Origin of the sequence: Ruminococcus sp. OM06-36AC (genome assembly GCF_003438725.1) — a bacterium.
Classification (GTDB): Bacteria; Bacillota; Clostridia; order Oscillospirales; family Ruminococcaceae; genus Ruminococcus_C; species Ruminococcus_C callidus.
On sequence record NZ_QSTT01000001.1, the window covers coordinates 172,166 to 228,917 of the forward strand.

The window sequence follows — 56,752 nt, forward strand, 5'->3', positions numbered from 1 at the left end:
CATGAATTGCAGTGAGAAAATTAAAAAGGTCGCTGTACTGTTTTCACAATACAGCGACCTTCTTCCAGAACTATCGTGATTCCAGCGTTGTGGTTTCCGTTGCAACAGCGGCTCCGGACTGAAACTGAGTAAATGTCAGGGTGGTATCAAAATTTTCCATGGTAAAGCCGGACAAATCCCCGTTTTCCGTCAGTGTCAAAGTGTAGGGATTGCCCTCCAAGTCCCCCTCCACCGACACGCAGCCGTCCTGCTCCTTGCCGGTGATCTCCTCCTGCTGTGCCAGTTCATCTACCACCTGAATCATCTGGCTCAGCACCGACTTCGCCGGCATGGCGGACTGGGGCACGGAAAAGCCCAGCCCCTTATATGACGCTGTCACTTCCCCGCCGGAAAAGTCCAGCACCACACCGGCAAGCGTAGCCGGCTCGGCAAACGACACGCTCCATGCTCCGTCACCCAGGCGGGACAGCGTGCCGGCTGCGGTCCAGTCCTCCATTGTCATGGTCATTTCCGTGGTAAAACTACCGCCCAGCTTTTGAGCAGCAGTGGCTTCGCCGCCGGCTTTGGCACAGCCGGTACAGCAGATCCCGCCGGCGAGCAGCAAACTCAAGACAGCACTGTAATTTCGTTTCATGCAATTTCCTCCCAATCAGAGCCTTTCGGACAATATTGTGCAGTGTTGCACATTTTGGGCAGAGAAAGGGCGGATACATTTCACCGTTCCTGTTCCAGCTTGACCAGCACCTGCGGCAGATATGCCAGCAAGTCCCGCGGCAGCATTGCCTGCTGGGACAGTGCTGCCGCCGCCGCATCTCCGGCAAGGCCGTGGAGATACACCCCTGCACAGGCTGCCTCCCAAGACGGAATCCCCTGTGTGGCAAAGGCGGCGATCAGTCCGGCGAGAACGTCCCCGCTGCCGCCGCGGCTCATGCCCGGATTGCCGGTGGGGTTCTGTGCCAGACGGCTCCCCTGTGCCACCAGTGTGCCGGCTCCCTTGAGTGCCAGCGTCACCGGATAGGCGGCTGCAAACTGCGTTGCCGTTTCCACACGGTTTTCCTGTATCTGCGGAATCGAACGTCCGGTCAGCCGTGCCATTTCGCCGGGGTGCGGTGTCAGGATCCAGTCCTTCCCTGTCCTTCTGCTTAACTCTATGCAGGAAACCGCACAGTTTAGACCATCTGCGTCCAGCACCACCGGACACACCGTCTGTTCCAGCACCCAGTGCACCAGCCGACGGGTTTCTTCGGTCACGCCCAGCCCGCAGCCGAGCAGCACCGCATTGGCACGGGAAAGCTGCTTTTCCAGCGTTTTCCGGTTCTGGTCGCTGCTGCGGAGAAATCCGGCTTCGTCCGTTTCCAGCGGCAGCCACATCGCTTCCGGTGCTGCCGCCGCCAGCCGCATGGGATTTTCCGGAGCCGTGGCAACTGTCACCAGTCCGGCACCGCCCCGCAGGGCTGCCTGTGTGGAAAGCAGGCAGGCTCCGGGCATATTCCGGCTTCCGGTAATGCAGAGCAGCCGCCCGAAATCTCCTTTCTGGGCATCGGCTTTTCGTTTGGGTATCATCTGACAGATTTCCTGCCAGTTCAATTGGTGCGGCATCATAGAATGCTCCTTTCGCAATGTGCTGGAATCCGACAGCACTCACGGAAATCAATTTTCAAAAATATGTTGATTTAAATTGTGTCAAATTATGAAGTTTGACAAGTGAGGCTCCCCTGAAAGGGCACCCGCAGGGCGTGCCTTGTGCTGAACTGGCAGTGCATAGCACTGACTGAGGGGTTCCCACTTATGCCGAAAACATCATAAAAAGATTTTACGAAAAAACCTCTCCACCGCCTAACGGCGGTCCCCCTCCCCTTTCAGGGGAGGCTATTATGAAAATTGATTTCCGTGGACAGCACTTCTGCCGGATTGACAAAAAAATTTCTGTGTGTTATAACGCCTACTTATTTCCGCCTTTTTATAGATAAGGCGAAAGCCTCCGGAGCTGCAACTCTGGAGGCTTTCTTTTTTGGTGATTACTTGCAATTATATTATTTCAATGCAAGTTTATTATAGCATAAGCTGCGACAATTGTCAAGTGTACAAAAACACCTTTTGCAGCACCGCCTAAAAATCGCACACGACCTGCACTGCCAAATTGCTGGGGTCAGATGTTCCGTCTACTCTGTAGACCTCTAACGCCTGCTTCAAATCTGCCAGTATTTGTGATCTGATATTCCCCTGTACGTATCTCAAGGGATTTTCCCATGAGGTTTGGAAACTCCAGATTCGCGTATTCGGCAGCTGGTTTTCCTTTCTCAGCGGCAAAATCATCTCTTGATCTTTCCAGTGAAAAAAGAACAACTCCTCATTCGGGTAATCCCGATGCACGCCGATTGCAAACAAAAACACATCTTTTCCCGCATCTATGATCCACTCTCTCGGCTTGAGAATCCCTAAAACGGGAGATAACGGATCGGGGATCTGCTTCGCTGCAAACTGTTCCCGTTGTTCCGCCGTCAATGCTTCAATTTCAAATGCCATGCCGTACCTCCTGCTGTTTCATTTTCGACCATTTTATTATACCCTATATTTCACGAAAAAGCAAATATCCCGAACAATGTTTTATAATTCATAATTTATTTACTTGATATTTGCATATTTCTATGCTATAATAAATTTGTTTGACACTTCCATATTTTTACGTGCGATTTGTCAAATAATTTTGGGGACAGGAGGTAATTGACACGTGAATCAGAAAAACGGAAAGGCAGTTGCGGCTCTGGTACTGGGAATCGTTTCCCTGCTGGGACTTTGTATCCCGCTTGCAGGTATCATCTGCGGCATCATTGCCATTATTCTGGCAGTCATGGCAAAGAAAGAGGGTTCCACCGACGGCAAACAGAAAGCCGGCATGATCTTGGGTATCATCGGCATTGTTATCAGCATCATTATGTGGATCGTCAATGCGGTGATTCTGGCAGGAAGCGGCATTCTGGATCAGATTTCCAGCAGCATATCCTAAGTTAACATGATGACAAAAGCAAAAGCGTGCAGAAGTATCTGAACTTCTGCACGCTTTTTTATGTTCCTGTTTCAGGGAATATTGATACTATCATGATATGCGAATAAGGGTTTTCAACAACGAACAAAGAAAAATCGCCCTAAAATGCACATGTCAGACTTCGTGTCAACACGCCCTAGGTTACTGCATCTTCATAGAAATGATCGCAGACAGTACGGTCAAAAAGCCTGCCACTGCGGCAACAATTGCCGGCAGAGTTCCGCTTTTTCCCACCATCAGGCTGGCAAAACCAGTCAGCACGGCAATGCCGCCCAGAATGGCTGCCACCAGTGTGGACAGCCAGAGCAGCGATGCCACACCGACAACGGCAAGCCCCAGTGCCACCAGTCCCAGCATTAACGCAGTCGCTTCTCTGGGAGTACGCTCCTGCTTTTCCTTTTTCGGTTTTGGTTGTTTTTCCGTTTTTTCTTTCATGGAAATCACCTCAAATAGAAAGCCCTGCTCTTATGCTTCCCGCAGCACAGCGTCCATGGCAGCCAGTGCTTTCAGTACCCGCTTCATGGCTGCATCTGCCTGTTCGTCAGTCAGCGTGCCCTCGTGGGAACGCAGCCGCAGAGAGAACGATACGCTCTTTTTGCTGGCAGCGATCTGGTCGCCCTTGTATACGTCGAACAAGGTTACCTCTTCCAGCAGCTTTCCGGCAGCCTGTGCAATGGCTTCTTCCATTTTGCCAACCGGCAGTGCATCATCACACAGCAGGCTCAGGTCACGGGTGATTGCCGGGAACTTCGGCAGCGGCTGATAGGTCACTTCGGTTTCTGCCATTGCAGCCATTTCCTGTACCAGCAGTTTTGCCACATAGGTTCTGGTGCCGATGCCGTAGGTCTTCTGCACTGTGGGGTGCAGTTCGCCCAGGTAGCCTACCGGTGTTTCTCCGCAGAGAATGACAGCACTTCTGCCGGGGTGCAGTGCACAGCACTCCTCAAAAACGCCTTCCACTTCCGACGGACGCACATAGGTGTACTTCGGCAGACGCAGTTCCTTCAGCAGGGCATCTACTGCACCCTTGAGTGCAAAGAAGTCTGCATCGCCGCCGTACATACCGATCGTCAGGCGGTTGGGTTCTTCCGGCAAAGTGTCCGGACCAGTCGGCAGGTATTCCTTGCCGATCTCGTACAGTGCCACAGCGGCATTCCGGTTCTTATAGTTGGTTGCCAGTACGTCCAGCATGCAGGGCAGTGTGGTCGTCCGCATGATACTGGTATCTTCGCCCAGCGGGTTGGTAATGGTGATCGTCTGACGCAGCTTGCTGTCTGCCGGCAGACCAATGCGGTCGAAGCACTTCGGAGAAGTGAACGAATAAGTCAGTGTACCGTAATAGCCCAGTCCCACCATCGTCTGTTCTGCCTTTCGCAGGAACTGCTGCTGCGGAGTCAGCTGTGCTTCTGCCACACCGCGAATAACGGTAGACGGGATATTGTTATAGCCGTAAATTCTTGCCACTTCTTCGGCAATATCTGCCGGACGTTCCAGATCGATCCGGAAGCTGGGAGAAATGCAAACGTCGCCGTCCACATGAATCTCCAGTGCTTCCAGTGTCTTGACCATATCCTCACGGGAAATTTCCGTGCCCAGGAACCGGTTGATCCAATCCGGATCAAAGGGAATCTGCACCGGTTCTGCGGTGCGGTTGTCCACTTCAATGAACTCTGCCACCGGTTCGCCGGCACCCAGCAGTTCTACCAGTTCCATTGCCCGTTTCAGTGTACGCGGGCAGCCGTCCGGATCCAGTCCCTTTTCATAGCGTGCAGAAGCATCGGTACGCATACCCAGCTTCTTGGCAGTCCGGCGAACCTGTACCGGTTCGAAATAAGCCGACTCAAAGATAACGGTATTGGTGTCGTCCATGATGCCGCTGTATTCGCCGCCCATGACACCGGCAACGGCAATGGGCTTTTCTGCATCGGCAATGATCAGCATTTCCGGAGAAAGCTGCCGTTCCTGTCCGTCCAGTGTGGTAATGGTTTCGCCGTCCTTGGCATTGCGGACAACGATCTTGCCGTCCTTGACATACCGCTGGTCGAACGCGTGCATCGGCTGACCATATTCCAGCATGACATAGTTGGTGATGTCCACCAGATTATTGATCGGACGCACGCCGCTGGCACGAAGCCGTTCCCGCATCCAGCGGGGAGAGGGACCGATCTTGACATTCTTCACCATGCCGGCAATGTACCGCGGGCAGAGTGCAGCATTTTCAACGGATACCGACAGGCTGTCGCTAAGCTTGTCTGCGGAGCCGTGGAATTCCGGTGCTTTCAGGTTCAGGGGCTTGCCGAAAGTCACGGCAGCTTCTCTTGCCAGACCAACTACCGACAGGCAGTCCGGACGGTTGGAGGTGATCTCGAATTCGACAGAAGTATCGTTCAGACCGATTGCCTCGTGAATGTCCTGTCCCACCGTGCAGTCCTCCTCGATGAGGAAAATGCCGTCTTCAATGGCATAGGGGAAGTCATGCTTGGTCAGGCCAAGTTCGCCCAGAGAGCACAGCATGCCGTTGCTCTCTACGCCGCGGAGCTTGCCCTTTTTGATACGGACACCGCCGGGCAGTTCTGCACCGATCATTGCCACCGGCACCAGTGCACCCTCTACGATATTCTGGGCACCGGTCACGATCTGGATCGGAGAGTCGCCGCCCACATCGACCTGACACACCTGTAAGTGATCGGAATTTTCGTGGGGCGTAATGGACACCAGTTTGCCGACGATCACATTCTTGACAACTTCGCCCTCTGTTTCATATGTTTCCACTTTGGAGCCACTCATGGTCATGCCGGCACAGAATTCCTTGACGGAAACGCCGCAGTCCACGTAGTCAGCCAGCCACTTCAAAGATAAATTCATGTTTTTCTCCCTCCCGATCAGAACTGTTCCAAGAACCGATAATCGTTCTCATAGAGCAGACGCATGTCACCGATGTTATAACGACGCATAGCAATACGTTCCAGACCCAGACCGAACGCAAAGCCGGAATAAACACTGCTGTCAATGCCGCAGCCCTCCAGCACTTTCGGGTGCACCATGCCGGCACCCAGCAGTTCGATATAGCCCTCGCCCTTGCACATGCGGCAGCCCTTGCCGTGACACTGGAAGCACATCACGTCAACTTCTGCACTGGGTTCGGTGAACGGGAAGTGATGCGGACGCAGACGGATCTTGCAGTCATCACCGTACAGCCGCTGCATCAGCAGTTCCAGTGTACCCTTGAGATCTGCCATGGTGATGCCCTTGTCTACGACCAGTCCCTCGATCTGGTGGAACAGCGGGGAATGTGTTGCGTCCACTGCGTCCGAACGGTAAACCCGTCCCGGAGAGATCACGCGGATCGGCGGCTTCTGATTTTCCATGACGTGTACCTGTACCGAAGAAGTCTGGGTACGGAGCAAAATGTTATCTGTAATATAGAAGGTATCCTGCGTATCCCGTGCCGGATGATCCGGCGGCAGGTTCAGAGCTTCAAAGTTGTAGTAGTCGTATTCCACTTCCGGACCGTCTGCCACAGAAAAGCCCATGCCGAGGAAGATTTCCCGAATCTCGTTTTCCACGATGGTCAGCGGGTGCATGCTGCCCACTTTCTGCTTTTTGCCGGGGAGAGTAATATCCAGTGTTTCTGCCTCCAGCTTGTGTGCCAGCATTGCCTCCGCCAGCTTCTTCTGCTTGTCTGCCAGTGCCGTTTCAATATCTGCACGCACCTGATTGGCAAGCTGTCCCATTGCCGGACGTTCCTCTGCGGACAGCTTTCCCATCTGCTTCAGGATACCGGTCAGTTCACCTTTTTTTCCCAGATACTGTACACGCAGGGTTTCCAGCACCTTGGAATCCGCACAGTCCGACAATGCCTTTTTGGCAGCCGCACGGATTGCTTCCAATTGTTCCTTCATAATATCGTTCCTTTCTTCCGCAGGTTCTGCGGGCATTTGGCTCTATGGGAAACACATATCAAAAAAGCCCTGTCCTGTGAAAACAGGACAAGGCTCACGCTTGTTCAAAACCACCCATTTTCAAAGAGCCGTCACTCTTCTGTCCTTAATGCGAACACCACATCTGCACCTACTGTGAAAGCCGGTTCAGCACAGCCACTCGGAAGGGAACTTCAGCATATGCCGCCGGACGGGTTTTCAGCACTCCCCGCTCTCTGTACCGGCAGGCTCTCCGGCAACATCTTTCAGAAAATCCGCTGAAATTTGCCGCCGCAATATGCCTACTCGCTTCGTCTTCGTGTTTTCAAATCACATTATACCTGTTTTCACAAAAAAAATCAAGCCCTTTTGAAATTTTTTTCTTGAATTTTTTTGAGGAGTATGGTATAATGGTAATTGGACGCGACAAAAAGAGAAATGTTTTCAGCAACTTGCACAAAAAAATGTATTACATCGGTGTTTTTACAGCAGGCTGTGATAATTTTTCTGAAATCCGTCCTTTCAGAATGCGACCGGAACAAACAGGGCAACATTTTGCCGGAGCGTTCCCATAAAAGGAGTTTTTATAGATATGGATAATTTTGCAGAGTACATGGTAAAAAAGCGACCGGATTCCCGTGACAATGCCAAGCGTGCCGGCATCATTGCACTGGCAGTAGTGCTTTGTGTCGCATCGGTCTTTCTGGTGTTTGTCACACACATTCCGTTTATCCTGCTGATCACCTGTGCAATCATCTACGGAGCATATTTCCTGATCACGGGTACTTCCGTGGAGTATGAATACGCCGTCACCAACGGGGAAATGGACGTGGACAAGATCATTGCACGCCGCAAGCGGGTGCACCTCATCACGGTCAGCACTGCCAAGTTTGATGCTTACGGCGAAATGACAGATGCTGTTCCGGACGATCCTGACCGCACCATTGTCCTGTGTTCCGACAACACCGGTGAGGGCGAATATTACGCCGATTTAGAAACCGAGGAGTATGGTGCGACACGCATCATCTTCACCCCCAATGAAGCGGTGCAGGAAGCGATCAACGCGGCTCTCCCCCGACAGCTGCGTTCCGGAAACGGAGCAGCCAAATGAGTGCGATTTCCCGTTATGTGCTTCTGGTGCTGTTTGTGCTGGTGAATCTGGTGGCATTTGCCCTGATGGGCGTAGACAAGCAGCGTGCCCGCACCCACCAGTGGCGAGTGCCGGAAAAGACATTGTTTCTGGCGGCACTGCTGTTCGGCGGTACCGGCGGCACGATCGGCATGTTCTTCTTTCACCACAAGACCAAGCACTGGTATTTCCGCATTTTCTTTCCCCTGCTGGCAATCGTTCAGCTGGGCATCTTTGGTTATCTGATGCAAATGTTAGATTAGGAGGTTTTCTCTATGGCAAACAAATTTTTCCGTAAACTGAACGGGCTTCTGACTGCGGCAGCCCTGTGCGTATCTTGTCTGCCTTTCGGCGGCATGCTCTCTGCCAGTGCGGCAGACGTGCAGGAAACGATCCCGGGGCTGACACAATCTCCGGAACAGCTGATACAGGAAGCTGACCGCGGCGATTTTCTGACGCTGGGCTATGCTGTGATGCTGGAATGCAGCTACGGCGGTGTGGGATTTGCTTCCACGCTCTCCGAAAAAAACAGTGTCCTTCTGGACGTTGACCATTCCGGTGCCATCGACAGTGCAGACATTTTCCTGCTGATGTACTGGTGTGCTTACTTCGGTGCCTATGGCAAACATACTGACGAAGCACTGGCCTTTTTGCAGGAGTGGGACGCTGCGAACGGCAACGGCAATACGGAAGCCACACAGCCGACCACAGTTCCGGTGGCAACTGCAACCACAACGCTGACCGAAACCACCACGGCCATTCTCAGCACGTTCCCGCCGGTACCGGAAACCGCTACGGACAGTTCCACATCTTCTGCATCTGCTGAAAGCAAGACCACGCCGGCAGAGTCCATGGCGGTAACTTCGCTTCCTGCTTCCAGCACTACCACCAAAGCTACTACGAAAGCAACTACAACGCTCCTCGCTACCACTGCTGCTCCGGCAACTACCACAGTGACCACTACACAGACGGCAACCGGAGCATGGGCACAGAAGGATTCTTACCGCGGCATTGACGTTTCCAAGTATCAGGGCAACGTTGACTGGAATGCGGTAAAGGCGGCAGGCAATGACTTCGCCATTATCCGTGCAGGCTACGGCAAATACGCCAGCCAGAAGGACCCTTACTTTGAACAGAACATGCGGAATGCCAAGGCGGCAGGCGTTGCCTGCGGTGCATACTGGTACAGCTACGCTGTCACTCCGGCAGAGGCAAAGCAGGAGGCAGAAGTATTTGCCAGCATTGTGCAGGGATACCAGTTCGAATATCCGCTGGTACTGGACATTGAAGATTCTACCCAGACCAAGCTTTCCAAGGAGCAGGTATCTGCGATCATTCAGGCATTCTGTGACACCATGGAATCCAAGGGATACTACATCAGCCTGTACAGCTACGCAAGTTTCCTGAACAGCTACGTCTATCAGTCAGTTCTGGAGGACTACGACATCTGGGTCGCACACTTCGGTGTCAGCCGCCCGTCTTACTCCAAGACCAGCTACGGCATGTGGCAGTATTCCAGCACTGGTTCTGTCAGCGGCATCAGCGGCAATGTGGATCTGGACTACAGCTATAAATGCTATCCGAACCTGATGACCAAGTATCATCTGAACGGATTTTAAGCGTACATAACAGACAAAAGGAGCAGCACCATGCAGCGTGCTGCTCTTTTTGTTTTTCGGAGATTTCAGTAACGCTGTCTTTGTCTTTCCGAGAAAAGTCAAACGGGCACTCTGGTATTTTTCCAGAGTGCCCGTTTTTGTGATGTTTGATTTTCAAGTCGCCTTAGGGCAACACCGCACAAAGCTTGTGCGTAAGGTGCGTTGTCAGATTTTTCGGCAGATTGCATAGAAATTCCGCAGGCATACGGCCGGTCGCAATTTATCTTAGTGCGCCACTCCTTTGTTCTCGGGCAGAATCCTGCCTCGAACGCAGTCGTATTGCAAGGGATTTCTGGGCAATATGACGGAAAATCTGCACGCAGATTGCGTGCAAAGCCGTCAGGCGGGCTTTGTGCGGTGTTGCCTTAGAATTCGCCCAGACACTGTCCGAACAGCAGGCAGCGGATTCCGTCGTCTGCACCGGAGTTACAGGTTTGCAGGGCAATCATCTTGTCCCCGTATGCAGGCGGGTCGTCGTCCGGTGCGTACCAGATCAACGCCGTACTGCGAATCTCCTCAATGTACTTCTGGAATTCCTCCTGATTCAGAGTGATGCGGTTCCAGTAGTCGAATGCTGCACCGTCCTCACCGTTCAGCACGGAAGATGCCACGATGCGGTACAGATACCGCTTGTCCAGTGTTGCCACCTCGAAATAAATGTGCTGTCTGCCCCATTCTTCTTCCTTGAAACTCTTGACCGAGTGGAACATGGAGCCATTTCCCATGTTATGCCCATAGAGCAGGGTGTTTTCCGTTTCGCCGATCTTGCCGCGGAAGTCCTCGAAGATACTGCCGGCAGAGCTGTGATTGCCCTCCCAGTCACGGTCGATATAATATGCATTGTCGTCCTTCTGTACAATGGGGTAATCAATGGGTGTATCATTGACATAGACCCAGCCCACAACGTCCGGATTTTTCTCATGATGCTGCTTGACCTTTTCCATATCGATGTGCATGGTGTAATCATATGTGATCGTCGTGGTCGTGGTGACTGTCGTCGTTGTCGTTGTCGTCGTTGTCGTCAGAATCGGAATCGCGTCCGGTGCAGAAACCTTGTCCGCACGGCTGACCACGATAATGCAGATGATGATCATCGCCAGCAAAGCAATTCCCAGTCCGATCAGGAATTTTTCCAGTTGTTTTACTCGTTTGGTTGCCAATTTGATACCCCCGTTATCAGAAAAAAATACCGCATATTCAGCGTTCCTGTTCTAGTATACTGTTTTTTTACAGATTTGTCAAGACAATATTTCCGATAAAACAACACTGCACAAGCTTTATTCAGTGTTTCCTAAGGCAATACCGCACAAAGAGCGTCTGGCGACTTTGCACGCCATCTGCTTGCAAATTTCCCTTCAGAGCCTGTTTCGTATCTTCCCGCACGCATCTGTCGCACAATCTTTGTGCGGTATTGCCCTAAAAAAAAATTCGGTGCCACGGCAGATTAGTGACACCGATTCCGGATTTCATTTTTTCAATAAGCTCTTATATTCACTGGATCGTGAAAACATAATACTTTTCTTCCCCTGCATACTGTACTGCTACCTGCTGTACAGGATCCACGCCGACAATAGAGTAGATCAACACGGTATACGTATCTTCCACATCATTGCCCCGCGTCACGCCGTATCCCAAATACTGATCCAGAGAACTGCTGGACACTTCCATATAATCTGTATCGTAGGGATTTCCCTCCCACGTCAGCTTATAATACAGATAGATGTTCTGCCGGATCGGCACAGTTTCCACAGATGACGCTGTGGTTGCCGGCGGTTCGGTGACCGTTTCCGGTGCCGCAGTGGTTTCCGCTTTCGGAACAGTCGTTGCTGCGGCAGTGGTCTGCACCGGTTTGGTATGCGGAGCCGCAGTCGTCACGACCGGCTGGGTTTCCTGCTGCTGCGGCTTCTGCGGCACGGTGATTTCCGGAGAAACGATTTCATCTTCCGCCGGAACAGTACTGCTTTCCGCGGCAGCACTGGCATTTCCCGCAGAGTGCACTGTCACGCCGGTTTCTGCGGCAGTGGTTTCTGTCTGCGGTCTTGTTTCTGTTTCGTCCGGCTGCTCCGTGTCTGCCGGCAGTTCAGAAGCCTGTGTCGTCACTGTGGGAGAAACAATATCCAGTTGACCGGTGCCGCCCTGCGGCATTCTCCCGTGCACTGCCGCCGCCACCACAACGACACAGAGCAGTGCTGCGGTACAGGCTCCGGCACTGGTCTGCCACCGGAGATACCACGGCTTCGGCTTTGCCGGCGGTGTTTCAGCAACAGAGGCACGCCGCATGATCTCCAGATACATGCGATCTTTCGCATCTTCATCGGGCTGGATCTGCTCCATCACTTGATGCAGACGGCGTTCCAGCTTTTCATCTTCCTGCTTCTGCATACGGCTCACCTCCTAAAGCTTTCAACAGTATCTTCTTGCCGCGGTGCAGCATCGAACGAACTGTGGATTCTTTTTTTCCCAGCATTCCGGCAATTTCTGCTCCGGAATACCCTTCATAATAAAATAAATACACTACGGTCTTGTATTGATCCGGTAATCCCATTACTGCCGACATCACAGCAGAAACCTCATCCGGCGATGCCGTTGTTCCAAGAGTTGCCTCCCAGTCTTCGACTTCTTCCCGCTTGGTCCGTGACCAGTGATGCATCGCATTTTTACAAAGATTCGACGCAGTCACCAACAGCCATGCTCTGGCATGGTCATCATCTGACCAAAGCTGCGGTTGCTGCATCGCCCGCAAAAAAACGTCCTGCGTCACATCTTCCGCATCCATCTGATTTTTCATCCGTATGTAGCACATACGATATACCGTATCGACATGCCGTGCATAAAACTTCGCAAACGCGGCTTCGTCCTGCGGCACGGGAATACCCCCTATCGTCTACATTTCGGCATATAATACACTGGCATGCTGTTGCACATGCATTCGACAGGCACACACCTGCCACACAACGCATTCCATTTCCATCATACCGCATATTTTTAGACGTAATATGTATATAAAGCAAATAATGAGGGAATATAGCAAATGTCCCTCGTTTTTGCCGATACGCATCTGACAGCATTCCCGCAGGAACACTGCCAAACAGAGGAAATGAGAAACGAGAGCCACGCTCTCTCGATCGCGTTCGCATTTTGATGTGAACGCCTCTTGTGGGAAGCACTGATGAAATTCACCTGTCATCCTTTCCGCGGCAAGTTTCTTTCATCAGTGTTTCCACTGCACATCGACCGACAGCAGACACACGCCCGATCCCGCCAGCTTTCCCTTGCTGTCCCTTCGCGGCATCAGATCCACAGGCGGAGAAGTACTCCTGCTCCGCTGCCTGTCCATGTATTATGGAAACACTGAATAAAGCCCGCCTGACGGCTTTGTACGCAATCTGCTTGCAGATTTTCCGTCATATTGCCCAGAAATCCCTTGCCATACGGCAGTATGCCTGCGGAATTTCTATGCAATCTGCCGAAAAATCTGACTACGCATCTTACGCACAAGCTTTATGCAGTGTTTCCATTATGATTTCACATTTCCGTTCCTTTCGGACGATTTCTGATCGCCCATTTCTGCGGGGTTCTTCACCCCACAAAAAATCCCTTCACTATATACACAATCGAGCACCCCGAAATGTTGCACTTTCCAGAAAAAATTTTTGAGGTTTGTATATATGTACAATTTTGCGATCATCAAATTGTAAAAGATGCACAAATTCTGTTTTCCGGCAGAGATTTGCAAAAAAAGATTCCATTTTGCATCGATTTATGTTATAATAAGAAGAAGCACCGAAAAAATCGACGGCATGACAGGCAACTGTGCGAAACCTGTGCATAAGAGGCGTTGTCAGATTTTCCGGTGCGGTGAAACACAGATAAAGGTGGGCTTTCATGAACAAATACAAAAAACTCGTTTCGAATACGCTGATATTTGCGATCGGCTCATTCGGTTCCAAGATTCTGCTCCTGCTGCTGACGCGGCTTTATACGGGAAACATCAACCCCGGCGACAACAGCACGAAGGAGCTGCTGGAACAGACCGCAAACTTTCTGATTCCGATCATTACTTTTTCCATTGCCGATGCAGTCATTCGCTACGGCATTGACAAAAACTTCGACAACCGCAAGGTCTTTACTTCCGCCTGTGTGACAGAGCTGTTCGGCATCGGCATTCTGCTGCTGCTTTCGCCGGCACTCACCCTGCTGCCCTATACAGAGGGCTATGTGGTGCTGCTGGTGATCTACTGTATCACTTCCGGATTCCGACAGATCGCCTCCCAGTTTGTGCGGGCACGAGGGTTGGTGCGATTGTTTGCCATAGACGGCATACTCGCCACGCTGACCCTGTTCCTGTTCAATGTGACCTTTATTGCGGGATTCCATCTAGGTGTAACAGGCTTCCTGATCTCCGTGATCTTGTCCGACCTGCTGTCGGGGCTGTTCCTGTGGGCGGTCGCCGGACTGCACCGGTACTTCCGGCTGCGGTACATGGACAAGAAGATCTTACGCATGATGCTGCGGTTTTCCATTCCGCTGATCCCGTCCGCCCTGCTGTGGCTGGTGACCGGCTTTTCCGACCGGCTGTTTATCCGGTACATGTCCGGTCCGGCAGGACTGGTGGGCGAAACTGCCGCCGGTATCTACGGTGTTTCCACCAAGATCCCGAACCTGATCTCCACCATTTCCACGATTTTCTTTCAGGCGTGGAACATGTCCGCCATTGAGGAAAACGACTCCAAGGACAGAAGCCGGTTCTATCACCGTGTATTCGATACCTACCAGTCGTTCATGTTTATCGCCAGTGCCGGACTGATCGTATTTGTCCGGATCCTGTCCAACATTCTGATCGATTCCAACACCTATCCGGAATACGCCACCGCATTCCTCTATACGCCGGTACTGATCGTAGGCGTGCTGATGATGTGCTTCAACCAGTTCCTGAGCAGCGTTTACTCTGCGACCCAGCACACCACACACTCGTTCTGGACCAGTCTGGTGGCCGCAATCGTGAACATCGTGCTGAACATTATCCTCATTCACATCTGGGGCATCATGGGTGCGGCAATTGCCACATTCGCCAGCTACTTTGTCTGCTACTGTATCCGGATCGTGGACGCACGGAAGTATGTTCCGTTTCCGGTCAACCACGCCAAATTCGCCGCCAACACCGCCGCCCTGTTCCTGCTGGGCATTGTCGTGGTGGAGGCTCCGCCTATGTGGATTTTGATTCTGGCTGTGGGATTTGTCTTTATGGTGCTGTACAACTTCAACGCTGTCACCCAGACACTGGGACAGCTTCGCCGCAGAAAATAACCTCATTTTATATGTGAAAGGACTGATTTTTATGGCAACCCCTCATAACGCAGCCGCCAAAGGCGACATTGCCAAAACCGTACTCATGCCCGGCGACCCGCTGCGAGCGAAATTCATCGCAGAACATTTTCTGGAAAATGCGGTATGCTACAATACCGTCCGCGGCATGTACGGCTACACCGGCACCTATCACGGCGTACCGGTTTCCGTACAGGGCAGCGGCATGGGCATGCCCTCGATCGGCATCTATTCCTATGAGTTGTTCCACGAGTATGACGTAGACCGGATTCTCCGCATCGGCACTGCCGGCGGCGTTGCCGACCACATTCACCTCCGTGATGTGGTACTGGGACAGGCTGCCTGTACGGACTCCAACTATGCAGCACAGTATCACCTCGCCGGCACATACGCCCCTATCGCCTCCTTCGCCCTGCTGGAACAAGCCTACCAGACTGCCGGCAGGCTGGGGATTCCGGTGCATGTGGGCAACCTGCTCTCCACCGATGTGTTTTACAACGAGCCAAGCCCTTTGCCGCAGTGGGCGAAAATGGGCGTGCTCGCCACGGAAATGGAGTCGGCTGCACTGTACATGAATGCTGCTGCCGCCGGAAAGGAAGCCCTGTGCATCGTAACTGTTTCGGACTGTCCGCTGCGGGGCGAATCCACCACCGCAGAAGAACGACAGACTTCTTTCACCGATATGATGCGAATCGCACTGGAAACTGCCTGTGCATAACACCAAAAAACAACAGCCCGAGAATACTGGGCAATACCGTGCAAAGTCGCCAGACGCTCTTTGTGCGGTATTGCCACTGTTATTCTCGGGCTGTATTTGTATATCATGTAAAGAAAGGAACATCTTATGCAAACACAGTTGATCTACCATTCCCCTCTGGGAAATATCCGCCTTACTGCCGAGGACAATGCTCTGACAGAAGCGGCTTTTGATGTGCCGGCAACACTGCCGCAGTCACCTACACCGTTTTTGGAAAGCGTGTGCCGCTGTCTGGACACCTACTTCAATGGCAAGGCTCCGGAAACTACGCCCCTGCTCCGTCCGGCTGGAACGCCGTTTCAGCTGCGGATCTGGCGGCTGGCACAGCAGATTCCCTTTGGCTGCACTGCCACATACGGCATGCTGGCACAGGAAGCTGCACGGGAAATGGGCATTCCCAAGATGTCCGCACAGGCGGTAGGCGGTGCCATGAAACGAAACCCCATTGCCATTTTCATTCCCTGTCATCGGGTGGTCGGTGCCAACGGCAAGCTGGGCGGCTATTTCGGCAATGACCGCCGGAAGATCGACCTGCTGACACTGGAGGGACAGGATATGCGGGGATTCCGGTTTTAGGCAATACCGCACAATCTTTGTGCGGTATTGCCTTTAATCTTCCCAGTCGTCGTCCTCGTCATCATACTCCGGCTCATCGCCGTAATCTTCGTATTCGAAATCGTCGTAGTCGTCGATCATGTAGTAATTTTTCAGCAGTTCAATGGCATCATAATCCCGACACTCTGCCGCTCTTTTGAGCCAGACCCTTGCCATTTCGTCGTCTTGCTCTACACCGGTGCCGTTCATGTAGCAATAGCCCAGCATGCCCATGGCACCGCCGTGATTCTGATACCGTGCTGCCATTCGAAACCATGCGACAGCTTCCTCATCTTCTTCGCTGTCATCGCCCTCATAGAGAAACATACCCATTAAATACTGTGCTTCCGGACAGTCCATCTGGGCCGCTTTATACACCAGACGCTTGGCAGTTTCCACATCGTCCTCCTCGTCCAGATAGTACATGCCCACGGAACAAATGGCATCGGGATAATTCTGGGCAGCGGAACGCTCATACCAGTCCATTGCCTTCTCCATATCCGCTTTTACACCGATACCGTCCTGATAGCAGATCCCCAGTGCATACTGTGCCTCTGCATAGCCCTGCATGGCAGACAGCCGCAGCCAGTACAGCATTTTCGGCACATTCTTTTTCACGCCTAAACCGAAACGATAGCTGTTGGCAAGCTGGAATTGTCCTTCTGCATCGCCCTGTTCCGCAGCATTCTGAAACAATTCCACTGCTTTTTCCATGTCCTCCTTGAAGCAGACCTTTCCCTGCTCCAGCACGTTGTATCCATCCTGATAGCAAACGCCCAGCTTCACCTGAGAACCAATATCGCCCAGTTCTGCGGCACGTTCCAGCCAACGGACTGCTTCGGCATCGTTTTCTCCGCTATCCTCATTCCGGAACAGAAGCGTGCCCAATGCGTACTGTGCCCCGACATAGTCCTGTTCAGCAGCTTTTCGAAGCCAGTGCAGTGCCAGTTCTTCATTCGGCGAAACGCCCTTTCCAAAATGATAACAGGTTCCCAGCATGTACTGGGCAATGGAAATGTTCGCTTCGGCGGCTTTCTGATACCACGGGACTGCCTGTTCTTCGGACTGCTCCGTTCCCAGCCCGTTGAAATAACAGTCTGCCAGATTAAACATAGCAGATTCGTCACCAGCTTCTGATGCCTTCTGAAAATACTGAAATGCCTTTTCCTGATCTTGCTCTACGCCGTTCCCGTCCATATAGCAGCGTCCCACCATATTGACCGCAGCGGGGTTGCCAAGCTCCGCTGACTTCTGAAACCACTGAAAAGCTTCTTCCGCATCTTTGGGCACCACGTTGCCTTCCAGATAGCATTCCCCTAACCGCATCGTGGAATACATACAGCCCTGTTCTGCTGCCTGCCGCAGCCACGCAATGGCTTTTGCGGTATCCGTTTCAGAACACCGCTTGTCCAGTATCAAAGATGCCGCCAAATATTGAGCACCTTCACTCCCCGATTCCGCAGCACGGGCATACCACGTATAAGCTTCTTCAATATTTGTTTCTGTTCCAATGCCGTAATAATAACAATGCCCTAATTCAAAAAACGCCTGTATCCGCAGATGATCTTCAAGGTTGCCTTCCAGAGCAGAAGATTGCAGCAACAAAAAGCCGCGGTGCCTGCGTTCTTCCTCATGGCAGTCCTCTTTCGGAGTTTCCACAAGATATACACCCAATATCGCAGCCGCATTATCATCGTGCTGTTCTATGGCACGTTCCATCCACGGAATCCCCTGTTCTGTTTCTTCTACGGCATCAAAATCATAGAAATAATGAATCCCCATTGTCGTCAGTGCCTCGCCGTACTCCTGTTCCGCAGACTTTGTGAGCCAATACAGGAATTGTTCCTCATCTTTTTCCACACCAACTCCATGCAGAAAACACATTGCGGTCTGATACTGTGCAGATGCATCGCCTTCTTCTGCGTGCTTCTGAAACCACGTATATGCTTCTTTCTGTTCTGCCGGATTGTCATCGTCCAGCTGTTTCAGCCGATATTCATAATTTTTCGGGTTCATCACATCTGCCGAACTGGTCTTTCGCAGCCAGTCAAATCTTCTCTTTTTCATCACCGTTCCCCTTTCTGAGAGCCTGTGCGTAGTTGCCCATATTTCTCCGTAATCGTGATACTTATTATAATGCAAAATAACAAGTGTGTCAAGTGACATAAGGCAATACCGCATAAAGCCCGCCTGACGATGAATCCTATACACAAGCTTTAATCCGTGTTTCCCTAAGGCAATACCGCACAAAGAGCGTCTGGCGACTTTGCACGCCATCTGCTTGCAAATTTCCCTTCAGAGCCTGTTTCGTATCTTCCCGCACGCATCTGTCGCACAATCTTTGTGCGGTATTGCCCTAAAAATCTATATGTTAATTTTTTGTAACTAGTTGAGAATACATCTTGACAAGGAATTATTCTTATGCTATAATAAAGACAAGCTGAGGGGGACAAAAAGATCTCCTGGCAAATGATATTTTATGGAGGTAGTTACTCATGAAAAAGTTTGTATGTTCTGTTTGCGGTTATGTATACGAAGGCGAATCTGCTCCGGCAGCATGTCCTCTCTGCGGTGCACCGGCAGACAAGTTCGTGGAGCAGAAGGAAGAAAATCTGGCATGGGCTGATCAGCACGTTGTCGGCGTGGCACAGGGCGTAGACGAAGAAATCGTGCAGGGTCTGCGGGAAAACTTCAACGGCGAATGCTCTGAAGTCGGCATGTATCTGGCAATGGCTCGCGTCGCTTTCCGTGAGGGCTATCCGGAAATCGGTCTGTACTGGGAAAAGGCTGCTTATGAAGAAGCAGAACACGCTGCAAAGTTTGCAGAACTGCTGGGCGAAGTGGTTACCGATTCCACCAAGAAGAATCTGGAAATGCGTGTCGCTGCGGAAAACGGTGCATGTGCCGGCAAGAAGGCTCTGGCAGCAAAGGCAAAGCAGCTGAATCTGGACGCGATCCACGACACTGTACACGAAATGGCAAAGGACGAGGCAAGACACGGCTGTGCATTTGCCGGCTTCCTGAAGCGTTACTTCAACGACTAATTGCGAAAGAATATTTCCTTTCATAACTGAAAATAACCCCGCACAAAAAAGCCGAAAGGCAAATTTTGTGCGGGGTTGTTTTGTTTTATATGGTGTTGCGGAATCCTTTTCCGATAATTTCACTACTGTTGGTAATCATCATGAACGCCTGGGGCTGTACCTTTTTGATATAGTTTCGCAGCTGCACAGCCTGGCTTCGTTTCATGACGGTCAGTACAATATATTCCTCCTGTCCGCTGTATGTTCCCTCTGCGGTAAACAGCGTCGCACTTCGCCCCAGTTCTGTGTGGATAAAGTCACAGATCGGCGTGGGGTCTTTGCAGACAATGGTGAAGTATTTGCACAGGTTGATATTTTCAATGGCGGTATCAATGACAATGGTTTTCGTAAACAAGCCGCACAGGGAAAACAGACCGGTGGTAATATCGAACACAAAGCAGGCTGAAACGGCAATCAGCAGGTCCACCGCCAGCAAAGCGGTCCCGATATTCATAGAGGTATACTTTTTCAGGATCATGGCGACAATGTCCGTGCCGCCGCTGGAAGCACCCATGTTAAACATGATTGCGGAGCTGATGCCCGGAATGGCAATGGCAAAAATCAGTTCCAGAACCGGCTGGTCAGTCAGCGGTCCGGACATGGGAAACAGCTTTTCCGCCGCAGACAGTGCCACGGACATCAGAACGCTGATATACACCGTCTTTACGCCAAAGCCTTTCCCCAGAAACAGAAATCCCAGCACCAGCAGTGCCATATTGATGATAAAATTGTACGTTCCCGCAGACAGCGGTGAAACAGCACTCAGCACCACTGCCAGACCGGTAACACCGCCAAAGGAAAAGTTGTTTGGGAATTTGAAAAGATAGGTTCCTGCGGACATCACCAGTGTTGCCAGCGTCAGAATGGCATATTCCTTGCACACCGATGCCGCCGTTCTCTCAAATCGCCTGGTTTTTTTCTGCATTTGCATCGCCTCCTTGCAAAAACGCGTTCGCCGCATTGTTTACGTACAGTATATCATATTTTCAAAAAATTCGCAAGCCTTTTTACAATTATTTTCACAGTTTGCATCAAAAAAGACGACCGCCCGCATGTCACGGGCAGCCGTCTTTGATTGGTTGTGCAATTTTATGTAATGCGAAATCGTTACGCCTTGGATTCTTCCTTTTCATCATTATCGTCAGAAGCAGAATCAGCCTCTACCGAAACGGTTTCCTTTGCCGGTTCTTCTACAGCAACAGGAACCAGCTTGTCCCGACGGTACGATACCATGAAGGCACGCACGACTGCAAATACCAGATATGCTACAAGCAGAAGTGCTTCTACGATAAGCATCGGACGAATCATGTTGGAAATCGCGTTGGATACAGAACTGGAAACGCTGCCGCTTGCCGGCACCAGAATGTTGTACGCATTGGTGTACGATGCAGTTTCAAAGTAATCGTCTGCGGTTTCGTTGACATCATTGATCAGCTGATTCATCTTGTCGCAAACGTTCTTCATGTCTGTTTCTACTTTTTCTTCTTCCTTTTTGCTTCCCAGCGGGGTGTTCTGCAACTTGTCCAGACGTGTCTGATAATCGCTGATCTGCTGCTGCAAAGAAGAAACACTGCTCTGTGCATCAGTCCGCTGTGTGATCAGATCGTCATATGCAGTAGACGGCTGTGTCAGAACGGTTCCGGTATTGTCAGCAGAACCGCCTGCCATAACTACCATGGAATCCTTTTTGTAGTTGTTGATAGAATCGGTGATCGTGCTCAGCCGTTCCTTGGCACTGTTCAGGCTGCGGTTCAGGCTGTCAATACGATACTGATAATATGTTGCCAGGGAATCCTTGTCCTTGGTAACGTTCTTGCCCATGATGTAAGAATACAGGCTGGAATAGTCCACGCTCTGCAAAGTTGCTGTTGCTTCACTCAGGTCAGAGAAGGTATAGCCGGTCTTTGTAGAACGGAAGCGGGTGTTGTCGTTGGAGGACAGAGAAGAAATATACTTCTTCAGAGAATCCAGACTGCTGGACAGTACATCCAGTGCCTGCGGGTAATCATAACCGGTATAATCTACAGCAGTCAAAGCATCACCGAATGCCTGATTATATCCGTAAGTCTGCATAAAATAGATCTTGTAGTTGTTCAGCATGGTGTTCAGGAAATCCGCTGCCTGAGAGCGGGACATACCGGAATCACCATAGGAGAACTGTACCTCAAACTGTGTCGGGAAATAGGAAACGTCCATGATTTTCTGTGCTGCTTCAATGGAGTTCGTGTTGGAAAAAACGCTTTCATAAGCAGTCAGTTTGTCGATGGCATCTTCCGGAACCACACCGGAAACGGTGATATTATTCCGGATCGCATCTGTTTTTTTGACATCCATGTTCAGATCCGAAAGCGTTTCTTCAATGATCGCCGGCGACTTCAGGGAGTTCGCATTAAACTCATTTCCGTTCGGGTCCAGGCCGTTTTCAATGCCGTCAAAAGTGAATCCCACCATTGCAGTCAGCGGGCTTGCCTTGCTGCTGGACACTACCATAGAACCGCCGAATACCAATCCTGCAAAAATGACAGCAACCAGCACCCACGGCAAAAAATACTTTTTCAGCTGCCGGAAGATCTCAACTACCGGAATCGTAATAGTGTCGTCTTCCTGTGTGTTCATGCTTCCCAGCTGTGCCGCAATTTCTTCCAATTCCGGCGTTCTTTCTCTGCTTTTTTTACTCATTCTGTAATACTCCTAATGTAATTGGATTGGAATTGTTTCTGCCCGTATCATTGCACGACCGCAGCCAATTCCGAGAAAATGATCTGCAACCGCATACCTTCGGAAATACATCGGTATGCTCTTTTTATTATAACACATTTTAAAAGGGCTGTAAACCGGATATTTTTTCAAAAAAGTTCCTGCAAATCCTTGAAAAAACAGCAAATTTCACAAGAAATGATACAAAGGCAGTCGTTTTAAGGAAACACGGTTTTGACAGAAACGGAATTTCTGTGGTATAATATCGGCAAAAGGAGGCCTTGTCACCATGCCATATCTGATCTATGTGCTGCACTGCACAGGAGATACCCTGTACACCGGCATCACCCCAGACCTGCGGCGGCGAATGCGGCAGCACTGCGGGCAGCTTGCCGGCGGTGCCAAATACACCAGGAGTCATCCGCCGGAGGAACTGCTGCAAGTGTGGAGCACAGAAACCCGCACTGCTGCTGCACGATTTGAATACGCTTTCAAGCAGCTGCCCCGCAGCCAGAAGCTGCTGCTTCTGGAATCACCGGAGCAGTGGCAGACCGTTCTGCCGGAACTGGCAGAGGAAACCTACCTGCCCGCAGAGCATCTGCCTCTGCAAAGCTATCTGTCCCGATCATGAACGGAACGATTTTTTCCGCTGATATTGCAGTTCTTCCGGCAGGAAACCACTTCTCGCCAATGCATAAGTCACCCAGACCACTGCCGGCGGCAGCAGGTTCCACACTGCCAGAAATACTGTCTTTCCCCACGACAGGGACGAAGCTGTCACGTCTGCACTGCACAGATTGCACAGCTGCAAAAACGGAGCATTCAACAGCTTGTACCACCGGTACCACGTATCCGGCAGCACACCGGCTCTCGCCAGCAGCAGAGAGATGCCCAGCAGCAAAAACGGCAGCAGCACCGAGCCGCTGTAAAACAGCTGGACGGCAATCGTATTTTTCCGCTTTTTGTGCTGGTCTTCGCGGGAGCGGCTCAGGGCATAGTTGACACAGACACAGATCAGTACCGCAATGGTACAGATACAGCTGATGAGCCGAAACAGACCGCCGCCCACTGCCGAAAGCGTTACTGCCAGAAACAGGCACAGGATCTCTGCAAACAAATCGCTGCCCAGAGCCTTTGCAAAATTTTTGAATTCCATATTCCACCTCCCATGGAAATGATTGATACGGCATATCTCTCCCGTCAGCGGGGATACTAGACACAGGGACAGAACCGTTGCTGACAGCGTTTCTGTCCATTCCCCGAAAAGGAGGTTCGACCGATGACTTCACAGGAACAACACGTACTGGACGAATTCTACAAGAATGCCGTTATGGGAGCCGATGCCACCAGCACCATTCTCCCCAAGGCAGACCACCCCAACCTGCGGCAGGAGCTCTGCAAACAGCTGGAATTCTACCAGTCCCGCAAAGAGGAGATCCGCAGCCAGATGCAGCAGGCTCATGTGCAGCCAGTCCAGCAAAGCGACATGGCAAAGTTCTGGGCAAATGCCAATATTCAGCTGCACTGTCTGGGCGGGGCTTCTGCCAATGAGATCGCCAAGCTGATGCTCAAAGGCACCAACACCGGCGTGGTACAGCTGACGGAAGTGCTCCACAACAGTCCGGACATTTCCGACCAGCTGAAACGACAGGGAAAAGCATTCGTCCGCCACGAGGAGGCGTACATGGAACGCCTCAAAGCCTACTTGTAATGACGAGGTGACACCATGAATCCGGAACAGGAAAAAGCCAGACAGAGTGCCGAGGCAGAGATGAAGATCTATACGCCTCACCAGGTGCTACAGGAAAAACGGGACAATATCGCTTTCGATAATGCCCCGGTTCGCATCTATGAACGGCCCTATCACCCCAACCAGCCTACCGCACCGTTGGGATAACTCCAGAGCCAGGGGTGCAGCTTCGCACTGCACCCGTACATCACGATTTTTTCTTGGCACACGCGGCACAGAGCCCGTACAGCACGGTTTTTGTATGGTCGATGACAAAGCCGTGGTGCTCCAGCAAGTGTTCCCCCAGCTGGTTCAGGTAATCACAGCTGACGTGAAACAACTGCCCGCACTGGGTACACTTCAAGTGAAAATGTTCCGTGCAGGCGTGGGGTTCTCCGGAGAGGAACTGATAGCAGGCACTGCTTTTTCCGTCCAGCACATATTTTCGCACAATGCCCTCTTCCACCAGCTGCTCCAGTGTCCGGTAGACCGTCGCCGTTCCCACCGGTGTTTCGTTGTCCTGCAAATGCCGCACCAGTTCCGCCACTGTGATATGCCGTCCCGCACTGTTTTGCAGAAATGCCAGAATATATTCCCGCTGTTTCGTTTTATATGCCATAATGTTGTTCGCGTCCTTCCTAAGGCAATACCGCACAAAGAGCGTCTGGCGACTTTGCACGGTATTGCCCTAACAACTTACCAGTGAATCCAAATTGCCGCAGCAGATACCGTTTCCGGCATCTTGACTGCGGCAATTTCGTTGTATACAGGCAAAATCGTACAAGGGAAACACTGCATAAAGCCCGCCTGACGGCTTTATGCGGAGCTTCCTTATTCCTCGATCGTAACCTTTTTCATAACCTGCGGTTCCAGCGGCTTATCGTTGTAGTCGGTCTTGACGGAAGCAATTTCGTCTACCACGTCCATGCCCTCTACGACCTTGCCGAATGCTGCATACTGTCCGTCCAGATGCGGAGCGTCTTCATGCATGATGAAGAACTGGGAGCCGGCAGAGTTGGGGTTCATGGCACGAGCCATGGAGAGTACGCCGCGGGTGTGCTTCAGGTCGTTCTTGACACCGTTTGCAGCGAATTCGCCCTTGATGTTCCAGCCGGGGCCGCCCATGCCGGTACCGTCCGGACAGCCGCCCTGAATCATAAATCCCGGAATCACGCGGTGAAAAATCAGTCCGTCATAAAAGCCCTGCTTTACCAGCTTTTCAAAGTTTTCACAGGAAATCGGTGCAATTTCCGGATACAGTTCGATCTTAATCTTCTTGCCGTTTGCCATTTCAATGACTACCATGGTTTTTTCCTCACAAAATCAGATATTTCCGGAGCACTGGTACATTGTAACTCTGTATGCTCTTTCCAGCGACAGCCCTGCCAAATCATTTCGGCTGCTGTGCATGGTGTGCCTCCAGATCATTTTTATTGTACCACAAACGCAGAAAAATTGCAAGGGCAACACCGCACAAAGCTTGTGCGTAAGGTGCGTTGTCAGATTTTTCGGCAGATTGCCTAGGGCAATATGACGGAAAATCCGCACGCAGATTGCGTGCAAAGCCGTCAGGCGGGCTTTGTGCGGTGTTGTACAAAAGAAAATCTACCGCAGAACGCCGGCAGTCAGCGGCAAAAACAGGCTGCTGTCCATGTGCATTTTTCCTACGGTATACAGCAGCATCGCCATAGCCGTCCAGATCGCGGCAGATTGTATCGTCATAAACAGAATTTTTTTCATGAGATCACTTCACATTCTTACAGGGATTTCAGGCAGCATCCTTCTGCGGTCTGCCCGAACTATGCCAAATCTGCGGCGGCACAAGTTCTTTTGTCTACATATTATTATACACAACAATTGTCAAAATTACAACACCTTTTTGTGTATTGTAATTAAACTGTAAAAAAATGCAGTCAGAAAGATGCAATTGCATTCTCCGTTATATTTCCGAAAAAAGCCGGCTCCGGACAAACTCGCCGGCAGAATCCTGCATGTTTTTTCGAGTCTGTTGCAAAAGCGTGGATTCCGCCGAAAAACTGCCAAGTTTCCCAAAATTCCAGAGTGTTTCTCGTGTAATATTCCATATTTACAAACGGAACAGTTTGTGGTATCATGAATATGATGAGCAATATCATACGATTTTCAAAGAGAAAGGGGCTTTTATCCATGCAAAATTATGTGATCACAATTACACGGCAGTTCGGCAGCAGAGGGCGGGACATCGGCATTGCTACGGCAAAAAAGCTGGGCATTCCCCTATACGACAGAAATGTACTGGAAAAAGAGGCAGAGGAAATCGACAGCACTCTGCACTCTCTGGTGGAGTTCAGCAAAAACGGCATGAGTTCCTCCGGCTACTATAAAATGGCGTACCCGCTGGGCATCGGCAGTTCTCTGAAAAAGGACCGCATGTTCGAGGTACAGAGCAAGTTAGTGCTACAGCACGCCGAAACGGAAAACTGCGTCATCATCGGCCGCTGTGCGGACTATCTGCTGCGGGAACGGGAAAACGTAATACGCTGCTACATCTTTGCCCCCTATCAGGCAAGAATCCGCAACAGTATTCTGACGCTGGGGCTTGCCACCGCAGAACCCCAGCGAATCATTGAAGAAGTGGACAAGGCACGGGCGGAATATTACCGTTCGCACACCGGCTGTGAAGTGAACAACACCCGTTACCGCGACCTGTTTCTCAACAGCAACCTGCTGGGCGTAGAGGGCACGGCAGACCTGATCGTTGATGCAGTCCGGAGAAAGTTCGGGCTGGAAGCACCGGCAGAAGAACAGATCTAAGAGTCTGTTTCGTATCTGACGCATGCAGATTGCGTCGTCAGATTTTTCGAGAGATGAAGGGAAAAACGGAGAAAATCCTTTGTGGATTTTCGAGTATTTTCCCGAAATATCTCGGAAAATATGCACGCAAGATGCGTGTAGGAAGATGCGAAACAGACTCTCATGCACCAGATTCCGGCATGCTGCATACCTTGGTATTGAGGTGATGCGTGATGCAGGAATTCCGCAGAAGTGTCTGGATCGGATTTCTATGGAGCATTGTCTTTGGGACAGTGCTCCATTTTTTGTACGGCTGGACAGGAGAAAATCGGGTCGTGGGACTGTATGCCGCGATCAGCGAAAGTCCGTGGGAACATCTGAAACTGTTGTTCTTTCCGGTGCTGGTCTACACCGTCTGGGAGTACATCTGGGTAGGACACCGCTGGAAGGGCTACGTCCTGACACGGGCAGAGGGAGCACTGCTGGGCATGCTGACTATTACTGCCCTCTTTTACACCTATACCGGCATCTGCGGCAGGCACTGGCTCTGGGCAGATATTCTCACATTTGTGCTGGGTGCGGCAGTGACGGCATTCTGGACATGGAAACACACGCCCCACGCCAAAGGCGGTTCATGGCTGGGGATCCTGCTGTTTGCAGGCGTTGCCGTCTGCTTCGGGATCTTCAGTCTGTTCCCGCCGATGGTGGGGATATTTGGGAACCACTGAAAGAGAGGTGTCACAGATGAACGGATTGGTTTGCCTGCTGGTGTTCGGGCTGCTGGCGATCACGGCACTAGCAGCACTGGGACTGTGCCGGCGGCTGTTTTCCCATGAGCTGCCCCGACATATGGCGACCCTTGCCCTGCTGGAAAATCCACAGCAGTGGGAAACACAATGTGCAGCACTGGCGGCACAGCTGACGTGGACGGACCGCGACATGGTGCGGACAGTCTGGCTGGTGGACGCGACACCGGACGGCTCGCTGGAACCGGCATGTACAGCGTTTTGCAGCCGGCACAAGGACTTTTGCTATTGCCGTCTGTCGGAGTTGACGAAAATTTTTGGAAGCGGCACAGATTGTGAAAAAAGTCATTGCAATTTGTCGAAAAAACAGGTATAATAAAAGAAGTGTACTCTCCCGCCCACAGGAGAGCCAAATTCCGGCAGCTGTAGAAGCAATGCAGAACGCCTGCTGCCGCTGTCAAAGGAGGGACCCGCAGTGACACCAAACGAAAGAAAAACGCTGCACCTGGAAGGCACTGTGGAAAACGTGCTGTACTGCAATCCGGATAACGGCTATACCGTACTGGAACTGGACGCGGACGGCACACTGGTCACTGTGGTGGGCGAAATGGGAGAAACCGAAGAAGGCGAACGGCTGTCGGTAGACGGCGAATACACCACGCACCCCCGTTTCGGCATGCAGTTTCGGGCACAGTACTGGGAACGCAAGCTGCCGGCAGATGCCTTCAATATCCAGCGATACCTTTCCTCCGGTGCGATCAAAGGCATCGGACCGTCGCTGGCGAAAAAAATCGTGGAAAACTTCGGGGACAGAACGCTGGAGATCATGGAAAAGGAGCCCACCCGTCTTCTGGAGATTCGGGGCATCTCCCCGAAAAAGTGCGAAGCAATCGCCGCAGAAGTCCGGCAGATCTTTTCCCTGCGGACACTGATGCTGTTTCTGTCGCAGTATGACATTCGTTCCAAATATGCCATGCGTGCCTATCAGCACTGGGGCACCGGTGCCATGGACATGCTTGCCGCCAACCCCTATCTGCTTTGCAGCTCCGGCGTGGAACTGGACTTCCAGAAAGCCGATGCCGTGGCTCAGGGCATGCAGTTTGCCCACAATGCTCCCCAGCGGATACAGGCGGGCATCTGCTATATTTTACAGTACAACACCAACGGCGGCAACGCCTGCCTGCCGCTGGATCGGCTCCGTCCTACGGCGTGCAAGTATTTGCAGGTCAACGAGGCGGAATTTGAAATTGCCTATGCGGCAGCACTGGAAGACCACACCCTCTACGTCTATGAAAAGAACGGACGGGATTTTGTCTATCTGGAGGACTACTACATTGCGGAACGCTATATCGCCGACCGCATCGGTGTGATACAGGACTTCAGTGCACCGGAAGATCAGGAGATCTTCGAAAAAATGATCGATACACAGCAGCAGGAACAGGGCATGCAGTATGCGGCGTTGCAGCGAAAAGCCATTGTCACTGCCCTTTCCCGCAGCATTATGATCCTCACCGGCGGCCCCGGCACCGGTAAAACTACCACGCTGAATGCCATTATCGAACTGTACGAAAAGCAGGGCTACCGCGTGATGATCGCCGCCCCCACCGGTCGGGCAGCCAGCCGCATTTCTGATCTCACCGGCTACGAGGCAAGCACCATTCACCGCATGCTGGCGGTGGAATACGACATGTCCGGCAACATGCGGTTCCAGCACAACGAACACAACCCGCTGGACTGCGATGTAATGATCGTGGACGAAATGTCCATGGTAGACGTGCTGCTGTTTGAGCACCTGCTCCGTGCCTTGCGGCTAAGCTGCAAGGTCGTTCTGGTGGGCGACTGCGACCAGCTGCCCTCTGTGGGAGCCGGCAATCTGCTGCGGGATCTGATCCACAGCGACAGAGTGCCGGTGGTGGCTCTGAAAGAAATTTTCCGGCAGGCACAGAAAAGCAGCATCATCACCAACGCCCACAAAATCATTCAGGGCGAACACCCCGACCTGTCCCGCAAGGACAGCGACTGTTTCTTCTTCCAGCGGTTACAGGAAAAGGACGCAACACAGCTGATGCTGGACTTGGTGAAAACCAGACTGCCCAACGCCTATGGCTACTCCCCCATGGAGGACATTCAGGTCATCACCCCGTCCCGCAAGGGCAGCATGGGTGTCATTGAACTGAACCAGCAGCTACAGGCGGTACTCAACCCCAAATCCGTGGACAAGCCGGAATGCCGTTCGATCCTGTACACCTTTCGGGAGGGCGACAAGGTGATGCAGATCAAGAACAACTACGACATCATCTGGCACAAGGACGGCGAAAGCGGCACCGGCATTTTCAACGGGGACATCGGGTATCTCCGTGCGATCAACCGGCAAGGTCAGGAAGTCATTGCAGAATTTGACGGCAGACGTGCCACCTATCCCTTTGAACAGCTGGATCAGCTGGAACTTGCCTATGCTGTCACCGTACATAAAAGTCAGGGCAGCGAATTTCAGGCGGTCGTCATGCCTCTGCTGGGCGGATTCCCGAAGCTGTACTACCGGAATCTGCTGTACACAGCCGTCACACGAGCCAGACGGCTGCTGATCCTGATCGGCTCTCAAAACGTCATTTATCAAATGGTGGACAACAACCGCCGTATGAATCGATATACCTGTCTGCGGGATATGCTGGAACAGCAGAAGCCCACGCAGACACTTCCGATTTCCCAGTCTGACGAACCGGACGGAGAAATCAAGGACACCCAGAAACAGGAGGAATCGCTATGAGCAAAACAGATATTGGTATCGACTTAGGAACGGCAAACACGGTCATCACCTTAGGAAAAAAGGGTGTCGTGCTTAGCGAGCCCTCTGCCATTGCCTATCACACCCACACCAAAGAAGTACTTGCAGTGGGCAAGCGTGCCTATCAGATGATCGGAAAAACACCGGATTATATTGAGGTCATTCGCCCGCTGTCCGGCGGCGTCATTTCGGACGACCGCATGACACAGTACATGATCCGCGAATTCATTTTACAGGTCACCGGCCACCGGCTCACCAAGCCCCGCATCATCATCTGTGTGCCGTCCTTTATCACAGATGTGGAAAAGCGTGCTGTCGTGGAAGCTGCCATGAGTGCCGGCTCCCGAAAGGCATACCTGATCGATGAGCCCATTGCCGCCCTGATCGGTGCCGGCGTGAACATCGGCAAGGCACGGGGCAACATGGTCGTGGACATCGGCGGCGGCACCACTGACGTGGCGATCGTTTCCATGAACGGCATTGTCACCTCTCACTCCGTCCGTGCGGCGGGAAACACGCTGGATCAGGCAATTATCCGCTACATGCAGACCAAGTACAAGCTGCTGATCGGCGAACGCACTGCGGAACGGCTGAAAATCGAAATGACGAACCTGTACGACCCCAGAGCCGATGTAACATCATGGGTCAAGGGACGGAATCTGGTCAGCGGTCTGCCGGAGATGCAGGAGATCAGCGAACTGGAAATTTTTGAAGCCGTGGAAGATGTGATCGCCGACATCATCGAAGCGATCAAGACGGTTCTGGAAGAAACGCCGCCGGAACTGGTGGGCGACATCTACGAAAACGGTGTGCTCATGGCTGGCGGCGGTGCGATGCTGGGCGGTCTGCGGAAGCTGGTAGAACGAACTTTGCAGGTCAAGTGCGTAGTCGCCAAAGATGCCATTCACTGCGTGGCAAAGGGCACTGCCATTGCATTCCGCAAAATGGACACCCTGCTGGACGGCTTTGAAAATATCGCCGTATATCAGTTTAAGTGATCTCACATTGAAAAGCCGGATCGGTTGGAAACAAATATTGCAAACGGGTACAGCATGCTGTGCCCGTTTTTCTTTTCGATACGCATTTGCAGAGTTAGCACTCATTATTAGCACTTGTTAGCACTCTTTTGCTAAGAGTGCTAATTTTCATCTAGTTTTCACAGAACCAACCTTGAACTTTCACACAGCGGGGGTAATATGATACTTGTAAACGGAAAGGAGCTCCGGAAGAAGCAAACAGCAAACCGGTCAGCACCGTTCCGCAAACCACAAAATCAGAACACCATGCATAGGAGGAATGCTTTATGATGACATATTTGACACCTTTTGAACGTACCGGTTATGACCTGTTCCGTTCCATGCGGGACTGGGAGAATGAATTCTTCGGCGAAAAGTCCACAGCGATGAGTTCCTGCAAGACCGACATTCGGGACACCGGTGACAGCTACGTGCTGGAAGCAGAACTGCCGGGATTCCAGAAGGACGAGATCAAGATCAGCGTAGAGAGCGACACTCTGACACTTTCCGCCGTCCACAAGGAAAAGACCGAGGAGGAAAAGGCAAAAGACGGCACTTATCTCCGTCGGGAACGCAGCACCAGCTCCTATGAGCAGAAACTGGACATCAGCAATGTGGACACTTCCAAACTCCATGCAGTTTATGAAAACGGCGTGCTGACACTGACGATGCCGAAAAAGCAGCCGGCTGCTCCGGTTTCCCGTCAGCTGGAAATCCACTAAGGCAATACCGCACAAAGAGAGCACGACAAATAGACAGAGAGAAAAAGTGCTGTTTTCACAGCATACAGAACAAAGAAAGAACAGCAGCATGGACTGCTGGAGATAATTCCAAGGAGGAATGACTTATGATGACCATTTTTCAACCGTTTGCAAACACACTGTGGAATTCTCTGAAAGACACAGAGATCACAAAAGTGCCGAAAACCGACCTGCGGGATACCGGTGACAGCTATGTGCTGGAAGCCGACATGCCGGGGTTCCGGAAAGAGGAAATCAAGCTGTCCTTGGAGGGCGATGTTCTGACAATTGCGGCAGAGCATACCGCAGAGAAACAGAACGAAGAAGCCCCCGAGAAGGACGGCGAATCCGGAGAAACAAAAACGGCAGAACAGCCCGAAAGCAAGGGCACCTATTTACAGCGGGAACGCAGCTTCTGCAAGTATTTGCAGCGGCTGGACATCAGCAATGTCGATGTGGAACACATTGATGCCGCCTATGAAAACGGCGTGCTGACCCTGACACTGCCGAAAAAGCAGCCGGCAAAGCCGGAAGTAAAACAGATCGAGATCCAGTAAACCTGCTGGGATCTGTCCATTCACAGGTTCTCCCCCTGCGGTAATTACGCCGCAGTTTCATAAATGTATCTCCTATTGAAAAAGGGGAAGCTTCTCACGGGAAGCTTCCCCTTTTTTGATGTCTGTCCAACAGAAATTACTTTTTCAGATACGCCCGCAGGAATGCGAACAGCGATTCCATTTGAGCATCGGTGCCGATCGTGATCCGCAGATAGTTCCGGATTCTGGGAGAATCAAACCAGCGGACGAAAATATGTGCCTCCCGCAGTGCCTCGAACAGTTCATGTGCATCGCAGTCCGGATGTGTCACAAACAGGAAGTTGCTCTTGGAGTCCGGAAACCGGAAGCCCATTTCCGCCAGCACCTGCTTGGTGTGTTCTCTGGTCTTTACGATCCTGGCGGTGGTCTCCTGCAAGTATGCGGCATTCTGCACAGCTGCGGTTCCGGCATCCAGTGCGGAACGGTTCATGGTGTAGGAGTTGAACGAATACTTCACATCATGCAGAGCCTTGATCAGTTCCACAGAGCCAATGGCAAAGCCGATTCGTTCGCCAGCCATAGCACGGGACTTGGAGAACGTCTGCACCACGATCAGATTTTCATACTTTTTCAGCAGCGGCAAAACGGTTTCCCCGCCGAAGTCCACGTAGGCTTCGTCAACGACCACCAGCGACTCCGGATTGTGCTGCAAGATTTCCTCAATTGCCGCAGAGGGCAGAGCGATGCCGGTGGGGGCGTTGGGATTCGGGAACACAATGCCGCCGTTGGGCTTGTAGTAGTCCTCCGGCACGATCTCCAGCTTCTCGTTCAGGGGCTGCACCTCGTAGGGAATCCGGAACAGGTCGCACCACACCGGATAAAACGCGTATGTAATATCCGGAAACAGAATCGGCAGATCGCTGTTGAAAAAGGTCTGGAAGATCATTGCCAGCACGTCGTCCGAGCCCACGCCGGTGAATACCTGTGCTTCCTCTACGCCGTATGCCTCGGCAATGGCAGCATTCAACTGGTGTGCGGTGGGGTCCGGATAGAGCCGCATCTGTTCAGCGTTACTCTTTGCCAGAACCTCCTGCACTTCCGGAGCCGGCGGGTAGGGGTTCTCGTTGGTATTCAGTTTGATCATATCGGGAAAATCCGGCTGATCTCCCGGCACATACGGCACCACTTTCCGGATATTCTGCTGAAATCGCTTCATTTACATCACGTTCCTGACTTTTTGAATTTCCGTTCCGGAAACGAACGGTTTGGGAATACTTTTAGTATAGCACATTTCCGGCGGGTTGTCCAGCGGAAATGCAGCGGTTTTCCAAAAAGGAAAAACGCCCACAAAAAACCGGCCATTTCCATTATCCCAACGCCACGTCCAACGTCATCATCAGGGCAAATCCCACGGCGAAAAAAATCGTTCCCACATTGGAATGAGGTGCCTCCGACATTTCCGGAATCAGTTCCTCCACTACCACATAGATCATGGCACCGGCGGCGAAGCTCAACAGATACGGCAGAATCGGCAGCACCAGCCCTGCCGCCAGAATCGTCAGGATCGCCCCAATGGGTTCCACCACGCCGGAAAGGGTACCGTACAAAAATGCCTTGCCCTTTCCCATGCCCTCTGCCCGCAGCGGCATGGAAATAATGGCACCCTCCGGAAAATTCTGAATGGCGATGCCGATAGACAGTGCCATTGCCGCGGCTGCGGTGATCGACACATTGCCCGATGCCCAGCCGGCATAGACAACGCCTACCGCCATACCCTCCGGAATGTTGTGCAGCGTCACCGCCAGCACCAGCATGGTCGTCTTTTTCAGTTTGCTTTTCGGTCCCTCGGCTTCACTGCTGTTCATGTGCAGGTGCGGGATCAGGTGATCCAGCCCCAGCAGAAAAAGGATTCCCACCAGGAAACCGATCACCGCCGGCAAAAATGCCAGCTTTCCCATATCGGCACTCTGCTCCATTGCCGGAATCAACAGGCTCCACACCGAAGCCGCGGTCATGATGCCGGCAGCAAATCCCGTCAGGGCACGCTGGATTCCCGTGGACAGGGTGCGTTTCATAAAGAACACACACGCCGCCCCCAGTGCGGTTCCCAAAAATGGGATCAGAATGCCCCGAAAAATGTCTGCATACATAAATACCTCCAGTCTGTCCGGCGAAGGGAGTTTTACAGCTGTTCCTTCACCAGTGCGATCAGTTCTGCCACATCTTCCGGCGGGTGCACGGCATAGAGAATGCCGTAGGGAATGGTATATTCCCACTCCACCGGAATCGTCACCAGCAGCGGGTGCACATCACGCCAGCACTCGATCGTGAGAAGCACGTCATCGGTCTGGGCACAATGGTTAAAGACACCCATATCATAATATTGCGGTGTATCCACAATGTGAATCTGCGGGTGACAGACTTCCAAGTCGTGGTGGATCTGATCGTTGATCGCAGAATCCCCGCGGGGCACCATCATCAGATTCTGCCCGTACAGGTCGGAGATTTGCAACTTTTCCTTTTTCGCCAGCGGGTGTCCGGCACGGACAGCAACGCATTTCCGGTATGTACCCAGCTGCAAAAAATGACAGTGCAGCAGCCACTTTGCAGAATCGCAGACTCCCACCAGAAAGTCAAACTTTTCCCCCAGTGCGGAGATCTCCTGCAAGATCGTGGTGTGTTCGTCCTCAAAAGGCACAATATTCAGCCGGTATTCCGGAAAGTGATCGGATACTTTTCCCCACAAATCCACAAAGGGTTTACAAGGGTTCAAGATCGAAGTGCCCACGCAGAATGTCTTTTCATAGTCAGACATTCGCTGCTGTGCCCGGCGAATCGCACGGGCAGAATAGTCTATCAGATACTTGGCATCTGCATAGACTGACTCCCCCGCCGGTGTCAGGCGAATTCCCTGATTGGTACGGGAAATCAGCTGCATCTGCAAGTGTGCCTCCAGAGCATTGACTTGTTTCATCACTGCGGTGGGCGACAGATACAGTTTTTCTGCCGCCTTGGTAAAACTGCCGCAGTCTGCCGCACAAACAAACGCTGTCAGCTGTGGATTATACATGTGCACCACCTCATATAAACTTTTGGTTAATACGATTATAACACATCGGGGATTCCCTGTCAAGAGAATTTGCGGTATACTATACCTAAGGAAATACTGCATAAAGCTTGTGCGTAAGATACGTAGTCAGATTTTTCGGCAGATTGCATAGAAATTCCGCAGGCATACTGCCGTATGGCAAGAGATTTCCGGGCAATATGACGGAAAATCTGCAAGCAGATTGTGTGCAAAGCCGTCAGGCGGGCTTTGTGCGGTGCTGCTCTAAATAACGGATTGGCTGGCGGTACAACGGTTTCCTACTTCTACGGATCGCTGCAGCCCAAAATCAGGAGGTATGACAAATGGAATTTATTACATTGAATAACGGCGTAAAAATGCCGCTGGAAGGATTCGGCGTATTTCAGGTACCCGATGCCGCAATTTGTGAACAGGCAGTGACAGAAGCCATTGCCGCAGGCTATCGGCTGATCGACACTGCCGCTGCCTATTATAATGAAGAAGCTGTGGGAGCAGCGATCGCCAAAAGCAATGTTCCCCGCGAAAAATTGTTCATCACCACCAAACTCTGGGTACAGGACGCAAGCTATGAAGCTGCCCAAAAAGCCATTGACACTTCCTTACAAAAGCTGGGGCTGAACTATCTGGACTTATATCTGATCCACCAGCCAATGGGTGATTATGTAGGTGCTTATCGTGCCATGGAAGAAGCATACCACGCCGGAAAGATGCGGGCGATCGGTGTCAGCAACTTCTATCCGGCACGACTGGCAGACCTGTGTGAAACGGTTTCCGTGATTCCGGCAGTAAATCAGGTGGAACTGCACCCGTTCTTCCAGCAGGCAGATGCTTTAAAGCTGATGCAGAAATACGGTGTGACACCGGAGGCATGGGGTCCTTTTTCCGAGGGCAATCACGACATCTTCACGCATCCGGTACTCACTGCGATCGGAGCCAAATACGGCAAAAGTGCCGCACAGGTGGCACTGCGTTGGAATGTCCAGCGTGGCGTTGTTGTCATTCCGAAGTCGGTCAAGGCGGAACGTATGGCACAGAACTTCGACATCTGGAATTTCACCTTGTCGGCAGAGGATATGGCAGAGATTGCAAAGCTGGACATTGGACACAGCGAAATCGTAGACCATAACAATCCGGACTTTGTAAAAATGTTGCACCAGCTGAAGGTGCATGACTAAGGAGAAATCTTCCATGAAATACACTAAAAAAACCGCATTTGAAGCAGCTGATGCATTCGGCATCGGTGCTCCCAACGACACATACGCCCAGTATTTTATCGGGCAGTCGTTTCTGAAACCCCTGACCGAACCGGAGAAGGCACCGGTTTTTCTGGCAAACGTAACCTTTGAACCGAGATGCCGGAACAACTGGCACATTCACCATGCCACCAAGGGCGGCGGACAGATCCTGATCTGCACTGCCGGAGAGGGCTGGTATCAGGAGGAGGGCAAGCCTGCCGTCAGCCTGAAAGCCGGCACAGTAATCACCATTCCGGCAGAGGTCAAACACTGGCACGGTGCCAAAAAGGACAGCTGGTTCAGCCACATTGCAGTGGAATGCCCCGGCGAAAACTGCAGCAACGAATGGTGCGAGCCGGTAAGCGATGCAGAATACGAAAAATTGGAAAACGCTGAATAAAGGAAACACTGCATAAAGCTTGTGCGTAAGATGCGTCGTCAGATTTTTCGGCAGATTACATAGAAATTCCGCAGGCATACTTTCGTATGGCAAGGGATTTCTGGGCAATATGACGGAAAATTTGCAAGCAAATTGCGTGCAAAGCCGTCAGGCGGGCTTTATGCAGTGTTTCCTAAAGAAAGGAATACCAGATATGGCTATCAAACAAACCGCAGGCAGAGATGCCTTGGGCGAATTCGCCCCGAAATTTGCAGAACTGAACGACGATGTACTCTTTGGCGAGGTCTGGTCGCGGGAAGAAGAACTCTCCCTGCGGGACAGAAGTCTGGTCACTGTTGTTTCCCTAATCGCCATGGGACTGACAGACAACTCTTTCCGGTATCATCTGGAATCCGCCAAGAAGAACGGCATTGCCGCATCTGAAATGGCAGAGATCATCACCCATGCGGCATTCTACGTTGGCTGGCCGAAAGCGTGGGCAGCGTTCCGCATGGCAAAGGAGGTCTACGGCGAATGAAACTGCTGATTTTGTTTTACTCCTACGGCGGCAACACCCGCCAGATCGCCAAGCTGGTACAGCAGGAAACCGGCGGTGACCTCTGCGAAATCGAAATTGCAACACCCTACACCGGTAGCTACAACGACGTGGTCGATCAAGGACAGCGGGAAGTCAACAGCGGTTTTACGCCGAAGCTGAAACCCGTTTCCGCAGACCTGAAAAATTACGATACTGTGATACTGGGCACGCCGGTCTGGTGGTACACCTACGCACCAGCAATGCGGACACTGCTCCAGGGCAGTGACTTTTCCGGCAAAGTGATCTATCCATTTGCCACGAACGGCGGCTGGCTGGGGCACACATTTGCCGACATTGCCGAAGCCTGCCCCGCAGCCACGGTAAAGGCAGGGCTGAATATTCGATTCAACGAAGACCGTCTGGTCACACCGGAGGCCGAGATCCTGCGGTGGGTAAAGGGCATTTCGGAGAAGTAAAGGAAACACTGAATAAAGATTGCGTACAAAGCCGTCAGGCAGGCTTTATGCAGTGTTTCCGAAAGGCAGTGCTATACAAACAAAACCCGACTTCTGCAGCCATATGCAGAGGTCGGGTTTTTAATTGCGGATATGCTATAAAAGAATCACTTTGCCAGAATTTCTTCCCACGATTTCTGCATACCGGCTCCGTGAAGTGCCACGTAATAGAGCATGTAGTAGATGTCCGTGGAATCTACCGTGCCATTGCCGTCCACATCTGCGGCAGCGATCTGCTTGGTACTCAATTCACCGTCATTGCCTACAGCAATGTTTGCCACATAGTACAAAACATAGTAGATGTCGGTGGAATCAACATCACCATTCTTGTCAATGTCGCCGGCAACTACATCGGCAGGCTTTGTCACAGTGCCGTCAGCAAAATGAATCGCAGCAGTTACTAAGAAGTAATTGTCAACATTATCAGTGGAATTGCCGCCGGTAATTGCAATTGCATTCCACTGTTCCGGTGTTCCCGCATAGTAAACGTCTGACAAGTTCATACAATTGCAAAAAACAATGTTTCCCACAAAGGTTACACTTTTCGGAATAGAGATGCTGGTCAAATTATAACAACCATAAAAAGTTGCTTCGTCAATACTGGTTACACCCTCCGGAATCGCAATTTCTTTCAAAGCCATACAGCCATTAAACGCAAATGAGCCAATACTGTTCACACTATCCGGAATAGAAATTTCTGTCATTTGACAATTTGCAAAAGCACCTTCCGTGATGCTGGTTACCCCATCTGGAATCGTCACCTTGCCGGAACACTGGCTATAATCCACATCAACTAAAATATGGTTGACGATCACAAACGGATTTTCATCATATCGATACGTTACCCATGCAGTATTCGTAAAGACTGACTCTCCAAAAAACGTAACCGAATCCGGAATTGTGATATTTTTCAAATTTCCACAGTCAGAAAAAGCATAACTGCCAATACTGGTGACACTATCCGGAATCACAACGCTCGTCATATGATTTTCCCAAAAAGCAAAACCACAAATACTTGTTACATCATTCGGTATGACAATTTCTTCCTCAGTACAAGTCGTTCCGTCCAGCAAAATACCGTTTACAATTACCAGAGGATTTTCTTCCTGTCTTGCAGCCAGCCAAGGCGTATCCAGAAAAGCATTTCCGCCAATGCTGGTCACACTGCTTGGAATTGTAATCTCTGCCAAACTCGTACAACCATCAAAAGCACTATATCCGATATTTTCTACGCTATTCGGAATGATAACACTCGTCAGATTCTCGCAACCTGCGAAACTTCTATCACCAATGTTCGTCACACTACTCGGAATTGTAATGTTTTCCAGTTTTTCGCAATTACCAAAAGCATTATCTCCGATATTTGCTACACCATTCGGAATGATGACACTCGTCAGATTCGCACAATAGCTAAAACTGTAATATCCCATACTCGTCACCGTTTTCCCGTCAATCTCTGCCGGAATTTCCAAGTCCCCTGCCGCATCATTTTCACAATCTGTAATTTCTACAGTATCATCGGCATTGACAGTATAGGTCAGCTGCGTTGTTCTTGTTCCCACCGGAACTGTCACTGTGTACGCAGTATCATTTTCCGCTGCACACACCGGCAGCACCGCACTGACACTTCCCAGCACCCCCTGCAAGCCGGATACGCCTGCACAGCCCAGACAGAGCATGCCGGCTGTAACCGCTGCGAGCACTTTTTTCCATAACTTCATTTTCATTCCTCCGTTTCTATTCTATTGCAAAACATCTGCATTTTTATTATAGCACATATGCTTAAAAAAGTCAATATACTTTTCAAAAATTTCCATTTTTGCTTTTACCTTGACGAACCGCTGTGAATATGCTACAATACAGATAAAAACAACCACCACAACAGAGAAAGGACGCATCATGGATCCACAGACACAACCACAAAACAATAACACTCCGCAGCAACCAAATCAACCGCCGCAAAATGGCTACCCCTGCCAACAGCCTTATGGACAGCCGCAAAACGGCTACCCCTATCAGCAGCAGCCTTACGGACAGCCACAGAACGGCTACTCCTACCAGCAGCAGCCTTACGGACAGCCACAAAACGGCTACCCCTACCAGCAGCAGCCTTACGGACAGCCACAAAACGGCTACCCCTACCAGCAGCAGCCTTACGGACAGCCACAAAACGGCTACCCCTACCAGCAGCAGCCTTACGGACAGCCACAAAACGGCTACCCCTACCAGCAGCAGCCTTACAGACAGCCACAAAACGGCTACTCCTATCAGCAGCAGCCCTATTTCCCGCCGGCACAGCCGCCCAAGCAGGGGGCAGGACGTGTGGCAAACTTTTTCTTTTCCCTGCTGCCAATGCTGAGTTTTTTCGCCATACAGATCTTTGCTTCTTTTGTGATGATCTTCCTCATGATTTTCGTTGCCCTCTGCCGTACTGACGGCAACATGCAGGCAGTCCTGCCGTATTATGAAAGCATCGTCTATAGCAGCGTTCCGACCGCCACGGCACTGTCGCACCTGCTGGCAGCCATCGTCTTTGCGTTCTGGTATCGGTTCAGCTTCCGGAAACCACGCCCCGCCATACGAGAAACAACACAGAAGCTGAAACCGGAGCCGATTCTCATGGCACTGGGACTGGGCATTCTCATGTCTGTTTTCAGCAGCGGCACCTCCGGCATCGAAAGCCTGCTGTTCCCGCAAATGGTCGAGGACACCTACAAAATGATGGAGCGTTCCGGCATCGGCACCAATGGTCTGGTCATCTTTGCCACTGTCTGCCTTGCTCCCATTGGAGAGGAACTGGTTTTCCGCGGACTGACCATGAAATATGCAGAAAAAGCATTCGGGCGGTTCTGGGCAGCCAATCTGCTGCAGGCGTTTCTGTTCGGCGTGATACACATGAACTGGGTACAGGGCGTGTATGCATTCTTCGGCGGACTGGTGCTGGGCTGGGTCGCTCACCGCTATCGCTCAGTGGTATTCTCCATGCTGATGCACTTTGCTGTCAACAGCTTTTCCACGTTCGGCGGGGACTATCTCCTCGGCTGGATCCCGCTGAACTTCATCACTGCTACCCTGCTGGTGGTAATTCCTGCGGCAATTGCAATCGGTCTGATCGCATGGCGAAATGATGCCGCGGAGAAAACCGCCCCGTCCGGCGGAACACTGCCGCCGCAGGGACAGTGCTAACAAACCACAATATTTCCGAAACCGGTTTCTGTAGATACAGGAGCAGTTTTTTTGTATGGACAGCACCGCGGAATCCATTGACTTGCCTTTTGCTTCATGCTATAATGAGAACACTGCAAAACGTCAATATGCAGTGTCCTCAAACGCAAAAAGAAATGGAGAATACACATGAAATTATGGAAAAAAGTTCTGGCAGCAACGGCTGCCAGTGTATGTTGTCTGGGCTTTGCCCAAGTATCCGGATTCCAAAACCTGCTGCAAACTGCTGAACCGGTGTTGTCGGCAAGTGCAGCTTCCGGTACTTATGAAGATTTGACCTATTCTGTCAACAGCAGCGGAGAAGTCACCATCACCGACTGCGACAAAACGGTAACTGCTGTGGAAATTCCGGCGGAGATCGACGGCTGCCCTGTAACCAGTATCGAAAATGCAGCCTTTCGGCGGTGTTCTAATCTGACTGATATTACCATTCCGGAAAGCATCACCTATATTGGCAAAGAGGCGTTTTCCTATACCCCGTGGCTGAAAGCACGACAGGCGGAAAATCCACTGGTAATTGTCAATCATATTGTTATCGACGGACAGACCTGCACCGGAGATGTTGTCATACCTGACGGGGTGACCAGTATTGCCAACTATGCCTTTTCTTCCGACTTGGGACTCGCAACCGCCTGCTCTACACAAATGACCAGCGTCACCATACCCGACAGCGTGACACGCATTGGTTCCTCTGCCTTTTCCGGCTGCAAGGGGCTGCTCCGTGTCGTACTGCCGAAAAGTATTACCACCATTGAAGTGGCATCTTTCTATCAGTGCTCCAGCCTGACCACGCTCACCATTCCCCAAGGCGTGACCACGATCAAAAGCAACGCCTTTGCCGCATGCACCGGACTGACCGGTCTGTGTCTGCCGGACAGCCTGACAAAAATAGAAAACTGGGCGTTTGCTTCCTGCTCCAATCTAACCCGCATCACCGTCCCCGCAAGTGTGACCAGCATGGGAGAATCTATATTCCGAGAATGCAGCGGGCTGACCATTCGGGGATATGCCGACTCCACTGCCCAGAGATACGCCGAAAAATACAGCATCGCCTTTGCTGACCTGAACAATCCTGACACCCTGCTGGGTGATGTGGACAACAGCGGCAGCATTGATTCCACGGACATCTACTATGCCCTGTTCCACGTGGCAAATATTGCGGTAGGCAATGACAGCGGGCTGGAAATACAGCAGATCGCTGCCGCAGACATAGACTGCAACGGGGCAGTGGATTCTACCGACATCTACTACCTGCTGTACTACGTGGCACTCCACGGGGCAGGACTTGACAAGTCGTGGAGCGAGGTACTGGCGAAGTAATCCACACAGAGAAAATCCTTCTGCAACAAAAAATTCATTGACAAAACCAGTAAAATCGCATATAATAATAAGGAAATACTGTTGCACAGTATGATTTGTGCATACAGGCAGATGATAAGAACAACGCAGCAGTGAGAGTATCTCCGGCAGCGGTGTGCAGAGAGCATTGGGTCGGTGAAACAATGTCCCGCACCGGAGGGAAGTGCAACTGCGACGGGAATCCGAATTTTTCGTATTCCCCGTTGGCATGGGGAACGGCAGTTTCTGTGTAAGATCGCCCGAAGTATCCGTGTCCGGCCTGCCCCGTTATCGGCATGGGAACTGATTTTTTTGCGTAATTGCGTAATAGGAAACCAGTTCCAAGGGATTTTCTCTATAGAAAAATCCCGTTGAGTGAGAAATCAGAGTGGAACCGTGGAATATTTTTTCCGCCTCTGGAAGTGTATGAAAAACGCACTTGCAGAGGCGTTTTTTTACCCCTGCAAGTACCGACAATTTTAGGAGGTGACATGGGAAGATGTTTCGACAGCTTCGGGAAGATATTGCCATTGTCAAAGAGAAGGACCCTGCCGCACGCAGCAGTCTGGAGATTCTGCTGACCTATTCCGGTCTGAAAGCAGTCCGCAGCTACCGGCGTGCCCACTGGTTCTATCAGCATAAATGGTTCACCATTGCCCGCATCATATCCCAGCGGGCACGGCACAAGACCGGCATCGAAATTCACCCCGGTGCACAGATCGGAAAAGGGCTGTTCATCGACCACGGCATGGGTGTCGTGATCGGGGAAACCACCGTGATCGGTGACAACTGTCTGCTGTATCAGGGTGTCACGCTGGGCGGCACCGGCAAAGATAAGGGCAAGCGGCACCCCACACTGGGCGACAACGTCATGGTGGGTGCAGGTGCCAAGGTGCTGGGGCCGATCAACATCGGCAATAATGTCAAGGTGGCTGCCAACGCCGTTGTCCTGAAAGACATTCCTGACAACTGTACCGCCGTAGGCGTTCCGGCGAGAATCGCCCGCATGGCAGGACAAAAGGTTCAGCAGCAGGATCTGGATCAGATCCACATTCCGGATCTGACCATGGAGGACATCACCATGCTGAAATCCGCAGTGACCTGTCTGCGGACGGAGATGTCTAAATTGGAAAAACAGGAACAGACGGAGAAAACGGAGGAATGATCCATGCAGTGTGTGGTATTTGATATGGACGGCGTGCTGTTTGACTCCGAAGCGTTGGTGCTTCAGTGCTGGGAACAGACGGCGAAACTCCACGGAATTCCGGAAATACAGGAGATCTGCCACCGGTGTCTGGGCAGCAATGCCGACATGGCACGACAGATGTTTCTGGAGAAATACGGAGCCGATTTTCCCTACGACACATACAAGGCGGAGATGTCCGCAAAGTACTGGGAGAACGTGGAAGCCGGCAGGCTGGAACTGAAATCCGGTGTGCGGGAAATGCTGACGGCACTCCGTGCCCACGGCTGGAAAACCGGCATCGCCTCCTCCACACGGGCAGTGATAGTTCGGAAAGAGATGCAGCATTTCGGCTTGGAACAGATGTTCGATCAGATCATCGGCGGCGACATGGTGCAGCACAGCAAGCCGAATCCGGAGATTTACCAGACTGCCTGTCGGGAACTGGGCGTACTGCCGGCAGAGGCTTATGCGGTGGAGGATTCCTACAACGGGATTCGCTCCGCCGCCGCAGCCGGCATGCAGGCGATCATGATTCCCGACCTGCTGCCGCCCACACCGGAAATGGAACAGCTTGCGGCAAAAATTTTCCCGTCTATGGGAGAGTTTCAACAATTTTTGTTTGGATAAGCCAAACCGGAACGGCACTGCCGTTCCTACATAATGTGCATATATTATATAATAGTATAAAGGAGCAGAACGGTCATGCAGATCTATAACACGCTGACACGAAAAAAAGAAGAACTCGTCCCCATGACAGCAGGGCACATGGGCATCTATGCCTGCGGTCCTACCGTCTACAACTATATCCACATCGGCAATGCCCGCCCGATCTGTGCATTCGATGTGCTGCGGCGGTATCTGAAGTACCGCGGCTACACGGTCACCTATGTGCAGAACTTCACCGATGTAGACGACAAGATCATCAAAAAGGCAAACGAAGAAGGTACCACTGCGGCAGAAATTGCCAAGCGGTATATTGCCGAGTACAAGACCGATGCCCACGGGCTGAATGTCATGGACGCTGATGTACACCCCACCGTCACCAACTGCATGGATCTCATCATCGACATTGTAAAAAAGCTGGTAGACTCCGGTCATGCCTATGCCGCTGCCAACGGAGATGTTTACTTCCGCACTTCCTCTTTTCCGGAATATGGCAAGCTGTCCGGTCAGCCTATTGAAGAATTGCAGGCTGGTGCCCGCATCGACATCAACGACGGCAAGGAAGAACCGCTGGACTTCGCCGTGTGGAAAGCTGCCAAGCCGGGCGAACCCTACTGGGAATCGCCGTGGGGCAAGGGCAGACCGGGCTGGCACATTGAGTGCTCCGCCATGTCCTGCCATTATCTGGGCGAAACCTTTGACCTCCACTGCGGCGGTCAGGATCTGATCTTCCCTCACCATGAAAACGAAATCGCACAGAGTGAAGCTGCCAACGGCAAGCCCTTTGCCCACTACTGGATGCACAACGGCTATATCAACATCGACAACAAGAAAATGTCCAAGTCGCTGGGCAATTTCTTCACCGTGCGGGAAGTGGCAGAGCAGTACGGCTATGAAGTCATTCGCTACATGATGGTGCAGGCACACTACCGCAGCCCCATCAACTACTGCAAGGAACTGCTGGACGCCTGCAAGGCATCTCTGGAACGGCTCTATGTCTGCCGCGACACACTGGATCGTGCCATTGCTGCGGCAAAGTCCGGCGAGATCTCCGCTGAAGCGACGGAAACTTTCGCCAAGCGGAAAGAACAGTTCATCACTGCGATGGACGACGACCTCAACACCGCAGACGGCATGACTGCGATCTTTGAACTGGTACGCGACCTGAACCGCATGAGTGCAGATGCTTCCACCTCCAAGGAGCAGCTGGAAGCCGGTGCAAAGCTGTTTGACGAGCTGACTGGTGTCATGGGCTTGCTGTACAACCGGAAACAGGCTGATACAATTCCGGCAGAAGTCACCGCACTGGTTGAACAGCGGCAGGCTGCCCGCAAGGCAAAGGACTTCGCCGAGGCAGACCGTCTGCGGGACAAGATCGCTGCACTGGGCTATGCAGTACGGGAAACCAGACAGGGCACTGAAATCACCAAGATCGACGCGTAACTGCGTGAGAATCCACTCCGGAAAGGAAAGCTATGGCACTCAAAAACCATAAAAAGACCATTACCCGAATTTTTATCCTGCTGGTTGTGATGACGCTGATCTGCATGGGCGTGTTCGCCTGCACCAACTATCTGGAGCAGCAGAGCAAGGCGTTTGTGGACATGAGCAAGGTGCAGCTGATCCAGTTGGACGAACCGGAATCAGACGCTCCTGCCATGAAGATCACTACCACCGCCGGCACGATCGTGGCAGAACTGTTTCCGGAACAGGCACCGGCGTATGTAAAGCAGTTCACCGAACTGGCAGAATCCGGCTACTATGACGACACCTATGTGTTCTCGGTGGAAAAGGGTGTATACTTCGAAGCAGGCAGCCCCAATGCAGACGGCTCACTGGACAGCGATGCAGACGGCACCTATGAAAAAGTAGAACGGGAAACCAGCGGCGACCTCTGGCCGTTCCGCGGGGCATTCTGCGTGCCGACGACCTCCAAGGAGGGCAACATTTTAGACCGCTTCACCGGCAGAATGACCTCCTACTGCGGTACCCGCTTTGTAGTGTGCAATTCTATCGTTTTCGACGATTCCACCAAGGAGGAGTTGCAGTCGGTTTCCGAAAATGCAGAAAAAATCAACGATGCATTTCTGGAACGCGGCGGCGTGCCGAACTACTCCCAGCAGATGACTGTCTTTGCACAGGCTTACGGGGACGAAAGCTTCGATACCATTGACAAGATCACAGAAGCAGCGACTCAGCCTGCCGCTACGGAGGGCGGCTATACCCCGCCGGAAGATGAAATCCGCATCCAGACCATTGAGATCGGCACCTATGGTGAATTTGCAGGCACCGCCGAAAGCACAAAAAAATGACGGGAAATCTTTCGTTTTTGAAAAATACATATTTTCCCTTATGGATTCCATACAAACCAGTTTTCACACGGGAGAACATTTCCGTCGATACTTCCAAATAACGCGAAAAAAGTTTGGTTTTTACTTTACAAAGTATCAGAATTCGTGTATAATGAAGAAGATAGCATGCAAACTATGTTTGTATGCTCACCGGAGAATCGCTCCGGAAATGGAAGTCAACCGGCAGCAGTTTTCACTGCCGGAAACAGTGCGGCATGCCTGCATGCCAATGACACGTGCCGCACGAAATCGTGGAACGGGGACGACCTGCGACAAGCTGTTGCGGGAATGTCCCTGATGTGCCGCCGTATCTGGGTGATACCGGTTCCTTTCCCGATGTCATCACAGCAATGGACAATTGGGTGGCACAGAAAAAAGGAGAGACGAAATTGGATAAATTTGTCATTCACGGTGGGCATCGGCTCACCGGCGAAATAGAAGTCAGCGGAGCAAAGAATGCAGCAGTCGCACTGATCCCTGCCGTGCTGCTCTCTGATGAGCCTTGTGTTCTGGAAAATGTTCCGGACATCAGTGATGTATCCATCAGCCTGCAGATCATGAGCGAAATGGGTGCAACCGTAGAGTATCTGACCAAGACCACCGTCCGCATTTCAGCGGCAGGTCTGACCAATTATTGTGTACCCTATGAGAGTGCACGAAAAATGCGTGCATCGTATTATTTTCTGGGTGCACTGCTGGGACGCTATGGCAAGGCGAGAGTTTCCATGCCCGGCGGCTGTCCGTTGGGCGACCGCCCCATTGACCAGCATCTGAAAGCATTTGCGGCACTGGGTGCCAAGTGCAATATTGAACACGGCATGGTAGATCTGGTGGCAGACCAACTGACAGGCAATCAGATCTACTTAGATGTGGTTTCCGTTGGTGCCACGATGAATGCCATGCTGGCAGCAGTCCGTGCCAAGGGTCTGACTGTCATTGAAAACGCCGCCAAGGAACCGCACATCGTCGATCTGGCAAACTTCCTGAACTCCATGGGTGCAGAGATCATGGGTGCAGGTACCGATGTCATCAAGATCCGCGGCGTAGAACGACTGCACGGTGCAGTGTATTCCGTCATTCCGGATCAGATCGAAGCGGGCACGTTTATGATCGCTGCCGCTGCCACCAAGGGCGACGTGCTGGTGACCAATGTCATTCCGAAGCATCTGGAGCCGATCACCAGCAAAATGCGGAAGATCGGTGTCAATATCGAGGAATTTGACGACAGTGTTCGGGTATGGGTAGACGGTCCGCTGGTGCGTACCAACGTCAAGACCATGCCGCACCCCGGCTTCCCCACAGATATGCAGCCGCAGATCACCACCCTGCTGACACTGGCAGAGGGTACCAGCATCATCACCGAAGGTGTCTGGGAACAGCGGTTCCGCTATGTGGACGAACTCCGCCGCATGGGTGCAGATATTTCCGTGGACGGCAAGGTTGCCGTAGTAGAGGGTACCGGAAAGCTTACCGGTGCACCGGTGAAAGCCTGTGATCTCCGTGCAGGAGCTGCCCTGATCGTGGCAGGACTGGCTGCACACGGCGTGACCGAGATCGAGGACATCTATCACATCGAACGCGGATACGCCAATCTGGACGCAAAGCTGCGGCAGATCGGTGCAGATATTCAGAAGGTTTCCGATCCGGCAATACCAGCGAAGCTGAAAGAAGCACTCTAAGCCAAAACATCATTCAAATGCAAAAAGCCGTCAGCTTCGTTGGCGGCTTTTCTTGTGGAAAAGAGGAGATCTGATCTTGTCGAAATTTTATTCTCTGTTCAGTTCCAGTAAGGGCAACGCCTCCTTTATCGGCGGCCCTGCCGGCGGCATGCTGGTCGATGCCGGAGCCACCTGCCGTAAACTGGTGCAGTCGCTGGAGGCTCACGGGCTCTCTGCCGAAGCTGTGCAGGGAATCTGTATCACCCACACCCACACCGACCACATCAAGGGGCTGCGGGTATTTCTGAACCAGCACCCCGTACCGGTTTACGGAACGGCAGAAACGCTGGCACAGTTGCGGGTGCTGGACAAATTTCCCCAGAACGCCGACCTGCGGGAGATTCTTCCTGCGGAAACCATACATACCGACACCGCAGCCGTAACTGCGTTTGCCACCATGCACGACTCCCCCGGCAGCTGCGGCTATCGCTTTGAACTGTCAGACGGGCAGACCTGTGCCGTGTGCACTGATCTGGGCTGTGTGACACCGGAAGTGAAAAAGGGCGTATACGGAGCCGATCTGGTGCTTCTGGAGGCAAACTACGATCCGAGCATGCTGCGAAACGGTCCCTATCCGGAAATGCTACAGGAACGTATTCGCGGAAAGTATGGGCATCTCTCCAACGGGGACAGTGCCGGTATGGCAGAGGCTCTCATTGCACATGGCACCACGCGGCTGATTCTGGGGCATCTCAGCGAAAACAACAACACCATGCCGCTGGCACAGCAGACGGTGCTGGAGCATTTGCAGGAACAGGGCATGCGGCGAAACCAGGACTTCCTGTTGCAGGTGTCCTCGCCGGAAGGATTGAAACAGGCGGTGATCTTCTGATGCAGACGATACAAATCATAGCACTGGGAAAGTGCAAGGAAAGCTACCTGCGGGAAGCCTGCAAAGAATACGAAAAGCGGCTGTCCCGTTTCTGCCAGTTGCAGGTGACAGAACTGGAGCCGGTTCTCCTACCCCAGAACCCCTCGGAAAAGGAAATTGCGGCGGCTCTGGAAAAAGAGGGGGCAGAACTGCTGAAACGTGCCAAGGGCTTTTGCATTGCCATGTGCATCGAGGGCAAACAGCTGGACAGCACCGGACTGGCGAAGAAGCTGGAACAGGCGGCACAGGGCGGCGAGAACGGTGCCGTCACATTTCTGATCGGCAGTTCCTACGGACTGGCTGATGCGGTAAAGCAGCGGGCAAATTTGCGGCTGTCCATGTCCGCCATGACGTTCCCCCACCAGCTGGCACGGGTAATGCTGCTGGAACAAATCTACCGGAGCTATCAGATCTTATCCGGCACCAAATATCATAAATAGGAGTGATTTTTCATGCAGAAAGCAATGACCATCGCCTATGCAGTAGGCAAAAATCTCTATCTGAATATTACCAACCGCTGTCCCTGTGCCTGTACATTTTGTATCCGCACCATGTGTGACGGGGCATACGGTTCCGACCCGCTGTGGCTGGATCATGAACCGTCTATGGAGGAGATTCAGGCAGCACTGGACAAAGAGGACTTGTCCCATTATCAGGAAGTGGTATTCTGCGGCTTCGGCGAACCTACCGAACGGCTGGAAACCCTGTGCGAAACCGCAAAGCTACTGAAAGCCCGCGGTGTCAAGACCATTCGCATCAACACCAACGGACTGTCTGACCTGATCCACGGCAGAAAGACAGCGGCAGACCTGAAAGGACTGGTGGACATTGTATCCGTCAGCCTGAACGCCGGCACAGAAGCGGAATACCTGAAAGTCACACGTCCGAAATACGGTGCGGTAGCCTATCCGGCAATGCAGCAGTTTGCACTGGACTGCAAGCAGTACGTGCCGCAGGTGATGTTCAGCGTGGTGGACATTCTGCCGAAGCCGGAACTGGAAGCGGCACAGCAGCTTGCAGACCGACTGGGAATCCACCTGCGAATCCGCCAGTTTGACAATGCAGCGACCCGCCGGAACGGTTAAGAGAACATTTATCATTTATGAAGAGGCAGTACCAGATCTGGTGCTGCCTTTATTATTTTCTGCACACCTGAAACATTTTCTGAAAACCGGTGTATATATCAGTGAACGTTCAAAAATGAGGTGATAACATGGAAACCGATTGGATTCGCCGCCTGAAACAGGACGACGAAACCGCACTCTGCGAGATCATCAGAAAATACACCGGCTATGTCTATACCATTCTCCGAAACTTTTCCCACGGCACCCTGCCGCAGGAGGACCTGGAGGAACTGACAGCAGATGTGTTCCTGCGGCTGTGGAACAGCCGGAACCGTCTGCGGGACGGCAGCGACCTTGCCCCGTATCTGGCGGCGATCGCACGAAATGGTGTGAAAAACCGCTTTCGTATGCTGGGAAAACAGCCGCCGGTGCGGCAGTCCTACGAAGATCTCACACTGTCCGATGCCAAAGATCTCTGCGGCGATGCAGAAATGGTGGAGATGATCGCCTGTCTTCTCCGTGCACTGGACAGCCTGTGCGAACCGGATCGTTCTCTGATGATACGGTTTTATTTCTATGGAGAAAAAACCTCTGCACTTGCAAAGACATATCACATGACAGATGCCGCGGTACGGCTCCGGCTGCACCGCAGCAGAGGGAAACTCCGGAAGCTGATGACAGAAAGGGGTTTTGACCATGTCGAATGAAACCAACTGGCTGAAAGACTTACCGCCATTCCAGCCTGACGAAGACCCCCAGCGTGCCGAACGCGTACAAAAGCGTGTGCTGCAAAAGCTGGACGAACCTGTAGAAAGTGAGGAAATCGCTATGAAACCGAAAATGACATTCCGCCGTATCCGCCCTCTGATCTTTGCCGCCGCTGCCGTGGCTGTGGGAGCCGTGTCCCTGATTACCGCAAATGCCGCCACCGGCGGAGAACTGTTCTCGAAGCTTTCCATTTACCTCAACGGCGAGAAGCAGGACTATGATGTGGAACTGGTCAGCCAGGACGACAGCCAGCTTACCTACAAAATCAAAGACGAAAACGGCAACGAATACACCTATCAGGAGAACAGCAATTCTGTAGAGATTCAGGCTGACGGCGATGTTGCCGACGGCGAAGTAGAGGTAGAAGTCAGCGGCAACGCGTCCGACCTGCCGGCAGCTGATACAGCAGAATAACGACACCGGACACACTTTAAGGAAACAACAAAAAAACCGGACTGCACCACACAGTCCGGTTTTTCTTGATTGAGAAGTTTTAGGGCAATACCGCACAAAGATTGTGCGGTATTGCCTTACGCATTTTGCTGCATGCCCGTGTACAGCAAGTAGTATCTGCCCTTTTCCGCCATGAGTTTTTCATGACTGCCCCGTTCGATAATTCTGCCGTGATCCAATACCATGATCACATCAGAATTCTGAATGGTAGACAGCCGGTGAGCAATGACAAACACGGTTCTGCCGTGCATCAGAGCGTCCATACCTGCCTGTACAATGCGTTCCGTGCGGGTGTCAATGGAAGATGTCGCCTCGTCCAGAATCATGACCGGCGGGTCTGCAACGGCGGCTCTGGCAATGGAGAGCAGCTGCCGCTGTCCCTGTGACAAGCCGGAGCCATCACCGGACAATACCGTCTGATAGCCGTCCGGCAGCAGCATGATAAAGTGATGGGCGTTGGCACGCTTTGCCGCCGCGATGCATTCTTCATCTGTCGCGTCCAGTCTGCCGTACCGGATATTGTCCATGACCGTACCGGTAAACAGATTTACGTCCTGCAATACGATACCCAGCGAACGCCGCAGGTCTGCCTTTTTGATTTTGTTGATGTTGATGCCGTCGTAGCGAATCTTGCCATCTGCCAGATCGTAGAACCGGTTAATCAGGTTCGTGATCGTGGTCTTTCCGGCACCGGTCGCCCCGACAAACGCCACCTTTTCGCCGGGCTTGGCGTACAGGCTCACATCATGCAGCACGATTTTTTCCGGCACATAACCGAAGTCCACGTCAAAGAACTGCACGTCCCCTGCCATACGGGTATAGGTGACCGTACCGTCCCCGTGAGGGTGCTTCCACGCCCACACGCCGGTGCGGTGGTCGGTTTCTGTCAGCACGCCGTCCTGCTCCTCGGCATTGACCAGCGTGACATAGCCCTCATCGGTTTCCGGCTCCTCGTCCAGCAGTTCGAAGATGCGTCCTGCTCCTGCCAGTGCCATGACGATCGCACTGGCCTGCTGGGAGATCTGGCTGATCGGCATGGTGAAGCTGCGGCTCAATTGCAGGAACGCGGCAATTGCACCCAGTGTCAGACCGCCTACGCCGTGGAACGCCAGTGCACCGCCCAGCATTGCCAGCAGCACATACTGGACATAGCCCAGATTGTTCATGATCGGCATAAGGATATTGGCGAAGCTGTTCGCCCATGCGGCGTTCTGGAACAATTCGTCGTTGTGCTTGTCGAAGTCCGCCTTGGTCTGTTCCTCGTGGCAGAACACCTTGATGACTTTCTGTCCGTGAATCATTTCCTCGATATAGCCGTTTACCGCACCAATGGAGTTCTGCTGCTTCACAAAGAAAGCACCGCTTTTGCCGCCTACAAACTTGGTAACAAGCATCATCAATGCCACAAACGCCAGCACAAACAGCGTCAGCCAGATACTCAGCCGCACCATTGCCACGAACACTGCAATGACTGTGACGATCGAAGAAAAGATCTGCGGGATACTCTGTGCCAGCATCTGCCGGAGCGTATCGGTATCATTGGTGTACAGGCTCATTACATCGCCGCTGGCGTGGGTGTCGAAAAAGCGAATGGGCAGTGTCTGCATATGGGAGAACATCTCGTCCCGAATGGTTTTCAGAATGCCCTGTGCCACAACGACCATGAGCCGGTTATAGAACAGCGTACCCAGAATGCCGGCGGCATACAGTACGCCCAGCTTTGCCAGTGCCCCTGCCAGTCCGGAAAAGTCACGGCTGTCGTTCAGCAGCATGGGAGAAATATAGTCATCGATCAGCGTTTGCAGGAACGTAGAACCTGCCACGCCTGCCACAGCACTGACCAGAATGCAGACAAACACCAGTATCAGCTGCATCCAGTACCGTTTCATATACGAGAGCAGCCGGACGAAGCTTTTTCCGGCACCCTTAGCTGCTCCCGGCACCATCACACCGCGGGGCGGCGGTCCCTGTCGTCTTTCACTCATTGCGGTACACTTCCTTTCTGCTGTGATTCATATACTTCCCGATAAATGGCGTTATTTTTCAGGAGCTCTTCATGGGTACCGATACCGTCTATCCTGCCCTCGTCCAGCACAATGATCTGGTCCGCGTCCATCAGAGAAGTAACACGCTGGGCAATGATAAACTTAGTGGTATCGGGGATTTCGTCCCGCAGTGCCTGCCGGATACAAGCGTCCGTGTGGGTGTCCACGGCACTGGTGGAGTCGTCCAGAATCAGGATCTTCGGCTTTTTCAGCAGTGCTCGTGCAATGCAAAGCCGCTGTTTCTGTCCGCCGGAAACATTGGAACCGCCCTGTTCAATATAGGTGTCATACCCCTCCGGAAAAGTCTGGATAAATTCGTCTGCATGGGCAAGCCGGCAGACACGTTCCATTTCCTCGTCGGTGGCATCAGGATCACCCCAGCGGAGATTCTCCTTGATCGTGCCGGAAAACAGCACGTTCTTTTGCAGCACCATTGCCACTTCCTGCCGGAGCGTTTCCACGTCATACCGGCGAACGTCGATACCGCCTACCTGCACTGTGCCCACTGTGGCATCATACAGACGGGGAATCAGCTGCACCAGCGAACTCTTGGCACTGCCGGTTCCGCCCAGAATGCCTACGGTCATGCCAGCCGGAATGTGCAGATCCACGTCTTCCAGACAGCATTTATCTTCCCGCTTGCTGTAGCTGAAGCTGACATGGTTGAAGTCCACGCTGCCGTCCGGCACCGCGGTCACGGCATCTGCCGGACTGGTAATGTCACTCTCCTCGTCCAGCACTTCCACAATACGCTCGCAGGAGGCACGGGACATGGTGATCATAACGAACACCATAGACAGCATCATCAGGCTGGACAGAATCTGAATGGCATAGGTCATCAGGCTCATCAGTTCGCCAGTGGTCAGTGTCCGGCTGACGATCATTCTGGCACCGAACCACGATACCAGAATCAGACAAACGTACATGCAGAACTGCATCAGCGGCATGTTAAATGCCAGCCGCTTTTCTGCCCTGGAAAAGTCCTGATAAATGTTCTCCGAAATGCCGGAAAACTTCTGGATCTCGTGGTTTTCCCGCACAAAGGATTTCACCACGCGAATCCCGTGCAGGTTCTCCTGTGTCACGTTGTTCAGCTTGTCATAGGTTTTGAACACCCGTTCAAAAATGGGGTGCACCCGTGTCATAATGAAGTACAGCCCCACACCCAGCACCGGAATGGCTGCCAGATAGATCAGAGCCAGTTTCGCACTCAGGTGAAACGCCATTGCCATGGAGAAGATCAGCATCACCGGCGAACGCAGTGCCACACGAATCAGCATCTGATAGGCGTTCTGCACGTTGGTCACGTCTGTGGTCATACGGGTGACAAGGCTGGCGGCTGAAAACTTATCGATATTGGAAAACGAGTAGCCCTGTACGCGGTAGAACATATCGTGCCGCAGATTCCGTGCAAAACCGGCAGAGGCAAATGCTGCAAAATGCCCCGCCAGTGCCCCGAAAATCAGGGAGAGCACACAGCACACCAGCAAGATCCAGCCATAGTGCATCACCGCGTCCATGCCGCCGCTGCCGTCAATGCCGTCGTCGATCAGCTTCGCCATGAGAATGGGAATCACCACTTCCATGACGACTTCCAGCACCACAAACAGCGGTGACAGCAGGGAAAACAGTTTGAATTCCCGAATCGACTGCATCAATTTTCGAATCATTCGCAATCTCCTCCTTTACAGATAGAAATGCCCTGCTTTGCAAGGTCTTCCCGCAGATTTTCCTGCATTTTCTTTGCCACGCGGAGAAAGACTTCCTGCTCCTCCTCTGAGATTCCACGGGCAAGATTTGATTCAAACGCCATAATGTCCGCTTCGATCTGCCGGTGCAGATCCCTGGCTTTCTGTGTCAGCACGATTCGCTTGAGCCGTGCGTCCTGTGCCACGCTCTCCCGCCGGATCAGCCCGTTTTTCTCCATCAGCTGCAACGTTACCGTCACCATAGAACGGCTAATGGAAAACGCCTTTTCAATGTCCCGCTGGAACACGTCCCGTTCCTGATTTTCGTACAGATAGCGAATCAGATACCCGTGCATGCCGGTCTGCCGGTCCGCGTCCTGATGTGCCGCAGAACATCCCCGCTGCCGTGCCATCAGCCTTTCCAGCCGGTGCACCTCTAGTCCTAAATGCCGCATCTTACACCTCCTGAGTTGTTTATCAGAAAACAGTTTAATAATAAACTGTTTAGCTTAGAACTATTTTAGCACATTCCCCGAAAATGTCAAGAGGGATTTTGAGAAGTTTACATTTTTGTCAGACTTCCGCCCATTTGACAAAAATGCATGGAACTGGTATACTATTAAGGACAACACTGAATAAAGCTTGTGCAGTGTTTCCTAAGGTATCTTGAGAAAAGGAGGCATTCCTTTGCAAAAATATCGGTATTACCTGCCGCCCCAGTCGAAACTGCCTTTCGCTGCTGGCATTCTCTCCGGACTGCTCTGTCTGGACAACATCTATACGCTGATTTCCATGCCCCACTACACCCAGTACTGGGACTACTGGGCAACACTGGCTGCGGCACTGCTGCTGTGTGTGTTCTGCTTCCTGTTCCGGCAGCGTCGCACAGAACTGACACTGATTCCGGCGGCAATTCTGGCACTGATTGCCTGCATCACCCCCAACCTCGTTCACTGGCTGGAGGTGGGCATGTTCTTTCTGCTGCTGCTGCTCTGGCTGCTGCGGCTGCCCAAATGGGTGGGAACACTCTGCCGGCTGGCTGGCATTGTCCTGACGGTCATCGGAAGCGGAGCGATTCTGGCTCCTATGGCAGA

Annotated in this window: 60 protein-coding genes (1 of these 60 only partly in view); 37 read left to right on the forward strand and 23 right to left on the reverse strand. The window is 52.1% G+C overall.

The features are described 5' to 3' along the window. Window positions 1-70: 70 nt before the first annotated feature. The 3 genes from DXB92_RS00785 to DXB92_RS00795 form a co-directional block, all read right to left on the reverse strand. Window positions 71-634 carry a hypothetical protein gene (locus tag DXB92_RS00785; RefSeq protein ID WP_021680751.1) on the reverse strand — a complete coding sequence of 188 codons (564 nt, stop codon included), beginning with the start codon at window positions 632-634 and terminating at the stop codon, window positions 71-73. An 80-nt stretch (window positions 635-714) separates the two neighbouring features. Continuing rightward, on the reverse strand, window positions 715-1,563 hold the full coding sequence (locus DXB92_RS00790) for an NAD(P)H-hydrate dehydratase (protein ID WP_187118432.1): 849 nt from the start codon (window positions 1,561-1,563) through the stop codon (window positions 715-717). A gap of 546 nt (window positions 1,564-2,109) precedes the next feature. Further along, complete coding sequence (locus DXB92_RS00795) at window positions 2,110-2,526, reverse strand: hypothetical protein (RefSeq protein ID WP_021680748.1); 417 nt, start codon at window positions 2,524-2,526, stop codon at window positions 2,110-2,112. Window positions 2,527-2,731: 205 nt separating this feature from the next. Here DXB92_RS00795 and DXB92_RS00800 point away from each other — a divergent pair, with 205 nt between their 5' ends. Beyond that, complete coding sequence (locus DXB92_RS00800) at window positions 2,732-3,007, forward strand: hypothetical protein (RefSeq protein WP_021680747.1); 276 nt, start codon at window positions 2,732-2,734, stop codon at window positions 3,005-3,007. A 180-nt stretch (window positions 3,008-3,187) separates the two neighbouring features. Here the strand turns inward: DXB92_RS00800 and DXB92_RS00805 are convergent, their stop codons facing one another. Genes DXB92_RS00805 through pheS form a run of 3 tightly spaced genes read right to left on the reverse strand, consistent with a single transcriptional unit; the run spans window position 3,188 to window position 6,948 of the window. Continuing rightward, a complete protein-coding gene (locus DXB92_RS00805) occupies window positions 3,188-3,481 on the reverse strand; it encodes a hypothetical protein (RefSeq protein ID WP_021680746.1) in 294 nt (97 codons plus the stop codon). Window positions 3,482-3,511: 30 nt separating this feature from the next. Further along, entirely contained in the window at window positions 3,512-5,911 is a 2,400-nt protein-coding gene (gene pheT, locus DXB92_RS00810; protein ID WP_117731803.1) for a phenylalanine--tRNA ligase subunit beta, read from the reverse strand. A gap of 17 nt (window positions 5,912-5,928) precedes the next feature. After that, window positions 5,929-6,948, reverse strand: a complete 1,020-nt coding sequence (pheS, locus tag DXB92_RS00815; protein WP_117731805.1) for a phenylalanine--tRNA ligase subunit alpha — start codon at window positions 6,946-6,948, stop codon at window positions 5,929-5,931. Between the two features lie 428 nt (window positions 6,949-7,376). Here pheS and DXB92_RS13400 point away from each other — a divergent pair, with 428 nt between their 5' ends. Genes DXB92_RS13400 through DXB92_RS00830 form a run of 4 tightly spaced genes read left to right on the forward strand, consistent with a single transcriptional unit; the run spans window position 7,377 to window position 9,714 of the window. Next, on the forward strand, window positions 7,377-7,541 hold the full coding sequence (locus DXB92_RS13400; RefSeq protein ID WP_181976833.1) for a hypothetical protein: 165 nt from the start codon (window positions 7,377-7,379) through the stop codon (window positions 7,539-7,541). A gap of 17 nt (window positions 7,542-7,558) precedes the next feature. Further along, complete coding sequence (locus DXB92_RS00820; RefSeq protein WP_021683632.1) at window positions 7,559-8,077, forward strand: DUF6106 family protein; 519 nt, start codon at window positions 7,559-7,561, stop codon at window positions 8,075-8,077. Further along, window positions 8,074-8,358 (forward strand): DUF1294 domain-containing protein, encoded by a 285-nt coding sequence (locus DXB92_RS00825; RefSeq protein ID WP_117731807.1) that lies wholly within the window; start codon window positions 8,074-8,076, stop codon window positions 8,356-8,358. The genes DXB92_RS00820 and DXB92_RS00825 overlap by 4 nt, the downstream gene beginning before the upstream one ends. A gap of 12 nt (window positions 8,359-8,370) precedes the next feature. After that, window positions 8,371-9,714, forward strand: a complete 1,344-nt coding sequence (locus DXB92_RS00830; protein ID WP_117731809.1) for a glycoside hydrolase family 25 protein — start codon at window positions 8,371-8,373, stop codon at window positions 9,712-9,714. A gap of 404 nt (window positions 9,715-10,118) precedes the next feature. Here the strand turns inward: DXB92_RS00830 and DXB92_RS00835 are convergent, their stop codons facing one another. The 3 genes from DXB92_RS00835 to DXB92_RS00845 all read right to left on the reverse strand — a co-directional run bounded on the left by DXB92_RS00835 (window position 10,119) and on the right by DXB92_RS00845 (window position 12,619). Continuing rightward, on the reverse strand, window positions 10,119-10,913 hold the full coding sequence (locus tag DXB92_RS00835; RefSeq protein ID WP_021683637.1) for a class B sortase: 795 nt from the start codon (window positions 10,911-10,913) through the stop codon (window positions 10,119-10,121). Window positions 10,914-11,244: 331 nt separating this feature from the next. Further along, entirely contained in the window at window positions 11,245-12,135 is an 891-nt protein-coding gene (locus DXB92_RS00840) for a hypothetical protein (RefSeq protein WP_117731811.1), read from the reverse strand. Next, a complete protein-coding gene (locus DXB92_RS00845; protein ID WP_117731813.1) occupies window positions 12,116-12,619 on the reverse strand; it encodes an RNA polymerase sigma factor in 504 nt (167 codons plus the stop codon). Before DXB92_RS00845 ends, DXB92_RS00840 begins: the two co-directional genes overlap by 20 nt. 1,019 nt (window positions 12,620-13,638) lie before the next feature. On the opposite strand from DXB92_RS00845, the gene DXB92_RS00855 reads away from it, so the two are divergent. The 3 genes from DXB92_RS00855 (at window position 13,639) to DXB92_RS00865 (ending at window position 16,411) form a co-directional block, all read left to right on the forward strand. After that, window positions 13,639-15,060 (forward strand): polysaccharide biosynthesis C-terminal domain-containing protein, encoded by a 1,422-nt coding sequence (locus tag DXB92_RS00855; RefSeq protein ID WP_117731816.1) that lies wholly within the window; start codon window positions 13,639-13,641, stop codon window positions 15,058-15,060. Between the two features lie 31 nt (window positions 15,061-15,091). Next, the gene (gene deoD, locus DXB92_RS00860; RefSeq protein ID WP_021683648.1) at window positions 15,092-15,796 is read left to right on the forward strand and encodes a purine-nucleoside phosphorylase; all 705 of its coding nucleotides are present in this window, start codon (window positions 15,092-15,094) and stop codon (window positions 15,794-15,796) included. Window positions 15,797-15,922: 126 nt separating this feature from the next. Beyond that, window positions 15,923-16,411 carry a methylated-DNA--[protein]-cysteine S-methyltransferase gene (locus tag DXB92_RS00865; RefSeq protein ID WP_021683650.1) on the forward strand — a complete coding sequence of 163 codons (489 nt, stop codon included), beginning with the start codon at window positions 15,923-15,925 and terminating at the stop codon, window positions 16,409-16,411. A 33-nt stretch (window positions 16,412-16,444) separates the two neighbouring features. On the opposite strand, the gene DXB92_RS00870 is transcribed toward DXB92_RS00865, so the two are convergent. Further along, window positions 16,445-18,496, reverse strand: coding sequence for an SEL1-like repeat protein (locus DXB92_RS00870; RefSeq protein ID WP_181976834.1), 2,052 nt, complete (start codon window positions 18,494-18,496; stop codon window positions 16,445-16,447). Between the two features lie 428 nt (window positions 18,497-18,924). Between DXB92_RS00870 and DXB92_RS00875 the strand changes: the two genes are divergently transcribed. Continuing rightward, complete coding sequence (locus DXB92_RS00875; RefSeq protein ID WP_021683652.1) at window positions 18,925-19,473, forward strand: NADH peroxidase; 549 nt, start codon at window positions 18,925-18,927, stop codon at window positions 19,471-19,473. A gap of 85 nt (window positions 19,474-19,558) precedes the next feature. Here DXB92_RS00875 and DXB92_RS00880 read toward each other — a convergent pair whose 3' ends face one another. Then, window positions 19,559-20,437 (reverse strand): YitT family protein, encoded by an 879-nt coding sequence (locus tag DXB92_RS00880; RefSeq protein ID WP_117731820.1) that lies wholly within the window; start codon window positions 20,435-20,437, stop codon window positions 19,559-19,561. Between the two features lie 182 nt (window positions 20,438-20,619). Next, window positions 20,620-22,191, reverse strand: coding sequence for a lipopolysaccharide biosynthesis protein (locus tag DXB92_RS00885; protein ID WP_117731822.1), 1,572 nt, complete (start codon window positions 22,189-22,191; stop codon window positions 20,620-20,622). Between the two features lie 307 nt (window positions 22,192-22,498). On the opposite strand from DXB92_RS00885, the gene DXB92_RS00890 reads away from it, so the two are divergent. Beyond that, window positions 22,499-22,840 carry a GIY-YIG nuclease family protein gene (locus tag DXB92_RS00890; RefSeq protein WP_021681470.1) on the forward strand — a complete coding sequence of 114 codons (342 nt, stop codon included), beginning with the start codon at window positions 22,499-22,501 and terminating at the stop codon, window positions 22,838-22,840. On the opposite strand, the gene DXB92_RS00895 is transcribed toward DXB92_RS00890, so the two are convergent. Beyond that, window positions 22,835-23,365, reverse strand: coding sequence for a hypothetical protein (locus tag DXB92_RS00895; RefSeq protein ID WP_117731824.1), 531 nt, complete (start codon window positions 23,363-23,365; stop codon window positions 22,835-22,837). The two genes, DXB92_RS00890 and DXB92_RS00895, sit on opposite strands and share 6 nt — an antisense overlap. A gap of 123 nt (window positions 23,366-23,488) precedes the next feature. Between DXB92_RS00895 and DXB92_RS00900 the strand changes: the two genes are divergently transcribed. Then, a complete protein-coding gene (locus DXB92_RS00900) occupies window positions 23,489-23,920 on the forward strand; it encodes a hypothetical protein (RefSeq protein WP_117731826.1) in 432 nt (143 codons plus the stop codon). 15 nt (window positions 23,921-23,935) lie between these two features. Beyond that, entirely contained in the window at window positions 23,936-24,106 is a 171-nt protein-coding gene (locus DXB92_RS13405) for a hypothetical protein (protein ID WP_021681473.1), read from the forward strand. Between the two features lie 40 nt (window positions 24,107-24,146). On the opposite strand, the gene DXB92_RS00905 is transcribed toward DXB92_RS13405, so the two are convergent. The 3 genes from DXB92_RS00905 to DXB92_RS14260 all read right to left on the reverse strand — a co-directional run bounded on the left by DXB92_RS00905 (window position 24,147) and on the right by DXB92_RS14260 (window position 25,678). Then, on the reverse strand, window positions 24,147-24,557 hold the full coding sequence (locus tag DXB92_RS00905; protein WP_040647072.1) for a Fur family transcriptional regulator: 411 nt from the start codon (window positions 24,555-24,557) through the stop codon (window positions 24,147-24,149). A gap of 212 nt (window positions 24,558-24,769) precedes the next feature. Further along, window positions 24,770-25,243: a peptidylprolyl isomerase gene (locus tag DXB92_RS00910; RefSeq protein WP_021681475.1), complete on the reverse strand. Its 474-nt coding sequence runs from the start codon at window positions 25,241-25,243 to the stop codon at window positions 24,770-24,772. Between the two features lie 300 nt (window positions 25,244-25,543). Further along, complete coding sequence (locus tag DXB92_RS14260) at window positions 25,544-25,678, reverse strand: hypothetical protein (protein ID WP_021681477.1); 135 nt, start codon at window positions 25,676-25,678, stop codon at window positions 25,544-25,546. A gap of 426 nt (window positions 25,679-26,104) precedes the next feature. Here DXB92_RS14260 and DXB92_RS00920 point away from each other — a divergent pair, with 426 nt between their 5' ends. From DXB92_RS00920 to DXB92_RS00950, 7 genes are all read left to right on the forward strand, one after another. Continuing rightward, entirely contained in the window at window positions 26,105-26,731 is a 627-nt protein-coding gene (locus tag DXB92_RS00920) for a cytidylate kinase-like family protein (RefSeq protein WP_021681480.1), read from the forward strand. Between the two features lie 212 nt (window positions 26,732-26,943). Next, window positions 26,944-27,438: a DUF6512 family protein gene (locus DXB92_RS00925; protein ID WP_117731828.1), complete on the forward strand. Its 495-nt coding sequence runs from the start codon at window positions 26,944-26,946 to the stop codon at window positions 27,436-27,438. Window positions 27,439-27,454: 16 nt separating this feature from the next. Next, window positions 27,455-27,832, forward strand: a complete 378-nt coding sequence (locus DXB92_RS00930; protein WP_021681483.1) for a hypothetical protein — start codon at window positions 27,455-27,457, stop codon at window positions 27,830-27,832. 99 nt (window positions 27,833-27,931) lie between these two features. Then, a complete protein-coding gene (locus DXB92_RS00935) occupies window positions 27,932-30,223 on the forward strand; it encodes an ATP-dependent RecD-like DNA helicase (protein WP_117731830.1) in 2,292 nt (763 codons plus the stop codon). Further along, window positions 30,220-31,239: a rod shape-determining protein gene (locus tag DXB92_RS00940; RefSeq protein WP_021681485.1), complete on the forward strand. Its 1,020-nt coding sequence runs from the start codon at window positions 30,220-30,222 to the stop codon at window positions 31,237-31,239. The genes DXB92_RS00935 and DXB92_RS00940 overlap by 4 nt, the downstream gene beginning before the upstream one ends. A 305-nt stretch (window positions 31,240-31,544) precedes the next feature. After that, window positions 31,545-31,979, forward strand: a complete 435-nt coding sequence (locus DXB92_RS00945; protein WP_021681486.1) for an Hsp20/alpha crystallin family protein — start codon at window positions 31,545-31,547, stop codon at window positions 31,977-31,979. A gap of 125 nt (window positions 31,980-32,104) precedes the next feature. Beyond that, complete coding sequence (locus DXB92_RS00950) at window positions 32,105-32,554, forward strand: Hsp20 family protein (RefSeq protein WP_117731832.1); 450 nt, start codon at window positions 32,105-32,107, stop codon at window positions 32,552-32,554. A gap of 136 nt (window positions 32,555-32,690) precedes the next feature. On the opposite strand, the gene hisC is transcribed toward DXB92_RS00950, so the two are convergent. The 3 genes from hisC to DXB92_RS00965 form a co-directional block, all read right to left on the reverse strand. Further along, window positions 32,691-33,749 carry a histidinol-phosphate transaminase gene (gene hisC / locus DXB92_RS00955; RefSeq protein WP_117731834.1) on the reverse strand — a complete coding sequence of 353 codons (1,059 nt, stop codon included), beginning with the start codon at window positions 33,747-33,749 and terminating at the stop codon, window positions 32,691-32,693. A gap of 151 nt (window positions 33,750-33,900) precedes the next feature. After that, window positions 33,901-34,683, reverse strand: coding sequence for a ZIP family metal transporter (locus tag DXB92_RS00960; RefSeq protein WP_021681490.1), 783 nt, complete (start codon window positions 34,681-34,683; stop codon window positions 33,901-33,903). A gap of 32 nt (window positions 34,684-34,715) precedes the next feature. Beyond that, window positions 34,716-35,603, reverse strand: a complete 888-nt coding sequence (locus DXB92_RS00965) for a LysR family transcriptional regulator (RefSeq protein ID WP_117731836.1) — start codon at window positions 35,601-35,603, stop codon at window positions 34,716-34,718. A gap of 341 nt (window positions 35,604-35,944) precedes the next feature. Here DXB92_RS00965 and DXB92_RS00970 point away from each other — a divergent pair, with 341 nt between their 5' ends. The 4 genes from DXB92_RS00970 to DXB92_RS00985 all read left to right on the forward strand — a co-directional run bounded on the left by DXB92_RS00970 (window position 35,945) and on the right by DXB92_RS00985 (window position 38,249). Then, on the forward strand, window positions 35,945-36,796 hold the full coding sequence (locus DXB92_RS00970; RefSeq protein ID WP_117731838.1) for an aldo/keto reductase: 852 nt from the start codon (window positions 35,945-35,947) through the stop codon (window positions 36,794-36,796). Between the two features lie 13 nt (window positions 36,797-36,809). Continuing rightward, the gene (locus DXB92_RS00975) at window positions 36,810-37,256 is read left to right on the forward strand and encodes a cupin domain-containing protein (RefSeq protein WP_040646629.1); all 447 of its coding nucleotides are present in this window, start codon (window positions 36,810-36,812) and stop codon (window positions 37,254-37,256) included. A 193-nt stretch (window positions 37,257-37,449) separates the two neighbouring features. Continuing rightward, entirely contained in the window at window positions 37,450-37,773 is a 324-nt protein-coding gene (locus DXB92_RS00980) for a carboxymuconolactone decarboxylase family protein (protein WP_040646627.1), read from the forward strand. Beyond that, window positions 37,770-38,249, forward strand: coding sequence for a flavodoxin (locus DXB92_RS00985; protein WP_117731840.1), 480 nt, complete (start codon window positions 37,770-37,772; stop codon window positions 38,247-38,249). The genes DXB92_RS00980 and DXB92_RS00985 overlap by 4 nt, the downstream gene beginning before the upstream one ends. A 146-nt stretch (window positions 38,250-38,395) precedes the next feature. Here DXB92_RS00985 and DXB92_RS00990 read toward each other — a convergent pair whose 3' ends face one another. Continuing rightward, complete coding sequence (locus DXB92_RS00990) at window positions 38,396-40,009, reverse strand: leucine-rich repeat protein (RefSeq protein ID WP_181976836.1); 1,614 nt, start codon at window positions 40,007-40,009, stop codon at window positions 38,396-38,398. 178 nt (window positions 40,010-40,187) lie between these two features. On the opposite strand from DXB92_RS00990, the gene DXB92_RS00995 reads away from it, so the two are divergent. The 13 genes from DXB92_RS00995 to DXB92_RS01050 all read left to right on the forward strand — a co-directional run bounded on the left by DXB92_RS00995 (window position 40,188) and on the right by DXB92_RS01050 (window position 51,886). Next, window positions 40,188-41,474 (forward strand): type II CAAX endopeptidase family protein, encoded by a 1,287-nt coding sequence (locus DXB92_RS00995; protein WP_117731844.1) that lies wholly within the window; start codon window positions 40,188-40,190, stop codon window positions 41,472-41,474. A gap of 168 nt (window positions 41,475-41,642) precedes the next feature. Next, the gene (locus DXB92_RS01000) at window positions 41,643-42,833 is read left to right on the forward strand and encodes a leucine-rich repeat protein (RefSeq protein WP_117731846.1); all 1,191 of its coding nucleotides are present in this window, start codon (window positions 41,643-41,645) and stop codon (window positions 42,831-42,833) included. A gap of 517 nt (window positions 42,834-43,350) precedes the next feature. Beyond that, window positions 43,351-44,016: a serine O-acetyltransferase EpsC gene (gene epsC / locus DXB92_RS01005; protein WP_021680864.1), complete on the forward strand. Its 666-nt coding sequence runs from the start codon at window positions 43,351-43,353 to the stop codon at window positions 44,014-44,016. Between the two features lie 3 nt (window positions 44,017-44,019). Next, on the forward strand, window positions 44,020-44,664 hold the full coding sequence (locus tag DXB92_RS01010) for an HAD family phosphatase (protein WP_117731848.1): 645 nt from the start codon (window positions 44,020-44,022) through the stop codon (window positions 44,662-44,664). Window positions 44,665-44,739: 75 nt separating this feature from the next. Then, complete coding sequence (cysS, locus tag DXB92_RS01015; RefSeq protein ID WP_117731850.1) at window positions 44,740-46,143, forward strand: cysteine--tRNA ligase; 1,404 nt, start codon at window positions 44,740-44,742, stop codon at window positions 46,141-46,143. A gap of 32 nt (window positions 46,144-46,175) precedes the next feature. Beyond that, window positions 46,176-47,012 carry a peptidylprolyl isomerase gene (locus tag DXB92_RS01020; protein ID WP_117731852.1) on the forward strand — a complete coding sequence of 279 codons (837 nt, stop codon included), beginning with the start codon at window positions 46,176-46,178 and terminating at the stop codon, window positions 47,010-47,012. Window positions 47,013-47,163: 151 nt separating this feature from the next. Then, complete coding sequence (locus DXB92_RS13295; RefSeq protein WP_021680860.1) at window positions 47,164-47,349, forward strand: hypothetical protein; 186 nt, start codon at window positions 47,164-47,166, stop codon at window positions 47,347-47,349. A gap of 91 nt (window positions 47,350-47,440) precedes the next feature. After that, window positions 47,441-48,730: a UDP-N-acetylglucosamine 1-carboxyvinyltransferase gene (locus DXB92_RS01025; protein WP_040646633.1), complete on the forward strand. Its 1,290-nt coding sequence runs from the start codon at window positions 47,441-47,443 to the stop codon at window positions 48,728-48,730. Window positions 48,731-48,806: 76 nt separating this feature from the next. Next, window positions 48,807-49,601 (forward strand): MBL fold metallo-hydrolase, encoded by a 795-nt coding sequence (locus tag DXB92_RS01030; protein ID WP_117731854.1) that lies wholly within the window; start codon window positions 48,807-48,809, stop codon window positions 49,599-49,601. Next, window positions 49,601-50,080, forward strand: coding sequence for a 23S rRNA (pseudouridine(1915)-N(3))-methyltransferase RlmH (locus DXB92_RS01035; protein WP_117731855.1), 480 nt, complete (start codon window positions 49,601-49,603; stop codon window positions 50,078-50,080). Before DXB92_RS01030 ends, DXB92_RS01035 begins: the two co-directional genes overlap by 1 nt. 12 nt (window positions 50,081-50,092) lie before the next feature. Then, on the forward strand, window positions 50,093-50,725 hold the full coding sequence (locus tag DXB92_RS01040) for a TIGR04100 family radical SAM protein (protein ID WP_117731857.1): 633 nt from the start codon (window positions 50,093-50,095) through the stop codon (window positions 50,723-50,725). A 128-nt stretch (window positions 50,726-50,853) separates the two neighbouring features. Then, window positions 50,854-51,411, forward strand: coding sequence for a sigma-70 family RNA polymerase sigma factor (locus DXB92_RS01045; RefSeq protein WP_117731859.1), 558 nt, complete (start codon window positions 50,854-50,856; stop codon window positions 51,409-51,411). Then, window positions 51,401-51,886 carry a hypothetical protein gene (locus DXB92_RS01050; protein ID WP_117731861.1) on the forward strand — a complete coding sequence of 162 codons (486 nt, stop codon included), beginning with the start codon at window positions 51,401-51,403 and terminating at the stop codon, window positions 51,884-51,886. Before DXB92_RS01045 ends, DXB92_RS01050 begins: the two co-directional genes overlap by 11 nt. A 116-nt stretch (window positions 51,887-52,002) precedes the next feature. Here the strand turns inward: DXB92_RS01050 and DXB92_RS01055 are convergent, their stop codons facing one another. Genes DXB92_RS01055 through DXB92_RS01065 form a run of 3 tightly spaced genes read right to left on the reverse strand, consistent with a single transcriptional unit; the run spans window position 52,003 to window position 56,113 of the window. Then, on the reverse strand, window positions 52,003-53,871 hold the full coding sequence (locus tag DXB92_RS01055; RefSeq protein ID WP_242986586.1) for an ABC transporter ATP-binding protein: 1,869 nt from the start codon (window positions 53,869-53,871) through the stop codon (window positions 52,003-52,005). A gap of 35 nt (window positions 53,872-53,906) precedes the next feature. Next, the gene (locus DXB92_RS01060) at window positions 53,907-55,640 is read right to left on the reverse strand and encodes an ABC transporter ATP-binding protein (protein WP_117731865.1); all 1,734 of its coding nucleotides are present in this window, start codon (window positions 55,638-55,640) and stop codon (window positions 53,907-53,909) included. Further along, window positions 55,637-56,113, reverse strand: coding sequence for a MarR family transcriptional regulator (locus DXB92_RS01065; RefSeq protein ID WP_117731867.1), 477 nt, complete (start codon window positions 56,111-56,113; stop codon window positions 55,637-55,639). The genes DXB92_RS01060 and DXB92_RS01065 overlap by 4 nt, the downstream gene beginning before the upstream one ends. A 232-nt stretch (window positions 56,114-56,345) precedes the next feature. Here DXB92_RS01065 and DXB92_RS01070 point away from each other — a divergent pair, with 232 nt between their 5' ends. After that, on the forward strand, window positions 56,346-56,752 hold the 5' portion of the coding sequence (locus DXB92_RS01070; protein WP_021680850.1) for a DUF6518 family protein. 187 nt of this gene lie beyond the right edge of the window; only the first 407 of its 594 coding nucleotides appear in the window; the start codon lies at window positions 56,346-56,348; its stop codon lies off the right edge, out of view.

Coding starts and splice junctions, on each gene's coding strand:
- DXB92_RS13400 (WP_181976833.1), top strand. CDS start 7,377: ATGGTAATTGGACGCGACAAAAAGAGAAATGTTTTCAGCAACTTGCAC.
- DXB92_RS00910 (WP_021681475.1), bottom strand. CDS start 25,243: ATGGTAGTCATTGAAATGGCAAACGGCAAGAAGATTAAGATCGAACTG.
- DXB92_RS00990 (WP_181976836.1), bottom strand. CDS start 40,009: ATGAAGTTATGGAAAAAAGTGCTCGCAGCGGTTACAGCCGGCATGCTC.
- DXB92_RS00900 (WP_117731826.1), top strand. CDS start 23,489: ATGACTTCACAGGAACAACACGTACTGGACGAATTCTACAAGAATGCC.
- DXB92_RS00865 (WP_021683650.1), top strand. CDS start 15,923: ATGCAAACACAGTTGATCTACCATTCCCCTCTGGGAAATATCCGCCTT.
- DXB92_RS00805 (WP_021680746.1), bottom strand. CDS start 3,481: ATGAAAGAAAAAACGGAAAAACAACCAAAACCGAAAAAGGAAAAGCAG.
- DXB92_RS00795 (WP_021680748.1), bottom strand. CDS start 2,526: ATGGCATTTGAAATTGAAGCATTGACGGCGGAACAACGGGAACAGTTT.
- DXB92_RS00945 (WP_021681486.1), top strand. CDS start 31,545: ATGATGACATATTTGACACCTTTTGAACGTACCGGTTATGACCTGTTC.
- DXB92_RS00885 (WP_117731822.1), bottom strand. CDS start 22,191: ATGAGTAAAAAAAGCAGAGAAAGAACGCCGGAATTGGAAGAAATTGCG.
- DXB92_RS01045 (WP_117731859.1), top strand. CDS start 50,854: ATGGAAACCGATTGGATTCGCCGCCTGAAACAGGACGACGAAACCGCA.
- DXB92_RS00875 (WP_021683652.1), top strand. CDS start 18,925: ATGAAAAAGTTTGTATGTTCTGTTTGCGGTTATGTATACGAAGGCGAA.
- DXB92_RS00855 (WP_117731816.1), top strand. CDS start 13,639: ATGAACAAATACAAAAAACTCGTTTCGAATACGCTGATATTTGCGATC.
- DXB92_RS00940 (WP_021681485.1), top strand. CDS start 30,220: ATGAGCAAAACAGATATTGGTATCGACTTAGGAACGGCAAACACGGTC.
- hisC (WP_117731834.1), bottom strand. CDS start 33,749: ATGAAGCGATTTCAGCAGAATATCCGGAAAGTGGTGCCGTATGTGCCG.
- DXB92_RS00925 (WP_117731828.1), top strand. CDS start 26,944: ATGCAGGAATTCCGCAGAAGTGTCTGGATCGGATTTCTATGGAGCATT.
- pheS (WP_117731805.1), bottom strand. CDS start 6,948: ATGAAGGAACAATTGGAAGCAATCCGTGCGGCTGCCAAAAAGGCATTG.
- DXB92_RS00905 (WP_040647072.1), bottom strand. CDS start 24,557: ATGGCATATAAAACGAAACAGCGGGAATATATTCTGGCATTTCTGCAA.
- DXB92_RS01035 (WP_117731855.1), top strand. CDS start 49,601: ATGCAGACGATACAAATCATAGCACTGGGAAAGTGCAAGGAAAGCTAC.
- DXB92_RS00790 (WP_187118432.1), bottom strand. CDS start 1,563: ATGATACCCAAACGAAAAGCCGATGCCCAGAAAGGAGATTTCGGGCGG.
- deoD (WP_021683648.1), top strand. CDS start 15,092: ATGGCAACCCCTCATAACGCAGCCGCCAAAGGCGACATTGCCAAAACC.
- DXB92_RS00995 (WP_117731844.1), top strand. CDS start 40,188: ATGGATCCACAGACACAACCACAAAACAATAACACTCCGCAGCAACCA.
- DXB92_RS00830 (WP_117731809.1), top strand. CDS start 8,371: ATGGCAAACAAATTTTTCCGTAAACTGAACGGGCTTCTGACTGCGGCA.
- DXB92_RS00930 (WP_021681483.1), top strand. CDS start 27,455: ATGAACGGATTGGTTTGCCTGCTGGTGTTCGGGCTGCTGGCGATCACG.
- cysS (WP_117731850.1), top strand. CDS start 44,740: ATGCAGATCTATAACACGCTGACACGAAAAAAAGAAGAACTCGTCCCC.
- DXB92_RS13295 (WP_021680860.1), top strand. CDS start 47,164: ATGAAGAAGATAGCATGCAAACTATGTTTGTATGCTCACCGGAGAATC.
- DXB92_RS00825 (WP_117731807.1), top strand. CDS start 8,074: ATGAGTGCGATTTCCCGTTATGTGCTTCTGGTGCTGTTTGTGCTGGTG.
- DXB92_RS14260 (WP_021681477.1), bottom strand. CDS start 25,678: ATGAAAAAAATTCTGTTTATGACGATACAATCTGCCGCGATCTGGACG.
- DXB92_RS00870 (WP_181976834.1), bottom strand. CDS start 18,496: ATGAAAAAGAGAAGATTTGACTGGCTGCGAAAGACCAGTTCGGCAGAT.
- DXB92_RS01055 (WP_242986586.1), bottom strand. CDS start 53,871: ATGGTGCCGGGAGCAGCTAAGGGTGCCGGAAAAAGCTTCGTCCGGCTG.
- DXB92_RS00840 (WP_117731811.1), bottom strand. CDS start 12,135: ATGCAGAAGCAGGAAGATGAAAAGCTGGAACGCCGTCTGCATCAAGTG.
- DXB92_RS00880 (WP_117731820.1), bottom strand. CDS start 20,437: ATGCAGAAAAAAACCAGGCGATTTGAGAGAACGGCGGCATCGGTGTGC.
- DXB92_RS01000 (WP_117731846.1), top strand. CDS start 41,643: ATGAAATTATGGAAAAAAGTTCTGGCAGCAACGGCTGCCAGTGTATGT.
- DXB92_RS00985 (WP_117731840.1), top strand. CDS start 37,770: ATGAAACTGCTGATTTTGTTTTACTCCTACGGCGGCAACACCCGCCAG.
- DXB92_RS00970 (WP_117731838.1), top strand. CDS start 35,945: ATGGAATTTATTACATTGAATAACGGCGTAAAAATGCCGCTGGAAGGA.
- DXB92_RS00980 (WP_040646627.1), top strand. CDS start 37,450: ATGGCTATCAAACAAACCGCAGGCAGAGATGCCTTGGGCGAATTCGCC.
- DXB92_RS01010 (WP_117731848.1), top strand. CDS start 44,020: ATGCAGTGTGTGGTATTTGATATGGACGGCGTGCTGTTTGACTCCGAA.
- DXB92_RS00895 (WP_117731824.1), bottom strand. CDS start 23,365: ATGGAATTCAAAAATTTTGCAAAGGCTCTGGGCAGCGATTTGTTTGCA.
- DXB92_RS00965 (WP_117731836.1), bottom strand. CDS start 35,603: ATGTATAATCCACAGCTGACAGCGTTTGTTTGTGCGGCAGACTGCGGC.
- pheT (WP_117731803.1), bottom strand. CDS start 5,911: ATGAATTTATCTTTGAAGTGGCTGGCTGACTACGTGGACTGCGGCGTT.
- DXB92_RS00950 (WP_117731832.1), top strand. CDS start 32,105: ATGATGACCATTTTTCAACCGTTTGCAAACACACTGTGGAATTCTCTG.
- DXB92_RS00785 (WP_021680751.1), bottom strand. CDS start 634: ATGAAACGAAATTACAGTGCTGTCTTGAGTTTGCTGCTCGCCGGCGGG.
- DXB92_RS01060 (WP_117731865.1), bottom strand. CDS start 55,640: ATGATTCGAAAATTGATGCAGTCGATTCGGGAATTCAAACTGTTTTCC.
- DXB92_RS00890 (WP_021681470.1), top strand. CDS start 22,499: ATGCCATATCTGATCTATGTGCTGCACTGCACAGGAGATACCCTGTAC.
- DXB92_RS13405 (WP_021681473.1), top strand. CDS start 23,936: ATGAATCCGGAACAGGAAAAAGCCAGACAGAGTGCCGAGGCAGAGATG.
- DXB92_RS00920 (WP_021681480.1), top strand. CDS start 26,105: ATGCAAAATTATGTGATCACAATTACACGGCAGTTCGGCAGCAGAGGG.
- epsC (WP_021680864.1), top strand. CDS start 43,351: ATGTTTCGACAGCTTCGGGAAGATATTGCCATTGTCAAAGAGAAGGAC.
- DXB92_RS00960 (WP_021681490.1), bottom strand. CDS start 34,683: ATGTATGCAGACATTTTTCGGGGCATTCTGATCCCATTTTTGGGAACC.
- DXB92_RS01040 (WP_117731857.1), top strand. CDS start 50,093: ATGCAGAAAGCAATGACCATCGCCTATGCAGTAGGCAAAAATCTCTAT.
- DXB92_RS00975 (WP_040646629.1), top strand. CDS start 36,810: ATGAAATACACTAAAAAAACCGCATTTGAAGCAGCTGATGCATTCGGC.
- DXB92_RS00820 (WP_021683632.1), top strand. CDS start 7,559: ATGGATAATTTTGCAGAGTACATGGTAAAAAAGCGACCGGATTCCCGT.
- DXB92_RS01050 (WP_117731861.1), top strand. CDS start 51,401: ATGTCGAATGAAACCAACTGGCTGAAAGACTTACCGCCATTCCAGCCT.
- DXB92_RS01020 (WP_117731852.1), top strand. CDS start 46,176: ATGGCACTCAAAAACCATAAAAAGACCATTACCCGAATTTTTATCCTG.
- DXB92_RS01065 (WP_117731867.1), bottom strand. CDS start 56,113: ATGCGGCATTTAGGACTAGAGGTGCACCGGCTGGAAAGGCTGATGGCA.